This window comes from Mycolicibacterium bacteremicum (assembly GCF_002086115.1).
GTDB classification, from domain to species: Bacteria; Actinomycetota; Actinomycetes; order Mycobacteriales; family Mycobacteriaceae; genus Mycobacterium; species Mycobacterium bacteremicum.
The window spans coordinates 1-56063 of sequence record NZ_MVHJ01000006.1; the positions used below are offsets into that span (position 1 = coordinate 1).

The window sequence follows — 56063 nt, forward strand, 5'->3', positions numbered from 1 at the left end:
CCTCACCCCCTGGCCCGCCGGAGCCACCCACCCGGGCAACCTACGACCCCTCTGCCGCGAACACCACCTACTCAAAACCGCCACAACCGGCTGGACCCCACACGCCAACCCCAACGGCACCACCACCTGGACCACACCCACCGGCCACCGCTACACCACCGCCCCGCTGGCCCCGGTGCTGTTCCCGCACACCATCACCGAGACCCCGATACCGCGTACACGACACATCACCGTCATCGACGAGCACGACCGCACCCCCACCATCCCCACCCGGAAGCGCACCCGACAACACGACCGCGAATACCGCATCAACACCGAACGCGCCCGCAACGCACGCGAACTCGCCCTCGAACACACCCGCGGACAGACCCCGCCCACCTACCCGCGACCACCGACAACCCGAACCCACGGCTACTTCGACACCACCACCACCTACACCGACAGCGACCCGCCACCGTTCTGACGGCGGGCAAGCCGTTCTGACAGCGGGTGAGCCGTGAGGCCGAGTGGCGGACGTCATGCCGGTCGATAGTGACGCGCGTCACATTCCGGAGTGATCCGAAAAACGAAGGGGTACTTACGCCACAGCGAACATCGCCCGAGCGAACATCGCCCTGAAGAAAGGAATCGCCATGGCGGACAGTGGACCCGAGAATGCCGTGAGTGGTGTCGTCGAAGACGTCAAGGGCAAAGCCAAGGAAGTCATCGGCATCGTGAGCGGTAATGACGGCCTGCGCGAAGAGGGCCGGGCCCAGCAGGACAAGGCCGAGGCCGAACGCAATGTCGCCAAGAAGGAAGCGCAGGCCGACGCCGCCCGCGCCGCCGCCGACGCTGCCGAGGCGCGCCAGAAGACGGCCGAGAACGCCAAGGACTGACCTTCTGCATCGAAGCTCATTGCAATGAGCTCCTCGGACCGAACAATGGGCCCCGTCGCGAGACGGGGCCCATTGCGCTCCAGGACAACACCGGCCACGTCGGTCAGGTCAACGCCGCCATGGTGATCGCAGGCCTCGGCACATTCCATCGGGCGGCCTCGGTCCGGACCACCTCATCGACGGCCGCGACGATGGCCGCGGCCGGGCCGGAATCCACATTCAGCCACAGCTCGGTCGGCCCGCCACTCAGCACGATCCGCTTCACCGTTGACCCGCAAGCCTGTAGGACCGCCGATCGCGCGACCAGAGTGCGCGCGGCAGCGGTCCAGTCTCCGTCGCACACCCGGGTATGCAAGCCGGCGACGCGCAACCGCCGGTCCCCCAACATCAGCGGCGCCGCATCGTCGAGGTAGACGTAGCGGGTGCTGTCGGCGCACTCGGCCAGCCGCGCCAACTGGGGCGCGGTGGTGGCGATGAATCGCGAGACATCGAGACGCACGGCCCGTCGCAGCGTTTTCGAGGAGCCGCCGCAGCGCAACACGACCTGGATGGGCCGGATGCCGTGGAAGCGGATCAGATTCAGATCGGAGTCGTCGCATGCGGTCACCGAGATGCCGTGCGAGCGGATCCATTCGGCGATCCGGCGGTCACGCAGCGCGGCGGCCGGAACGCTATGCCCGACGGTTCGGGGCAGCTGGGCTGGGAGCGGATCTTCGGTCGCGGCGGCCAAGACTGATGTCATGACTCCAGGAGTACGCCGCCCCGCCTCCCGGCAGGGTCATCCATACGCAGCGCTGACATCGCGCAGGGCGATCTTTACGGATCGCTGACGCCTACCCGCTCATGCGCGGTAAGCAGAATGTTGTCGAAAACCGTTCGCGGTGGCAGAGTTTCCGCCCCGGCAACCTGCGTGAACTCGGCCATCATCTGCTCGGCGAGCGCGCGGAGTTTGACGTTGGTCTCCTGCGAGCGCCACCTCAGCACCGCGAACGCGGCATCGGCGTCGACGCCGTAGATCAGCATGAGGATGCCCTTCACCTGATCGATGGTCGCGCGGTTGTCCGCGATCTCGGACACCGCCTCGGTGATGGCGACATCACGCGCCTGATCATCCGGCGTGACGTCGACGTAGAAACCCTGGGCGCCGACCACCTCGCCGGCGCTGTCGCGCAGACTCTCCCCGATCATCATCACCTCGCGCACATCGTCGTGGACATTGACGATGCGGTGACGGGTGCTGAACGGGCGGTGCTCGCGCCGCAGTGCCCGCAAGGTGGCGGCCACCATCTCCCGGTCCTCAGGGTGCTTATGCTGCAACACCAGATCGGTTGTCGGACGGACAGATCCGGGCCGGTAGCCGTGCATGGACTCGACCTCGGCCGACCACTCCCAACGTTCGTCGCCGAAGTGGTAGCGGTACCACCCCACCCGCTGCGACGTTGGCGCAGTACTGCCGTCCGACATTCTCGGACCTCACCCCCTCTGTGTTGTGGCCCGGTGCACACCGATCGTCATGGCGCCGGGCATTTTTCGCGGTCGAGCCAGTTGCGCGGCCGCAGTCCATGACTGCGGCCGCGCGGTGTGTCTGGCGTTAGGACGAGTCGACGGTGGACGACTCGATGGTGCGGGCCGATCCTGCATGGGCGACGTCGATGCGTCGCGGTTTCGCCCGTTCGGCGAGCGGGATGCTGACCGTGAGCACCCCGTTTTCATAGGTGGCCGAGATACGCGAGCAGTCGATGCCCTCGCCGAGGGCCAGTTGACGGCGGTAGGTCCCGGAGAACCGCTCATTGGACAACCACTGCACGGCCTCGTCGGACCGGGCGCTGCGATGCGCCGTCAGCGTCATGGTGCCGTTGTCCACGCTGACATCGACCGAACCCGGGTCGACGCCCGGCAGGTCTGCGGTCAGCACGTAATGATCGTCGACCTTGTAGAGGTCCATCGGCATGAATCGGGGAACGCGACCACCGACCTGATTGGCGAGCACGTCTCGGGCCACGGCATCACCGAAGGGATCAAAACGAAGCACAGCAATCCACCTCCTCGTCGCTCCTGGAGCCCGCCACCCGGCGGGCAGCCAATCACTGTGCACCGCAGAATTTAGCACTCGAGCACGGCGAGTGCCAGATCCGAAATATCCATTTTGCGAACATCCGCTACTGGCATCCTGCGCTTCGTGACATGAGAGATGCAGTCCCACTGCAGCTCTCGGACGGGACGTCCGATCCCAGCACACGGTGGGGTTTGGCGCGGATACGCCGGGGTATCTCCGCCGTCCCATACTAGATCCGAAGGACATGATGGCTTCGCAATCCGATCCCGCACCGCACGGTGTCATCCCCTACCCCGGGCGCACCGACGATATGGACCGCGCCCCACGCGACGAGATGGCCGACTATGTCGGGCGGGATCTACTCGCGGGCAAACGCGCCCTGATCACCGGCGGCGACTCCGGTATCGGCCGGGCGGTGGCGGCAGCGTTCGCCAAGGAAGGCGCGGATGTCGCGATCGCCTATCTCGACGAGGATGACGATGCCGCGCACACGGTCAATCTCATCGAGGCACAGGGCCGCCGTGGTGTCGCGCTGCCCGGCGACCTGGCCGAGGCCGCGCACTGCCGCCAGATCGTCGCGGATACCGTGTCCGCCCTCGGCGGTCTGGACATCGTCGTCAACAACGTGGCCTATCAATCGCCGGTCGACGATCTGGCGGAGCTGTCCGACGAACAGTGGCGGCGCACCTTCGCGGTCAACATCGACAGCTTCTTCCACGTGACCAAGGCCGCGCTGGCCCATCTGACGCCTGGCGCATCGATCATCAACACCGCCTCCATCAACGGGTTGCGCGGCAACAAGTCGCTGATCGACTACTCGGCGACCAAAGGCGCGGTCATCGCCCTCACCTACTCACTGGCCCAGGCCCTCAACGAGCGCGGGATCAGGGTCAACTGCGTGGCCCCGGGCCCGGTGTGGACGCCGCTGATCCCGGCCACCATGGATGCCGAGAAGACCGAATCATTCGGTGAGCAGACGCCGATGGGCCGGCCCGCCGAACCGGACGAGATCGCACCGTCGTACGTGTTCTTCGCCGCCGGCCGGATGTCGTCCTACTACAGCGGGGAGGTGCTGGCTCCGATCGGTGGCGAGACGCTACCCGGCTGAGCTGCCTCAGACCGACAGCGTGGCACCCGGCCCAGCCGGATCCACCGCGGCCAGCGCGGTGGCCCGGGTCGGATGCAGTGACACCTGGTTGTCGACACCGATCAGCGTCATCGGCCGCCGGGTCTTGGGTCCGTCGGCGACGACCAGGAACTTCACCCGGTCCCCGAGCCGCCCCGTGGCGGCGATCAGCACGTTCATACCGCGGGCGGCCAGGAAGTCGAGTTCGGTCAGATCGACGACGATCGCGGCGGGATCGGTACGCAGGGCGTCCTCGATCTGTCGTTCCAGGATCGCAGCGGTGGTGACGTCGAGGTCACCAGAGCAGTTCATGATGACGGTCGTGTTCACCCGTGTGGTGTTGACAATGATTTTGCCTGGTTCAGTCATGATGCCTCGCAGACCAGAGCTGGTAGGGCGCGATGACTCAAAGGCTGACTCTTAACCTCCGAGCAAAAAGCCGGATGACGCAAGCCTACGCGCCATGCGCGCCAATCGGCTCATTCTCCAGCAACTTGGCAGGTCGGCGCGCATCGGTACCGTCGGGTATCAGGAATATTTTTCAAGATCGAGGTGCCATGACCGACAACCCGGCCGAAGTGGTCGAAGAAACCACCCACCCACCGCGACGGTCCGGCGCGCGTGTGCGTCGCCAGGCCGTGGTGTCCGCGGTGCTGGCCCTGCTGTTCGGGGTGCCGTGGTGGACGCTGGTCGCCGCCGGTGGCTGGCCCGTCCCCGTCGCCGTGATCGGCACGTTGGTCTTCGCCTCGGCGCTGATCGGACTGCCCATCCTGATGTTCACCGGGCACGGCAAGCACCGTGACGGACCGTCGGTGCTGGGTGACGCCCTGCTCGGGGCGATATGGGTGCTTTTCGTCTGGTCGGTGCTCGGCAACGTCCTGCGGGTGGTGCTGCTGGCGGCAGGTGTGGACGACCCGCTGCGGTCCCGGATCGTCGCCGTCACGGTGATCCTCGTCGCGGCGGCCCTACTCGCGTGGGGTCACTTCGAAGCGATGCGGATCCCCCGGATCCGCCGGGTCGAGGTACGCATCCCGCGCCTGGGCCCCGGCCTGGACGGGCTGCGGGTGGCGATGATCACCGACACCCACTACGGGCCCATCAACCGGGCCCGCTGGTCGGCGGGTGTGGTGGATCGGGTGAACGAACTCGACGCCGATGTCGTCTGTCACGTGGGGGACATCGCCGACGGGACCGTGCAGATGCGCCGCGCGCAGGCCGCACCGCTGGCCGACGTGCGGGCAGCGACACGCACCTACGTCACCGGCAATCACGAGTACTTCAGCGAAGCCCAGGGCTGGCTGGACCACATGGCGGCGATCGGCTGGGATTCGCTGCACAACCGGCATGTCATCGTCGAGCGCGGGGGCGACCGGCTCGTGGTTGCCGGCGTTGACGACGACACCGCCGCCGGTTCGGGCACCCGCGGCCACGGCCAGGATCTCGCCACCGCCCTGGCCGGCGCCGATCCGTCGTTGCCGATCCTGCTGCTGGCCCACCAGCCCAAGCAGATCCGCCACGCGGTGGCCGCCGGCGTCGACCTACAGATCTCCGGCCATACCCACGGCGGGCAGATCTGGCCCTTCAATTTCCTTGTCCGCCTTGACCAGCCGGTCGTCCACGGCCTCAGCGCCCATGGCGAGCGTACCCAGCTCTACACCAGCCGCGGCACCGGGTTCTGGGGACCGCCGTTCCGGGTGTTCGCCCCCAGCGAGATCACCCTGCTGACGCTACGCGCCGGGTGATGACATGCCCAGCGGGTCCAGCTGCGCCTCGGTGAGGTCGTCGGCGGCCGTCGAGGCGCTTAGCTCGGCCCACTTCTCGTCGGAAGCCAGCAGGTCCCGCCCGGCGGCGGTGGCGTAACGGTAGGCATCCGGGCCCACCAACAGGCGGGCCGGCGGCTCGGCCATCCCGACGATGTCGAGCACCAGTGCTGCCACCTTCGCCGGATCACTGGCGGCCAGGTTCCCGGTACGACTCAACGCCGTCGCGGCACCGACCGTCTCGGCGTACTCGGGGCGCACCTCGTCGATGCGCATCGAGGAGCCCGCCCAGTCGGTGCGGATACCGCCGGGTTCGAGCACGCTCACCGTGATGCCCAGCGGCGCCACCTCCGCGGCCAGCACGCCGGAGAACCCGGTGACCGCCCACTTCGCCGACTGATATGCGGCCAGGCCCGGTCGGGCGAGTCGTCCACCGACAGAGGAGATCTGGATGATCTGGCCGCTGCGCTGCGCGCGCATGACCGGCAGTGCCGCCCGGGTCATCCGGACCACACCGAAAAAGTTGGTGTTCAGTTGCGCGGTGAAATCACCGAAGTCGACGTCCTCGATCGCGCCCATGTTGGCATAACCGGCGTTGTTGACCAGGACGTCGAGCCTGCCGAAGCGCTGCACCGCCACAGCAATGGCCGCTCGCACCTGATCATCGTCGGTGACATCGAGTTCGACGACGGCCAGGTGTTCCGGATGGGCGGATGCCAGATCGTCGAGCGCCGCGGTGCTGCGGGCACCGGCCACCACCCGGTGCCCAGCTGCCAGTGCGGACACGACGATGTCGCGACCCAATCCGCGGGAGGCGCCGGAGACGACCAAGACCTTTGACTGCGTGGACATGTTCAGCTTCTTTCTTTGTGAGGGTTGATGATTCAGGACACCGAGCGGACGACGCCGCCGTCGACGCGCAGATCCGCGCCGCTGATGTACTCGGCATGGACACTGGCCAGGAAGGTGACCGCGGCGGCGATCTCCGACGGTCGGCCGAAGCGCCCGATGTCATTGGGAAACCACTGCTGCGAGGCGGACCGCTCGATGTCGTCCCACCCGGGCCCCCAGCCGTGCTGATCGGCCACCGCCGCGGTCATCTCCCGGACCGGTTCGGTCAGGATCGCGCCGGGAGCCACGGTGTTGGCGGTGACGCCGGTGCCCGCCAGTTCGCGGGCCAGTGACACGGTGAGGTTGTGCCGCGCCGCCAACGTGGCGTTGTAGTGCGGTTGCGCCGCCGCGGGCTGCAGGGCCAGCCCGCCCCCGATCTGGATGACCCGGCCCCAACCGCGGCGGCGCATCCCGGGCACCAGATGCGCGATCAGCCGGACGCCGGAGACGACATTGGTCTGGTAGATCTGCGCCCACTGCTCGGCGGTGACCTGCGACCAGCCCAGACCGTCGTAGTAACCGGCGTTGTTGACGAGGATGTCCACCTCGCCGGCCTGTCGCGCGACGGAATCCGCTCCCTCGGCGGTACTCAGGTCGCCGAGGGCCGCGACGGCGTCGCCGCCGATGCCGGCGGCAACCGCACGGGTGCGGTCCGGGTCCCGGCCGTGCACGACGACCGATGCGCCCTCCTCGGCCAGCATCTCGGCGATCGCCCGGCCCAGACCGGCGCTCGAGCCGGTGACCAGTGCGCGCTTCCCCGTCAGACCCATATCCATCTTGTACTCCATATCTACGCCCGTAGACTTATCGACAAGTCTACAAATGTAGATTTGGCTCCCGATATTCCCTACGCTGAGCAGATGGCCTCGCCACCCGCCCGCCGCAGGGACGCCGCCGCCACCCGCGAGGCGATCCTGCGATCGGCCATCGGCCACTTCGCCCGCGCCGGCTATGACGGTGTCGGTGTGCGCGATATCGCCGGGAGCGCCGGGGTGACGGCCATGCTGGTGAACCGCTATTTCGGATCCAAGGAGAAGTTGTTCGCCGAGGCGGTCGACACCGCGTTCGCGACCCCGGTCTTCGTCGCCGAGGACCCACAGACCCTGCTCTCGGACATCGTCACGGCGCTGGTGACCCGGACCGAACCGACAGCCGACACCCCCGAACCCTTCCTGATCCTGTTGCGGTCGGTGTCGAATCCGCGAGCCACCGAGATCGTGCGGGACGCGATCGGCCGGTACGTCGGGACACGACTGACCCGGCAGTTGCCCGGCCCCGCGGCCGGGCTGCGCGCCGAGGTCGCACTGTCGGTGATCGCCGGGGTACTGCTGATGCGCCGGGTGCTGGCCACCCCGTCGCTCAGAGCCGCCGACACCGACGAGTTGCGCACGATCCTGCAGGCCACACTCGGTCCGGCGCTGGCCGATCCAGCAGCCGAACCTCCTGGGCTGTAGCCAAACTCACACGCCGAAACTTGCGTTACACAGAATTAACACGGACCATCGAGATGTTGTACTGACCGGGTGATCCCCACTGTGACAACGGATTTAACACACAAGCCCTGTGACCCAGGGCACTTCGAGGAGTGAAGAAGATGTCTTTCGCGCAGTTCCGTGCCGATATGAAGCGCGCCAACAACCGGCGCCGCCTCTATGCGCGGATCAACGCCATGCCCCATTCGACTGTTCGCGAGGAACTGATCGCGGTGGCGCAGCGCTACGAATTCGACCGTTCCACCGACTGATCCCACGGATCGGCGGCGCGGCGCTCCCTCGGCAACCATTCGAAGGGATCCGCCGAGGACGGCCGGTATTCCAGACTGACGTTGCCGCAATAGCCGCGCGCACCCAGCAGCGCCAGATACCGCTCGAGGTCCAGACTCCCGGTGCCGGGCTCACCCCGGCCCGGGTCGTCGGCTATCTGCACGTGTCCGATGCGGTGACCGAAATGCTCGATCGCGCCGGCGATGTCATCACCGTTGACGCTCAGGTGATAGAGGTCGGCGAGCAGCCGCAGCGCCGGCTCGCCCACTCTGTCCATCACCGCGATCGCCTGCGCCGCAGTACGTAACGGATAGGTCGACACACCGCTCAGCGGCTCGAGCAGGATCACCGCCCCGCCACGGCCGGCGATCCGGCCGACATGGCGCAGGTTCTCGGTGGCCACCTCGTCCTGTTCGGCGGTATCGAGCCCGGCCATCCGGTTCCCGTAGAGCGCATTGAACGCCTTGGTGCCCAGACGATCTGCGATACCGAAGGCGATGTCAGCGCTGTCGCGAAAGAGCCGGCTGCGAGCCGGGTCGGACAACACCCCACGCTCCCCCGCCGTCATATCGCCACCGGTGAAATTCAGTGCTGTCATCTTCACCCCGGCATCGTCGATGGCGCGAACGAACTTCTCGACGTCGGCGTCCCCGGGAAGCGGGGTGTCGAACGGCCACCAGAACTCCACCGCTTCGAAACCGGCATCGCGGGCGGCCCGAGGCCGCAGCAGCAGCGGGAGGTCCGGGAACAGCATCGAGCAGTTCACGACATAACGCGCAGCCACCTCAACCACGCCCGACATACTTCATGCCGCGTGCCATCACCGTGATGGTCGGGACCGACACACTCACCGGCAGACCCACGATGTGCGCGATGGTCTCGGCCACGTGCGCGGCATCGATGGACGCCTCGGTGAAGCCGGCCGTCATCTCGGTGGCGGCGTTGCCGATGTCGATCTGGGTGACATCGACATCGAGTTCCCGAAGGTCCAGCAGCATCGATGCGGTCAGGCCACTGATGGCGTGCTTGGTGACCGCGTAGGCCAAGCTGTTGGGCCGCGGACGGTGCGCGGCCAGCGAGCCGTTGTTGATGATCCGTCCACCGCGCGGCGTCTGCGTGGTCATGATCCGGGCGGCCTCGCGCGCACAGAACATCGCGCCGTCGACGTTGGTCCGCCACACCGCATGCCACTGCTCGTCATCGATCTCGGTGATCGAGGCGCTCGGCCCGAAGACACCGGCGTTGTTGAACAGCACGTCCACCCGGCCGAACGACGACACGGTCTGCTCGAACAAGGCATTGACCGACGTGGAATCGGAGACGTCGGTGGGAACCACGAGGGCACCCGGGCTGCCCTGTGCCGCCGCGGTGAGGGGCTCGGCGCGCCGTCCGGCCAGTACCACCCGATGCCCCGCGCGGAGCAGCACCTGCGCGGTGGCCCGGCCGATACCACTGCCTGCCCCGGTGATGACGATGACTTTCGAGTCGACCTGCATGCCCCGATTGTCCCCGCTCCGCAGGCGACCGGATTGACCGACCGGCCCGCCGGGCATCCCCCGGCCATGAGCGAGCACCGCGACGATTCCGACACCACCGGCGACAGCACCACAGACGGCGACACCAAACCGCCGGGGCCCACAGATCAGGGACGCACCGGCGGCATGGCAACCCGGGAGGGCGCCCCGGATGTCGTCGAGAAACATCGGGGCGAACCCGGGGACTGAGGATCAGGTGGTGGCGCTGCGCTCGTCGCGGCGCTGCTGCCGCTCGGCGTCGGCGAGATTCTCCACCCGGTCCGCGGTTGCCCGCTTGTCGGCGGCGTCGGCGCGTTTGGACCGCGCCGCATCCCGCTTGGCCTGCGCGTCATCGGTGACGGTCTTTTCCGCCGCCCGGATCTTTTCGAGTTCGCGCCGCTTGGCCGCTTCGACCGATTCCTTCTTGCGCGCCGCGTCCTCGGCCGCGCGCCGCTGAGCGGCATCGGCCTGCTTCTTGGCGTCCGCGGCGGCCGAGCGCTGCCGCTCGTCGGCCTCTTTTAGCGCCCCGGAAACGGCCTCCTGCTTGGCCGAGTGGGCATCCTGGCGCTCCTGCACCGCCTCGTCGTGGACGGCGCGCAACCGCTGATCCGCCTGACGCTGCTCGGCCTGCGCCTCCGCCTCGAGTTGCGCGGCGCGCCCCCGGGCGGCGCTGCGCTCGGCGAGCACCACACCATCGTGGGCCAGCCGCCGGTCGCCGAGCGCATTGCCGATCGCGGCATCGAGAGCGCCCAGCGAACGCTCGTAGAGCAATCGCGCGGGTGCCTCGGTCTCAAGACGGGACACAACCCGATCTTCGAGCAGTTGCAACGGGATTCGGATGATCTGGTACTGCAGCCGCAGCACGGTGCGCGGCACTTCGATGAGGTTCATCTTGGCTCCTGTTCGAGGTCTGATTCAGGGAAGGTCGGCCTGGTCGGTCAGCTTGTCGGCACGCCGACGGAGCTGCTCGGCCTCGGTCTGCTTGTCCTCGGCGTCGTCCACCTGCGCGGCGTGGGTGTCCAGCGCGTCGACGACGTCGGCCGCGGCGGCGCGGGCGTCCACCCGCTCCTGTGCCTCCGCCCGCTCAACCTCGCGACGGGCATCCTCGGCGGCCTGCGCCTGTTCCAACGTGCCTTCCCGACGCGCGGCCTGGGCACCGGCCTGCGCCTGGACGGCGCGCTGGGCCTCCACTGTCTGCTCGGCCGCGGCGGCGCTCTGCTGAACCGAATTGCGTTGCGCCGCAGCCTGCTGACGGGCCTGGGCCTCCTCGGCACGGGCCGTCTCGGCCTGCGCGTCGGCCACCGCCTCGACGGTGTTGGCCTCCTTGCGCTGGCGTGCCTGCTCCTGCTCCAACTGACCCTCGGCGGTCAGCGAGTCATTGTTGGTCACGGCACCGGCGATCTCCTTAGCCTTGCCCTTGACCGAGTCGATCAGGCCTTTACGCGCCTGCCCTGACTTGTCCTGCGCTGTCACTCTTTCCCCCTGGATGTATGGATTGCGGTCCGTGCGGACCCGGCTCCGACCCGGCTGGAGGATGCTCATTTCATCGGTCGCCAAACGTGGCGGGTGACCGTCGTCACGCCCGGGAGCATGCCGTACTGGGCTTACGAATCCGTCGCTGCGCGCAGTGGACGAGCATGCATGTAACCGGTGATACGGGGTACACGGCTGCACCATGGCGCGCGGTGGGTGTGCCGATCACCGGGAGGTAGGCATGTCTTCGGAGGCGTTGAGGCGGGCGCAGCACACCGATGGCAAGCTCAAACGCCGGATCACCGGGCCGCTGCTCTTCCTGTTCATCCTCGGCGACGTGCTGGGCGCCGGCATCTACGCCCTGATGGGCGTGCTGGCCGGTGAGGTCGGCGGCGCATTGTGGGCTCCGCTGCTGGCCGCCCTGATCCTGGCCCTGTTGACCGCGGGCTCCTATGCCGAGCTGGTCACCAAGTATCCCCGCGCCGGCGGCGCCGCCGTCTTCGCCGAACGTGCCTTCGGGCGCCCGCTGGTGTCCTTCCTGGTCGGGTTCTGCATGTTGGCCGCCGGCGTCACCAGCGCAGCAGGGTTGTCGCTGGCGTTCGCCGGCGATTATCTGGCCACCTTCATCGATGTCCCGGCCATCCCGGCCGCGATCGTCTTCCTCGCGCTCGTCGCCGCGCTCAACGCCCGCGGCATCAGCGAGTCGATGAAGAGCAATGTGGTGATGACCGTCATCGAGCTGACCGGCCTGCTGATCGTGATCATCGCCGGCGCGGTGATGGTCGCCGAGGGCCGCGGGGACATGGGCCGGGTGGTGCAGTTCCCGGCGGATTCGGCGCCGGCGCTGGCCATTCTGGGCGGAGCGATCATCGCCTACTACTCCTTCGTCGGGTTCGAGACGTCGGCCAACGTCGTCGAGGAGATCCGTGATCCGAGCCGGATCTATCCGCGCGCACTGTTCGCGTCGCTGATCACGGCGGGTGTGGTGTACGTCCTGGTGGGGCTCGCCAGCGCCGCGGTGCTACCGGCGGACGAACTGAGCCGGTCCAGCGGCCCACTGCTCGACGTGGTGTCGGCCTCGGGTCTGAATGTGCCGGACTGGGCATTCAGCGCCATCGCGCTGGTCGCGGTGGCCAACGGCGCGCTGCTCACCATGATCATGGCCAGCCGGTTGGCGTTCGGCATGTCCGAGCACGGACTGCTGCCCCGACAGTTGAGTTACGTTCTGCCGCAGCGTCGTACACCGTGGGTCGCGATCCTGTCCACCACGGCCGTCGCGATGCTGCTGACCTTGATCGGGGATCTGTCGACGCTGGCCGAAACGGTGGTGCTGCTGCTGTTGTTCGTGTTCATCTCGACCAACATCGCGGTCCTGGTGTTGCGCCGCGACACCGTCGACCATCCGCACTACCGGGTGTGGACCATCGTGCCGGTGCTCGGCGTGGCGTCCTGCCTGCTGCTGCTCACCCAGCAGTCGGCCAAGGTGTGGCTGTTCGCCGCCATCCTGCTGGCGGTCGGCGCGGTGCTGTTCCTGACCACCCGCGCGGCGGGCCGGCGGATCCGGACCTGAGTCAGGGCAGCGGCCGAGTGGTCAGCAGTCCCTTGGTGAGATCACGCTGAAGCTGTTCGAGCAGTGACCGGCGGCGCAGCGGCGGGCTGTCGGCGTGCGCTTCCTGCGCGACGCCGCCCAGGACGTCGGCCAGTGCCGCGGTCGACGTCCAGCGCGGCTGCCAGTCCAGTTCGGCGCGGGCGCGCGAGCAGTCCAGCAGCGGCACGCTGAACGCCATGTCCAGCCACCCGCGGTCGATCGGCTGCAGCCGCGCCCGCCAGCTCACGTCCACCAGCGTGCCGAGTAGCCCGGACGGCACGTGGACAGCCTTGGCGCGCATCACCTCCGCGACCGCATCCCGGGTCAGCGGCGGCTCGGCGGACAGGTTGAACGCACCGGTGGCGCGCCGCTCGATCGCTGCGATGAATGCGTCGGCCACATCGTCGCTGTGGATGAGCGGAATGCGCAGCTGCCGGTCGAGCGGCAGCACCGGCAGCCACGGCACGATCCGCATGGGCACGAAACCGGGCAGCGAATACCGCATCAACCCACTCGCCGCGGCATGTTGGACGATGAAACCCGGCCGCATCCGGGTGATCGGCACGCCGGTGTCCCCGTGGTCGCGTTCGTAATCGTCGAGCAGCGCCTCGGCGGCGGCCTTGTTGCGGCTGTACGGCGAGGTCGGAATGCCTGCGGTCGACCAGCTTTCGTCGACCCGCTCACCGTACCGACCGGCCGCATAGGTGCCGACCGACGACATGTGCAACAGCTGGCCGACCGAGACCGCGTCGGCCGCCTGCAGCACCGCGGTGGTGCCGCCGACGCCCTGGCGCCGCAGATACCCGGTATTGCGCGTCGGCTGAAAACCCCAGGCCAGGTGCACCACGGCGTCGGCGCCGTCCAGGATCGGCCGGAGCCGTACTCCGGTGTCCTGTTCGGCGAGGTCGAGGCTGTGCCACTGCACGCGCTCGTACACCCCGGCGGGTCGCGGCGGCCGGCGCACCACACCGACGAGGTCGTGCTCCGCGGTTTCCTGCAGCCGCCGCAGCAGTGCCGTTCCGACGTTGCCGGAGGCACCGGTGATGGCGATCCGCATGGTCAGGCCGTCACCGGGGTGGCCGCCACCGGATCCGGTTGGGGCACAGCGCTTCTGCGGCGCTTGACGATGACGGCCGCAGCGGCCCCGAGCGCGGTGGCACCCACGATCAGGGTCGGCCACCACAACGCCTGGGCGATCACGATCCGGCGCTGGACCTTGAGGCCGAACCGGGTGGCCGACTTTGCCTTGGCGGTGACACTCACAAGCGTTCTCCCATCTGAGGACTGGGCTCGGCGATACCCTCATCGTCGCGACCGGAAACGTCCGTATCACCGGGCTGCTCCTCGAAGCTGACGTCGACCCGCTGGAACCCCTTGGCCTGCTGCGCCTCGGCCTGCCCGGCATACATGCGACGGTCGGCGGCGGTCAGGTCGACATTGTCGGTGAACGGGGTGAGCAGCGCGCGCGGATGCAGCCGATCCACCCGCACCGCGTTGATCTGGGCGCAGATCAGCAGCGAGGTGGACACCAGGTACAGGAACGCCAACAGGCCCAGCACGATCGCGAACACGCTGTTGGTCACGCTGGCCGAGGCCACCACATGCGAGACGTAGCTCGCGCCGAACCACTGCAGCAGCTGCCACAGCGCGGCGGCGATCAGTGCGCCGGGCAGAACCTGCAGGACGGTCAGCGACCGCACCGTCGTCACCCGGAACGCCACCACCACCACCGCGGTGTTCAACGCCAGCGAGGCGATGACGACGCCGCTGGTACCGATGAAGCCCAGGTCGGCCCAGCTGCGGCCGATGGCGGTCAGCACGGTGGTGGCGATCAGCGCCGAGCCGAGCACGAACAGCAGCATCAGGCTGCGCAGCCGTGCCCGGATCGGGTCGGGCCGCACATAGCGCGGGACCGCCCACACGGTGTCCATCGCGTTCTGCAGCGCGGTGCCGGCGCCCAGGCCGCCGTAGAGCGCACCGACGATGCCCACCACCACGGCGGTCGTGCCACCGCTGAGGGCGCTCGGCTCGCTCATCTGCTCGCCGAGCAGTGGGAACTGGCTGAGGGCCGAGTCCAGGATCTGCTCACGCCACTCCGGCCGGTCGCGCAGCACCACTCCGAGCGCGGTGGTGAGCAGCAGCAGCACCGGGAACAACGAGACGAAGGTGTAGTAAGTGATCAGCGCGGCCAGGTAATTCGCCTGGTCGTCGATGTACTTGTAGATCACCGCGATGAAGAAGCCCGCCGCACGGCTGCGCTGCTGCACCCGATCAAGCCATCCCAGCATCGCGACCTCCGCCCCGTACGCGACCCTGCGCCGCCGGCGTGGGATACCCGTTCGGCGGCCCATCCTCACGCCCGCACGGGCAAACGTTTCCCGGTCGTGCAACCCGGGTAGCCGCGAACCGCTGATACGGAGGAGGACAGCAGATGACTGCACCGGACAACGGCGACAGCAACGACACGCCGGACGACCAGGGGAACGGGCCAGTGCCGCCGGCCAACCCGGCGTACGCCACCCCGCCTCCCGAGGGCCTACCGGACGCCGACAACTATTAATGGACGGCAGCGGTTGCCCTAGGGTTGCCCGGTGACCGCTGATCTTGATCGGGCGATAGCCGGCACGGGGCTGCAGACCTATCTGCAGCCCCTGGTTTCGCTGTCCGATCACGCCGTCATCGGCTACGAGGCGTTGTCCCGCTGGCCTGCGCTGGACGTGGGCACCGCCGAGGTCTTCGCATACGCGACGCAAGTCGGGCGCGTGGACGAACTGGAATCCCGATGCGTCGACAGCGCCATCGCGGCGGCCGAGGCCGCGCCGATCGCCGCCGGATCGATCCTCGCGCTCAACAACGAGGCCGCCACCGCACCGATCAACCGGCGCCGCAATCCCGCGCTGGCCAGAGCGGCCGAGAATTACCAGATCGTGGTCGAACTGACCGAGCGCGACCTGTTCGCCAGTCCGGCTTCGTTGCTGCACAAGGTGGACGCGCTGCGGGCCGACGGTTTCGTCATCGCACTCGACGATGTCGGTGCCTTCCGTGACTCGTGCGCCGCGCTCGACATCATCCGCCCCGACCTCGTCAAGCTGGACCTGACGCTCGTCCAGGCCAGCCCGACCGTCGAGCAGGCCCGAATCCTGACTGCGGTCATGGCGCACCGCGAGCGCTCGGCGACGGTCATCCTCGCCGAGGGCATCGAAACGGCGGCCCATCTGGAGCAGGCCAAGGCACTGGGCGCCGACCTGGGCCAGGGGTATCTGTTCGGGCGGCCGTCGACGACGCCGGAGCCCGGCGGCGCCGGCGGCTGGACATTGCCGAGCACGCCGCCGGACACGTCCTACCGCAACGGCACACCGTTCGACGGAATTCCGGCGACGGGGAACATCCGAACGGCGCGCAAGGAGACCCTGCTCGCGTTCTCCCGGGCGATCGAGCAGCAGGTTCACAATGCCGCGGACCACCAGATCGTGCTCACAAGTGTGCAGCACGGCCGGTTCTTCACCGGCCGGACCGCCGATGTCTACCGTGCCCTCGCCATCACGAACCCGCTGGTGACGGTGTTCGGCCACGATCTGCCCCGGACCGGTGACGAGCTCGTGCTGCAACCACTGGCAGCCGATGACCCACTGGCTGCGGAATGGCTGGTGGTGGCGATCGGTGGTCATACCGCGGTGGCGTTGATCGCGCGCGAGCGAGCGGGCCGGCAGCGCGCCGATGCGGACCGCGAGTTCGATTTCGTCATCGCCCACGACCGACAGCTGGTCGCCGACGCCGCCCGCAACCTGATGGCGCGCATCCCGCGCGCCTGAGTCAGGACCCGTCCACCTCGATGCGGTCCCCGCCGGCCCGCTTGGCGGCATACATCGCCCGATCAGCGGCGTCCAGCAGATGTTCGGTCAGCTCGATGGTGTCCACCGGTGCGTGTTCGACCACGGTGGTGCAGGCGATGCCGATGCTGGCGGTGAACGGGGCGGGCGCGGTCGGGAAGTGGCTGCGCAAACGCTCGGCGACGTGCACGGCGATGGCGGTCTCGCCGACGTCGACGATCGCGAACTCCTCGCCCCCGATGCGTGCGAGCACCGCCTGCGCCGACGCCGCATCGCGCATCATCTGCGCCAGCGCGACCAGAACATCGTCACCGAAGGCATGCCCGTGCGTGTCGTTGATGGCCTTGAAGTCGTCGATGTCGACCATCGTCATGCACAGCTGCATTCGCGCGGCCGGTGCCGCGGAGCCGATGAGTTGGCCGACCGCTCGGACCAGCCCCCGGCGGTTGGCCAGCCCGGTCAGCGGATCGACATCGGACTCCACGGCGGCGTCGCTGAGCAACTGCACCAGAATGCGCAATGTCATCGGGACCACGATCACCGCCGCGAGCCGCAGGGCGCCGTCGGCCACGCCCTCGAATGGGTCGCCGTGCGTTGCCTCGGTGACCATCCGCATGACGATGGGCACGGTGGCCAGCCCGATCACCACGGTGAGGTGCGGCAGCGTGTGGACACACGCCACATAGCTCGCGGTGAGGGCGAAGGCGACGGTGCCAGTGAAGGGTCGGTCCTCGATGATGTACAGCACGCAGTTGATCGCGATGCTGGCGTTGAGCGTGATGACGATGAACTTCGACTGCCCATAGGTCGGCCAGGCGGTGAACCACCAGCACCCGAACGCCAGGGCGATACCGCCGCACGCGATGGTGACCAGCCGGATCGAGAGCGTGGTGACGCCCTCGGGGCTCAACGCCATCAGGATGGGCCACGCCCCGATCGTCAGGCAGGCGAAGCCGACACCGATCCGGGTGAGCCGCCCGTACCCGCTGTCCTCGACCAGTTGGATCAGCCAGTCGTAGCGGTCCGGCTGGCGCCACCACTTGGCAAGCGTGGCGGCCACGGTCGAACGGCGCACGGATGTCTCCCCCAGACGGCTCTGCTGTCACCACAGAGTCCGCCGCCATTGGACCACGCCCTGCAGACCGGGTCGCCCGAATGAACGGTCTGTGTGCCGCCGATCGCTCAGGCGGTGAAGCTTTGGTCCCGCTGACTGCTTAACGCGGCTGCCGACCTTGCCAAGCTCACCTGATGCCGGGACACCGCAGCCTGCTGCCAGCGACACTGAGCCCGGCTCTACCCGCTGCCGGGCGCGTCCAAACTGCGGCAATGAACCGGACCGCCCGGCTTTTCGTTATCGGGACATGTGCTGTTCCGCAGACGTACAACCCTTAAGGTGGCGGGATGACGTCCTCCCAGACAGGCGATCTGGCCCACCGCATGGCGGACCTGGCTCGCACGGTCGCGCTGCAGAGCGTCGATGACGTCCTGCGCGATGTCACGTCGGCGGCGATCGAGCTGATCCCCGAGGCCGATACCGCCGGCATCCTGCTGATCGGCAAGGACCACCGGTATCAGTCGGTGGCCACGACCAGCGATCTGGTGCACACACTCGACGATCTGCAGATGACGTTCGAGGAGGGGCCGTGCGTGCAGGCGGCCCTCGACGACGTGGTCGTGCGCACCGACGACTTCCGCGACGAGCCACGCTGGCCGAAGTATTCCCCGGCGGCGCTCGAACTTGGCGTGATGAGCGGCCTGTCGTTCAAGCTCTACACCGCCAACCGGACCGCGGGGGCGCTCAACCTGTTCAGCACCCACCCCAATGTGTGGAGCGCCAAGGCCGAGACCACCGGCATCGTGCTGGCCGCGCACGCGGCGGCCGCCATCCTGGCGAGCAGGCAGACCGAAGAGCTGGAGTCGGCGGTGGCCAGCCGGGACCGGATCGGTCAGGCCAAGGGCATCATCATGGAACGCTTCAAAATCGACGACGTACAGGCATTTGCATTGCTGCGCAAGCTGTCTCAGGACAGCAACACAAAACTGGCCGACGTCGCCGGCCAGGTGATCGCCACCAGCCTGGAGCCGTCCTAAGTTTCCGAGCGGGGTGGCCAGCTCTCGGTGATCAGATCGGTCACCGCCGCCACCCAGACGTCGTCGAGGGCGGCATCGCGGCGCATCAGGATGCGGAAGATCGCGCTGCCGGCCACCACCTCGGCGAGCAACGGCAGATCGTCGTCGCCCCGGCGTTCCTGGCCGAACCGGGTCTCGAAAGCGGTCAGATTGCCGGTGAGTCGGCCGATCATCGATGCGTGCAGTTCGGGGTCGGCCACCGTGTCGGCGATCAACCCCGGTAGCGCCACCCGGACCTCGGGCCGGTCGAAGACGGCGCGGACCGTCTCCACCATCGCCTGGATGTCGCGCCGGATGTCGCCCGCGCCGTCGGGCGCTGGGATCGCCACATCCGACAGGACCGCCTCGTGGACGAGGTGGACCTTGCCCGACCACCGCCGGTAGATCGCCGTGGTGGTCGTTCCGGCGCGCGCGGCGATGGCCGACAGCGACAGTGCGGGATAGCCCTTCTGCAGCAGCAACTCGCGGGTCGCCCCGATGATCGCGGCGTCGATCCTGCCATCGCGTGGCCGGCCCGCCTGCGCGAGGACTCCCTTGCCATCGGCACGGTCGTCTGGTGTCATGATGCCCAGCATAATTCCAATACAGGTCGTATCGTATTTGAAAGGCCGCCGTTCGATGCACCTCAGTTCGCTCGATGAGTACCCGATCCATCAGGAGCCGGTGCCCATCGCATCGCCCGCCTCATCGGACCGCAACTTCTATGACCGGTCCTATTTCAACGTCCTGGACCGCGCCGGCGCCTTCATGGCGCTCACCGGCATCGGCTACTACCCCCGGCTCGGAGTGAAGGACGCCTACTTCCTGGTCCGCCGGGGCGACACCCAGACCGCCGTCCATCTCAGCGACGCGATCGACGACGACCGGCTGAACCAGCACGTCAACGGCTACCGGCTCGACGTGGTCGACCCGCTGCAGGAACTGCGCCTCACGCTGGCGCCGACCGAGGGCATCGCTGCCGACCTCACCTGGCGCGGGTTGTTCCCCGCCGCGCTGGAACAACCGCACCAGATGCTCACCGAGCGGCGAGTGACGTTGCAGGCGTGCCGATTCGCGCAGGTCGGCAGCTGGCAGGGTTGGATCGAGGTGGACGGTGAACGGCTGACGGTCGAGCCGGACACCAGCGTCGGGGCCCGCGACCGGTCCTGGGGTATCCGTCCGGTCGGCGAGACCGAACCGGCCGGTCGCCCCGACGCCGCCTTCACAGGCATGTGGTGGCTGTACCTGCCGCTGGCCTTCGACGACTACCAGCTGTTCCTGATCATCCAGGAGGATCCGGACGGCCACCGCAGCCTGTATGACTGCACCCGCCGGTGGCGCGACGGCCGGGTCGAACAGCTCGATGGGGTGCGCGCCACCATCCACTACACCCCCGGCACCCGGATCCCCTACGGGGCGCATGTCGAGTTCATGAACCGCGCCGGTGACCGGATCCGGCTCGACATCGAATCGAAGCTGTTCGCGCCCATCGCCTTCGGCTCCGGCTACGGCGGTGATGCGACCTGGGCGCACGGCACCTGGAAGGGCGGCGCGTTCGCCGAGCGGGTCAGCTTCGACCTGACCGACCCCGCGGTGCTGGCCCGGGCCCCGTTCAGCCTCATCGATCACGTCGGCAGCGCGGTCTGCACCGAGGAAGACGGGACCACCCGCCGTGGCTCGGGACTGTTCGAGCACGCCGTCATCGGACCCCATCACCCGTCGGGTTTCACCGACTGGACCGACGTGGCCGGTCGATAGAACGCCATGGATACGCAGACAATGGATTTCGACGACATCATCGACGCCCGGTTCGGCGGCAAGGCCGCCGGGCTGGCCGAACTGCGGCGGCTCGGGCTGGCCGTGCCGGAGGGTTTCGTCATCAGCGATGGCCCCGACTCCCTCGGAGGCGCGGTCACCAGATTCACCGAGATGGCCGCCGCGGGACTGACTCCGGTGGCGGTCCGCTCCTCGGCGGTCGGCGAGGACGGTGACGACCAGTCCTTCGCCGGGCAGTACGACACCGTGCTCGGCGTGGACTCGGTCGAAGGGTTCACCGACGCCGTGCAGCGGTGCGTCGCATCGAGTCGATCGCGACGCGCCGCGTCCTACAGCGGCCGGTCCACAGCCACCATGCATCTGGTGGTCCAGCGGATGGTCGATGCGCGCGCCGCCGGGGTGGTCTTCACCGCGGACCCGAGCAGCGGTCGGCGCGACGTCATGGTCATCGACGCCATCGCCGGACTCGGCGAGGCACTCGTCGACGGATCGGCCTCCCCCGACCACATCGTCCTGCATGCCGACGGCAGCACCGCCATGGCCGAAATCATCGGTGCGCCGGTGCTCTCCGACGACGAGGTTGCCGAGATCCGCGCCGACGCACTGCGAGCCGCCGCACACTGGGGCCGCCCGATGGATCTCGAGTGGGCCATCGACACCGCGGGAACGTTGTGGTGGCTGCAGGCCCGCCCGATCACCACGCTGCCCGGTGACCTCAACGAGATGGACTCGCCGCTCGCCGGCGCCGATCACGTCTACACCCGCTGCAACATCGGCGAGATGATGCCGGGCGCGTTCTGCCCGCTGACCGCCTCGGTGTCCGGGTACGCCATCGACTACGCGATGCAGATGACCCAGGTGGTGGCGCGCGCCCAACCCCGCTACGCGACACCGTGGTTGCAGGTCGGCTATTTCTACGGCCACATGTTCCTGAACCTGACGGAGGGCACCGCGCTCAGCTCGGGAATCCTGGGCAACTCCCGCGAACAGTTCTCGATGTCCATCTGCGGACGCGTCGTCGACGAGCTCGAACCCCGCCCGCCGCAACCCTTCCTGCGAAAACTCGGCAACACGATCCGGTTGGTGTCGCACGCGCTGTCCGTCGGCCCCGAGATCCGCCGCCTCGACGACCGGATCAACGGCTATGCCGTCCCGACCGGTGAGAACGCCGCAGAGGTGTTGCGGCAGCTGGAAGCCGGGGTGCAACTGTACTGCGATGTCACCCTGATCCACGTCCGATCCTCCTCGCGTGCCGCGGTGGCCGCGAACGTTCTGGAGAGCACCATGATCAAGCAGGCCGTCAAGGGTGGCCGCAGCGCGCAGGACGGTCAGGCCGAGGCGATGCGCCTGATGGCCGGCGCCACCGACGTGGAGAGCGCGATGATGCTCGAGCAACTGCGGGCCGTCGTCCGCACGCTCGCCGGGGATTCGGCCGCCACCGAGCAATTCCTGTCCGGCGCCCCGGATGTCGCGGTCGAACAGCTGCGGTCGGCCGGCACCCCCGCCGCGGATGCGTTGCGGGCTTTTCTGGATCGGCACGGCCATCGGGGATACCGCGAGCTGTGCATGCGGGATCCGTCCTGGGCCGATGACCCGGCCGGGCTCGGCACATTGATGCAGGCGATGGTGCGCGCCGAGCTGTCCCCTGCCGGCCGCCCAGCCGGGCACGACGCGGCCGGGCAGACCGCCTCGCGAGCCGCTGGTTTCCTCGCCCGACTGGCCCGCGGCGGGGCGCGCGGACGGGAGGAGACGAAGGCCAAGATGGCCTTGATGGCGCATGCCCTCAAACGCGGCTACCGGCACCTCGGTCAGGTACTCACCCGGTCGGGCCGGTTGCCCGATGCCGATCTGGTGTTCTTCTTCGACCGAAGCGAGCTCGCGTCTGTTGTCGGCGGCGGCGACATCTCCGACCTGGTGCACCGGGCGCAGGCGCGTCGTGCGGCACTGGCCTATCAGGACGCGCTGGAGTTCGCCGATGTGTCGGTGGGGCGGCCCACACCACTCATCGCGCCGCCGGCCGCCGCCGACGCCGACACCATCGTCGGTCGCCCGGCCGGCCGCGGATCGGTCGAAGGCGTTGTCAGAGTGGCCAAGTCGGTCCACGACGCGCGCGATGTGCAATCCGGTGAGATTCTGGTGGCACCGGTGACCGATGTCGGATGGACACCGTACTTCGCCGTGATCTCCGCCCTGGTCACCGATATCGGTAGTTCGGTGTCACACGGTGCGGTGGTGGCCCGCGAGTACGGACTGCCCTGTGTGGTCAACACATTGGTGGCAACGCAAATCCTGCGGACCGGCGACCGGGTCCGGGTCGACGGTGACCGCGGGGTGATCACCCGTCTGGCATGACGACCTCGGCACCGTCACGCCGCAAGCACGAACGACAGGAAGAATCCCGCCGCCGTGGCGAACGCGTTGTACGGACGGCCGTGCTCGAATGCCTCCGGCATCAGCGTATCGGCCAACGATGCGAGTACGGCACCACCGGCGAAGGCCAAGGCCACGGCAAGCACATGCGGACTGAGTTGGTCGGCGGTGACCCGTCCCGCCACCACCGCAGCGGCCAGCAGGAGTGCGCACGCGACCCAGGTCGCCATGACGGTGCGTGCCTGCATCCCGGATTCGCGCATGCTGATCGCACCCACCAGTGCCTCCGGCAGGTTGGAGAAGAAGATGGCGACAAGCAGGGACAACGACGCCCCGCTGACCAGGGACACGCCGAGCGCGATGTTCTCCGGAACCCCGTCGAGGGTGACCGCGGCCAACAGCGCCAACCCCACCCCGCGGCGGGCCCCGGCCGCGGCCACCTCACGCTGTTCGGGCCCTGATCTGCCCGCGACATAGCGGTCCAGCATGGTGTCGGCCAGCACGAACGTCGCCGCACCGGCCAGCAGACCCAGCCCGGCGCGCGCCGCGCCACCCAAATGGAACGCATCCTCGAACAATTCGAACGCCAACGCCGAGATCAGGGCGCCACTGGCGAAGGCCAGCAGCACGCCGGTCACCGTCTTCGACGGACTGAACCGCGTTCCGACCGCTGCGCCCAGCACCAGTGCGCTGGACGCGGCCACACCGAACACCACCGCTGTGAGCACGATGCCCCCCTTCCAGGGCCTGTCCGCTCGGGGATCGAGCGCTCTGCCCGCCGGGAGATACCCATCTGGCGCAACTCCTCACCACTTTGCGCAGGGCCGTCGATGTCGGCTTTCGTCGGCCGCCGGGGCGGGTACTGATCGGCCATGATCGGCGGGGGAACGACGTGACCGGGCAATCCGGGTGTCCGAAACGGATGGACTACGGGCCATGCGGCGGGGTGCGCCCGGACGGTGCGTGCGAGATGCGTCCCGGCCCATGCGCGTTCCCGGAGGTCGTGCCCTGGGACGACGCGGCCGCGGCCGAATCGACGCTGCGTGCACCGCGCGTGCTGACCGACTTCAGTTGCACGCCGTTCGACCACGCCGATGTGCGCGCCACCGCGGGCATCCTCGCCGCGGGCTGCGACGCCGTGTTGGTCGGCGAGCACCAGAACAAGCCCGACTTCCCGCCCACCCAGATGGGCTCGTTGCTGCTGGAGTGCGGCGTCTCACCGTGGATCACGCTGTCCTGCCGGGACCGCAACCGCGTTGTCCTGGAACAGGAATTGCGTGGGCTCGGCAGCCTGGGTATCCGCACCGTGTTCTGCGTGACCGGCGACGGCCGCGGCTACGACGTCCGCCCAGAAGTGACGCAGACCTTCGACCTGGACGGTCCGCGCCTGGTGGCGCTGGCCGCCGGCCTCGGCATGACACCGGGTGTGCCCGAAACCCCCACCGCGCCGCCCATCTCCGGTCGGCCCGTCCGGCTGGTGCACAAGCAGCGCGCCGGCGCACAGCTGGCGGTGCTCAACCATGTCCCCTACCCCGCAACCATCGCCGAGTTCATGGCCGCCGCTCGCGCAGCCGGTCTGACCATCCCGGTCATCGCCGCCGTCGCGGTGTTCACCGACCACGTATCCGCCGCCGTACTGCAGGGCCTGCCCGGCCTCGAGCTCGACCCCGAGGTCACCGAAAGTGTGCTCGCCGCAGCCGATCCGATCGAGGCAGGCATCGATGCGGCAGTCGCCGAGGCGCGCGCCCTGCTGGCGATCGAGGGTGTCGACGGGGTCAACATCTCGGGTCTGGCATCTGCCGCCGGTCCGCGACAGGGCGCGGAGATCAAAGCCGAAGTCGGCAGGCGGATGCGGGAGGTCATCCGATGAGCGAGGCGCTGTCGGCCGAATTCGACACCGTCGCGGACTGGACGGCACGCGTGGCCGTCGATCTGGGGCACGAGTACTACATTCCCGCAGCCTGCCGCGGCAGCGGTAGTCCGGCCGCGCTGGACTGGTTGATCGAACGGATGGCACTGCGGCCGGGTGACCTGTTACTGGACTGCGGGGCCGGCGTCGGCGGGCCCGCCGCTTATGTCGCACAGCAGCACGGGATCCGGTCGGTGCTGGTGGAGCCCGAGCAGGGTGCCTGCCGGGCGGCCCGAATGCTGTTCGATCACAACGTCATCCAGGGCGTGGGGACCGACCTGCCGATGGCGGACGCCTCGTGTGACGGCGCGTGGGCGTTGGGGGTGCTCTGCACGACGGCCGAACAGCGCAGCCTGCTCGCCGAACTGCGCCGTGTCGTGCGCCCCGGTGGGCGCGTCGGCCTGCTGGTCTTCGTCGCCGAGCACCCGATCTCGACCGAGTACGTCGAGGACAACCACTTTCCCACCGCCGAGCAGCTGTCTCGGCTGCTTGCCGACGCGGCGCTGGCCGTCGAGGACCGGTTGAGCACCGCGGAACTGCCCGCCATCCCGGCGGGGTGGAGCGAACGCGTCGAGAAGGTCACCGCGGTACTCGACGAACGCTACGGCCACACCCCGGTCTGGCAGCTGGCCGATCGGCAGGCCGGCCGGATCGGGGCGTTGCTGAGCGGGGGCGAGCTGCACGGCGAGCTGCTGGTGCTGAGGCCGGCCGAATGAGTCAGCGCACGTTGCCCGCGCCGCACCGGTTCTGTCGACAGTCCGGTAAACGACGAGAAGTCCACTGCGAACCGGGTGGCTGCGGCGATGATTTATTCTCACCATTCATGGACGATCGGTCCGTCCCCGAGTGGGTCGAACTGCTGAACGAGCTGGCCGGCGATTTGCGGCATCAACGCAACACCCAGGCCACGCTGAATGCCATCATCGCCGGCGCGGTCGACCTCATCCCCGGCGCCTCGTGGGCCGGTGTCTCGGTGGTCACCGACGGCGAGGTGCAGATCGAGGCGGCGACCGACCCGGTCGTCACCACGCTGGACAGGTTGCAGGTGTCGCAGGGCGACGGACCGTTCGCGCAGGCGTTGCACCGGCACCGCAGCGTGCACGTAGCCGATATGACGGCCGACTCGAGATGGCCGGCGCTGGGACGCGCGGCGGCCGATCTCGGTGCGCACAGCGCACTGTGGTTCCGGTTGTTCTTCCAAGCCGGCCGGCTGGCGGTTCTCACGATCTACGGCGCCGAATCACATGCCTTCGCCGCCGACTCGTTGGTGATCGGCGATGTCCTCGCCCAACATGCGGCATCCGCCCTCATCGGCGCGGAGGCCGCCGATCAGTTCAATCAGGCGCTGGCAAGCCGCGACGTTATCGGGCAAGCTAAAGGCTTGTTGATGCAGCAGCGCCAGCTCAGTGGATTGCAGGCCTTCGAACTCATGATTCGCACGTCCCAGGATGCCAACATCAAGTTGGTCGACATTGCTCGCTGGGTGGTCGCCGAACACGAGAACGCGCTGGAGTCCGACACCCAAAGCCGCGGATGACGCACACCGAGACCGGCAGCCCGTCGTTCGCCGCCGGGGACGTCTTCGCCGCTGATCCCGAGGTCGGCCGCGACCTGGCCCGGGTGGACTGGGCGGGCACCCCGCTGGGCGATCCGTCGGGTTGGCCGCAGAGCCTGCAGACCGCGGTACGCATCCTGCTGCGCTCGCGCTTCTCGATGTGGATGGCCTGGGGCCCGGAACTGACCTTCTTCTGCAATGCCGCCTATCGGAAGCAGACGCTGGCCGACAAATACCCGTGGGCGCTGGGCCGGCCGGCCCGCGAGGTGTGGGCCGAGATCTGGGACGACATCGGCCCACGCATCGATCATGTCTTCGGCACCGGCGAAGCGACCTGGGATGAGGGCCTACAGCTCATCCTCGAGCGGTCCGGGTTCCCCGAGGAGAGCTACCACACCTTCTCCTACAGCGCGCTCAGCGACGACGACGGTCGCATCGTGGGCATGCTGTGCGTGGTCAGCGAGGACACCACCCGGGTCATCGGCGAGCGTCGGATGACCACGCTGCGCGAGCTGGGTTCCGATCCCGATCTGTTGCCCTCGGAGGAGCAGACGCTGCAGACCGCGGCGGCGAAGTTGAGCCGCAATCCCTACGATCTGCCGTTCGCGCTGCTGTACCTGTTCGACGGTGACGGCCACGCCCGGTTGGTCGCCGGCTCCGGTCTGCCGATCGGACATCGCGCCGCTCCGGATGTTCTGGACGTCGTCAGCAACCGGATCTGGCCCTGCGGGCCGGCGCTGGAGGGTCGGTCGACCGTGATCGAACTCGACAGCGCACCGTTCGACGGGTTGCCCAGCGGACCGTGGCCCGAGCCGCCCACCCGAGCGCTGTTGACGCCGCTGGTGCAGCAGGGGGTGGCGCCCTACGGCGTGCTGATTGCCGGACTGAACCGGTACCGGCCGCTCGACGACGCCTACCGTGGTTTCATCGACCTGGTCGCCGGTCACATCGCCGGTGAGATCGGCAGTGCCCGCAGCTATCTCGCCGAGCAGCGCCGCGCTGCTGAACTCACCGAACTGGACCGCGCCAAGACGGTGTTCTTCTCCAACGTCAGCCACGAGTTCCGGACTCCGCTGACGTTGATGCTGGGCCCGGTCGCCGAACTGCTGGGCGGCGACGACGCGAGACTCGACGCCGATATCCGCCGCGATCTGGAGATCGTGCAGCGCAACGGGTTACGGCTGACCAAGCTGGTCAATACACTGCTGGACTTCGCGCGTATCGAGGCCGACCGGATGCAGGCCCGCTACGTCCCGCTGGATGCGCCGACGCTGACCGCGGAACTGGCCAGCGGCTTCCGCTCCGCGGTCGAGCGGGCCGGGTTGACGTTCGTGGTGGATTGCCCGCCGCTGGATGAACCGCTCTACCTCGACCGCGACATGTGGGAGAAGGTGGTGCTGAACATCCTGTCGAACGCGGTGAAGTTCACCGCCGAAGGTTCCATCACGGTACGGACGGGGCGCGACGAATCGCATGCCGTCGTCACCATCGCCGACACCGGTATCGGTGTCTCGGCCGCCGAACTGCCGCGGCTCTTCGAGCGCTTCCACCGCATCCCGGCCACCTGGGCGCGCTCCCACGAGGGCAGCGGTATCGGTCTGGCGCTGGTGCGTGAGCTGGTCACCCTGCACGGCGGCACCATCACGGCCGAGAGCGCCGAGGGCGTCGGCACCACCTTCACGGTGCGCATCCCGTTCGGCACCGCTCACCTTCCTCCGCAGTCCCTCGGCGCGAGAGCAGAGGGCGGTGACTCCCCATCGCCCGCACAGGCGGCCAATCCGTATCTGGAAGAGGCACTGCGCTGGCTGCCGGATGCCGAGGGCGGCGATGAGGCGCCGGCCCAGGCTGCCGTGCCGAGCACAGCGGCGCGGGTGCTCGTCGCCGACGACAACGCCGACATGCGTCGCTACATCACCCGATTGCTCACCGGCGCAGGGTATGTCGTCGAGCAGGCCGCCGACGGCCGGCACGCGTTGGACATCATCCGCAACCATCCGCCCGAACTGGTGGTCAGCGATGTGATGATGCCGTACCTGGACGGACTGGAGCTGGTCGCCGAGCTGCGCCGCGACCCGCGTACCGCGGCGCTGCCGGTGCTGTTGCTGTCCGCACGCGCGGGCGCCGAGGCCTCCATCGACGGCCTGCGTGCGGGCGCCGACGATTACCTGGTCAAGCCGTTCGCCGCCTCGGAATTGCTGGCCAGGGTGCAGGCCAACATCACGCTCGCCCGCGTGCGCGGTCACCACGAACGCTGGCATGACGCGCTCATCGACTCGCTGCAGGAAGCGTTCTTCATCTGCGACGAGAACGGCGCGGTCATCGAGATCAACGCGGCGTTCACCGAGATCCTGGGCTACGGACCGGACGGGTTGCCCTACGCCGCGGTCCATCCGTGGTGGCCGGACGCGATCACCGACCCCGAGGCCTACCAGCTGGTACAGGCGGCGTTCGAGGATCTGCTGCACAGCGACCGGGGCGTGTACACCGTGCCGGTCACCCACCGCGACGGGCACCGACTGTGGGTGACGTTCACCTTCACCCACGCCGCGGACCCGTTGAGCGGGCAGCGGCTGACCGTCGGCACGCTGCGTGACGCCACCGCCGAGCACTACCGCCGGCGGCGCGACGCGGCACTGGCCGACCTCAACCACGCACTCGTCAACGCCGAAACCGTCGATCAGGCGGTCGAATCCACCGCCGCGGTCGTGCGCGAAATCTGGCAGGCCCGCCGGGTCGTCGCTGCGCTCTTCGCCAATGCCGATGTCGCCGGGGAGCCGCACATCGTCGTGGCGGGTGAACCGATCACCTGGACCGATCTCCCGGTCGCCAAGCGCCGTTTCATCGAATCGCTCTGCGACGCAGACCTGTTGACGCCGCTGACCGGCGGACCCGGCACGGCCGCGATCGCCGTCCAGCATCCCGACGGGCTGCTGGTCCTCTGGATCGAGCTGGCCGAGAACCGTCCGTTCACCAGCCCGGACAACACCTTGTTGGCAATGCTGGCCGGCCACTTCGGGCAAGGACTGCATCGCGTTCACCGCCTCGACCAGCAGCACCGCACCGCGGTCGCACTGCAACACGCCATACTCGGCCCCGCCGTGCTGCCCAACGGTTTCATGGCCCGCTATCGTCCCGCCACCACGCCGCTGCAGGTCGGCGGCGACTGGTATGACGTCATCGACCTGGCCGACGGCCGCACCGGTCTGATCGTCGGTGACTGCGTCGGACATGGGCTCGATGCCGCCACCGTGATGGGGCAGCTGCGCAGCGCCTGCCGTGCACTGCTGCTCGAAAACCCCTCCCCTGCAGCGGCGCTCGTCGGTCTGGACCGATTCGCCGTGCAGCTCACCGGAGCTCGGTGCACCACGGTGTTCTGCGCTGTCCTGGACACCGACTCAGGGCAGTTCACCTACTCCAACGCCGGCCACCCGCCGCCGATCATCCTCGACGCCGACGGTTCGGTGCGCACGCTGACCGAGGGACGCGGCATCCCGGTCGGCGTCCGCCCCGGCCGGACTCGCACCGATGCCCACACCGCACTGTCAGGACGGGCGACACTGCTGATCTACACCGACGGACTCGTGGAGCGCCGCGGCGAATCACTCGATGTAGGCATCACCCGCGCCGGCGACCTGCTGGTGGAGGCGAGCACCGCGGAGCAGTCCGAGGGTCTGGCCGACCGGCTGATCGACCAGATGACGCCGCCAGGGGGGTACTCCGACGATGTCGCGATGTTGCTCTATCGCCACCCTGGCCCGTTACACGTCAGCATCCCCGCGGAAGTGGGCCAGTTGGCCACCACCCGAGATGCCCTGCGCATCTGGTTGCAGCGCAACGACATCGGAGCCGAGCAGGTGCAGGATCTGCTGGTGGCCGTCGGTGAGGCCATTGCGAATTCCATCGAACACGGCCACCGCGGCGGTCGGGCCGGGTCCGTCACGCTCACCGGCACGGCCCACGGCGCGCGTGTGCACATCCGCATCGTCGACACCGGCGAGTGGAAGCCCGCAGAAGAGGTGCCGCACCCCACCCGCGGGCGGGGCCTGAAACTGATGCGCGCGCTCACCGAGGACGTCGCCATCCACTCCGATTCCCTCGGCACCACCGTCGACATGCACGCGAGGATCAGCTGATGAACACCGAACTCACCCTCGACCAGACCCGGTCCGATGACGGTGCGCTGGCCCTGGCCGCCACCGGTGAGATCGATCTCAGCAACGTCGGAATCTTCACCGCCGGCCTGGAAGCCGCGCTGCGTCAGACCGGGGATGTCTTGACCGTCGACCTCACGGAGGTGAACTACCTCGACAGTGCGGCCATCAATGCGCTCTTCCTGCACGCCGATCAGATCCGGATCGTCGCCAACCGGCTGCTCAACGCGATTCTCACGCTGAGTGGATTGGCGGACCTGGTGCCGGTCGACATCGTGGGCGGCTCCCCCACGTAGCGACAGATCCCGTCCGAAACGGGGTCACGCCTCGCGCGTCGAGGCAGGACACGTCGCGCAGTTCTCGAAATCCAGGCACACCGTCGTGCCGGTCTCGGTGCCCGTGACCGAGAACTCATCACACAGTGCCTGCATCAGCCGGAGTCCTCGCCCGCGGGCGATGTCGGCGGGCTGGCTGTGCGGGTCCACCCAGCGACCGTGGTCGCTGACGCACAGGTGCACCGTGCTGGTGTCGATGTCGTAGGCGGCATCGACCGTCATCGGGCCGGGGCCGTCGTGGTTGCGGTAGGCATGGTCGGCGCAGTTGGCCAACGCCTCGTAGGCGGCCAGCACGATGTCGGAGGCCCGTTCGGCGTCGGGATGGACGGAATCGTGCAGCCACTCGCCGACCCGCCGGCTGGCGTCCCCCGCGGCTGCGGCGTTGGCCGACACCGTCAGCGACATATCTGTGTCGCCGACCGCGCGGGGAGTTTGGCAATTTCTCGACATTGACGGCGGGCATACCCACTTTTCACCATTTCAGTCATCGCTGCATCAAGATCACACGGGCATAAACGCGACGTCGAATGGGCATGTAAAGGCCCGAGGCACTTCACCAGGTCGCTACACGACAGATCTTGACGCCTCGCGTCCGGTCGCCATGGCCGTCGTCGGGCCCCGCCGACACCGGACTTGACACAACCCGCAGCGGCGCGGAGATGGCAGGAGTGGTGATGGACGGGACACCCGGATCAATCGGCGAAGACAGCCGGCTCGACGCGGTACGCCGGTATCGCACCGTGATCGGGCCCGACGACCATGTCCTTGCGCGCATCTCGGATGTCCTTGCCGAGGTGTTCGACGTGCCCATCTCGGTCATCTCCCTCGTCGGCGCCGGCGACATCTGGTTCGTGGGCAGCCACGGTCTACCGGGCCTCACGCGCGTCGACCGTGACGAGGGTTTGTGTGCCACCGCCATCACCAGCGACCGGCCCTATGTGATTCCCGACTGCCGCAGCGACGCCCGCACCACCGGAAACCGGTTCGTGCGCGAGTACGGCGTCCGCTTCTATGCCTGTGTCCCCCTGATCACCTTCGACGGATATCACATCGGCGCGGTGGCGGTGATGGACAACGAGCCGCGTCCCTACCCCGCGTCATCGCTGTTGTCGATCATGACGAATCTGGCCGTCGTGGTCGCCGAGCAACTGGAACTGCGACTCTCGTCCTCGGAGGCATTGGACGTCGAACACGGCCTGCGCATCGGCGCCGAGGCCGAACTCGACTCGGCGCGGGCCGACCGCGACGCCGCACGCCGCGAGGCCGACAGTGCTCAACTGGCTCGCGACCAGGCCCGCTCCGACCGGGATCTGGCCCAGCGGGATCGCGACCAGGCCCGTGACGACCGTGACGAGGCGCGACTGGACCGCGACACCGCCGAGCGTGAACGCGACACCATCGACGACTACGCGACGACATTGCAGCAGGTACTGCTGCCGCCCCAGCTGCCCGACATCCCAGGCCTGGAGATGGCCACCGGATACCACCCGGCGTCGCCGCGGGACGTCAGCGGTGACTTCTACGACGTGTTCGCTCTCGATGAGCAATGCTGGGGCCTGTTCATCGGCGACGTGCAGGGCCACGGGGTGCAGGCGGCGGTGCTGACCACGCTGATCCGGTACACCCTGCGATCGGCGCTGCTGCATCACCGCGAACCCGGCGCGGCCCTCACCGAGCTCAATACCGTGCTGTTGCGCGAGCTACGACCACGCCGGTTCGCCACGGTGCTGCTGACCACGCTGCACCGCGCCAAGGACGGCCGGACCGAACTGACGCTGGCCACCGGTGGCCACCCACCCGCGCTGCTGATCGACCCGGGCACGGCGACGGCCGCACCGATCCGTCCCGATACCGGCATGCTGGTCGGCGCGACCCCGCACGCCACGTTCGGCACGCGCACGCTGACCCTGGAGCCCGGGCAGACGCTGCTGTTCTACACCGACGGGCTGACCGAGGCACGCCGTGGCGCAACACCTTTCGATGACGGTGAGCTGGCCACCTACGCCGCCGCGCGGGCGGCGCTCAGTGCGGGTCCGCTCATCGACGACCTGGCCACCCTCATCCCGAAGCTGGGGCCGACGGACGATATCGCGCTCCTGGCGCTCACGGTCGAGGCCTGATCACCACGAGTCGACGGCGGACAGGGCCTCGTCGCGCGTCGGAAACACGTCGATGACGTCGGCGACGCCGATCAACCGCAGCGGGCGCGCCGTCGCGGGTCCGTCGGCGACGACCGCGAATCGGGTGGTGGGGTGGTGCTGCGCCGCCACCAGCACGCCGATACCGACCGACGCCAGGAAGTCGACACCCAACAGGTCGACAACGACCGCCGGCGGCGCGTCGGTCATCACAGATTCGATCGCATCCTCCAGTTGCGAGACCGTCAGCGTGTCGATCGTGCCGGACGCGGTGATGACGCACGTCGCGCCCGTCTGACCCACAACCACCCTGCAGTTTCCACCCGAACGTGCCGCATGGTCGCTCACCGCGGCCTCCAATCTCCCCGCCCCTCGATTCCGGTGGATCATAACCGTTACCGGCGGTCCCAGGAATTCGTGTGCCCGCGCACCGGGCCGGGCGCGTTCCAACGAGCCCGCATTGGGTACCTGTTCACCCATGGCTGATGAATCCTGGACTGTCGAGATCGGCGAGGTCGACGACCCGCAGAACACCGGGATACCACCGGTGCCGACCAGCGTCTATCAGGGCGATGAGGAGGGGGCGCGCGCCGAATTCGCCGACAGGTCCGCCGAGGCCGAGGACGCCGATTACCGATACGTGATGTTGAGGCAGCTCGGGGCTGTGATCGACTGCTGGGGAACGCCGCCCGCAGTGGGATGACCGCCGGCGCCTCAGTCGTCATCCATGGACGCAACCACCCGGTGCGCGACATCGGCGAGCTTTTCGTTCGACTCCTGCGACAAGGTGACCAACAGGTTGAAGGCCGACACCGAGTCGATCTTGAAGCGTTCCATGATGATTCCCTTGGCTTGTCCGATTTCGTCGCGGCTCGACAGGGCCGCTTCGAAGTGCGCCTCCGCCTCCGCCCCGAACAGCGCGATCGAGGCATGCTGGGCCACGATGCCCCCGATGCGATGCGAATCGTCGGAGAACACACCGGGTTCTCCACCGTAGAGGTTGAGCGCTCCGAGATTCTGCTGGAGCACGAACAGCTGGAACGACAGCAGGCTGTGCACCCCGAGATCCAGAGCCGAAGCCGTGAATCGCGGCCAGCGCGTCTCCGCCGCCATGTCGGCGATCAGCACGGTGTGGTGTTCACGCAGCGAACTCAGGCACGGCCCCTCGTCGAGTTCGGTTTGGAGCAGGTCCAATGTGGCGACCAGCGGATCGCTGGGCGCGCGGGGTTCGACTTTTCGGCCTTCCAACAGCGACACGCCCGCCCACCGCGTCCCCGGAACGATGCCGACCGCACCCCTGACCAGCATGGTGAGCGTGGATTCCGTGCTTGTCTGGTCCTGCATGGCCAGGGCGAGATCGCCCACGGCCCGAGCCAGATCATTCCCCCGATCGACCACCTGTCGACAGTAGTCCTGCGTTCGCGTGGTCACCACCGTTCGTACCCCACAGATCCCTTGGACGCCGATGGTCGGACGGAGGCATGATCGGTGTGGTGGACCACAACGACGCGGACCTCGACCGGCGAATAGGCGCGGCCGATCCGTCGCCATCAGCCAGGAGCCGGACCCGACCGCCATCGGAGCGAGCACCACAGCGCCTCTGCGACAACGGATTTCGCATGCGGCGTTGGTCAGTTCGACGGCCATACCGACGGCACCGGACGCCCCCGCCTCGCGCATCTATGCCAGCCACGACCGGCGGACGTGCCGCCCCCCGCCGCCGACCCGGACGAACGTCCGGCCATCAGCCCCGGTCGGGACTGTCATGTAGCAGTTGCTGTGCGCTCTGGGTGTTCTCGGCGTGCGCGGCCGCCATCATGATGTCATGCGCCGCAGCGGGTGCGGTGCCTGTCGGCACGACGAGCAGGGTGAGACGATCACCGGTGCGACCGGTGATGTCGATGGTGTCGACCGGCTGGCGATGGTACCCACCGAGACGCGCGCTGAGCCCGCCGACCGAGATCCGGCGCGGCGTGGCGGTCCAACTGTCGATGTTGTACGACACGCGCATGGGCTGTCCCAGACGAACTGCCAACACGGGCAACAGATCTGACGCCGAGTCGGCGAGATCCGGCGTCGTCGGCCACCAGGCCCCGTCCACATGACCGGGGCGGGATCCCTTGGGTTTGAGGCGCAGCCGCGGGGTACTGAGCGGAGCGCTGGGGTTGTTGGCTTGCCGTGACGTCATGGCGACGTTCCATTCTCGGCCAGAAACGGCCACTTCATCGAAATCGGCGACGAATCAACTCAGTTAGCCGATTGCGGTAGTCACCTGACACAACCATACCTTGTCTGCGACGGTCCTGGTGCCCGCGGGCAGGCCGGTCTCGGCCATGGTCGCAGCGTAACGTCGGGTGATGACCCGAACACCGCCGTTGGCGTGGCTGTACCGACTCGATCGACATCAACAGGCTGAGCTGCTGGCGAAACCGCATGCCTATCTGCCGGCCACTGTGGCGCACAGAATCACCGGCCAGACCAACCTGGACCCGCGCGACTGCACAGCGCGACCCCCGCGGCGTCAACTGCGACCGGAACAGGCCAACCTCCTCGAAGAGGAACGGTTGCGCCTCGACGACTGGTGGAGTGCGCTGCCGGCCGCGACGCGCGCAGACCTGTTGCGGACCCGCCACACCGCTGTCCCAGAACGCCACCGCAGTGCTGTCCTGGCGATGACGCCCGGCGAGCATCATGCGTCCAGAACCGATGCCGCCAACCCGCACCGGGTTTCGGGCATCGTCGCCGCCTACCTCGAGATGGTGCATCATCACCGTCGACCGGCCGACGGCACCGCCGCCGCATCGCCGTAGCCGACTCCTGTCGAGCGCACTTTGCCGGGGAATAGCGGCCTGGCAAACTGAAGTTCATATGTCGATGTCCGATGAGCAGAGCATCCCTCCACTGCGCGCCACGGCTCGTCGGCGGCTGCTCACCTTCGGGCTTCCCCTCGCGGCGCTGGCCGTGCTGTACGTCGTCGACCTGGCCGCCACCGCGTCGAAGGTCCCCCGCGGGGTCACCGCGGCCGGTGTGCCGCTCGGCGGACTGACCGCGGCGGCGGCCGAACAGCGGTTGCGCGAGGCGATCTCCCCCCGGGAGAGCGAACCGATTCCGGTCACGCTGGGAGCTCTGTCGGCGACTGTGGACCCCGGTGACATCGGCCTGGCGGCAGACCCGGCCGCGACCGTCGCCCACGCGGGTGGGCAACCACTGAATCCGGCGACCCGGATCATCTCCTTCTTCGTGGACACCCCGGTGGAGCTGGTCACCTCGGTGAATCAGCAGGCGCTGACGGCCACACTCGACGACCTCGGTACCGCCGTTGCCGAAGAACCGGTGGAGGGTTCCATCGTCTTTGTCGGCGGGGAACCCACGCCCTCGGATCCACGGTCCGGATGGCGCCTCGATGTCCCGGCCGCCGCCGAGGTGTTCGTCCGCGACTGGGCCACCGGCCAGACGGTGGCGCTACCGATGCTGGAACGCCCGCCACAGACCACCGCCGCCGACATCGCGACGGCCCTCGACGAGATCGCCACCCCGGCGGTGTCGGGACCGATCACCGTCGAGGGCGCCGACGTCCGAGGAACCATCGCCGAAGACGTCGTCGCCGCGGCCCTCACCTTCACCCCGGAGCAGGGGCGGCTGATGCCCGAACTCGACGAGACGGTCATCGTCGACGCGCTACGCCCACAGTTGGCGCCCTCGGAGTTCCCGGTACGCAACGCCGACATCGACTTCGCGGCCACCCCACCGGTCAAGACGCCCGCACAGGACGGCCGCCGGCTGGATTACGACGCGACGCTGGAGAATCTCCTGGACGTGCTCGGGCGCGCCGACGACCGCCGGATCGATGCGGTGTACGTCGAGGAGAAGGCGACCTTCGGTTTCGACGAGCTGAACGAACTGGGCCCGGTCGAGGTCATCGGCGAGTTCCAGACCGGCGGCTTCTCGGGCGACTCAGGCCGCAACATCCGCCGTGCCGCCGAGCAGATCAACGGTGCGGTGGTCGGCCCGGGCGAAATCTTCAGCCTCAATGCCGCCACCAATCCGCGCAACGCCGCATCCGGATATGTGGAGGCCGGCATCATCGAGAACGGCCGTCCCGCCCGCGGCGTCGGGGGCGGGGTCTCCCAGGTGGCGACCACGCTGTTCAACGCCGCGTATTTCGCCGGCCTGGAGGACATCGAGCACCATGAGCACAGCTACTACATCAGCCGGTATCCGGCCGGCCGGGAAGCGACGGTGTTCGGCGACGTCCTGGATGTGAAGTTCCGCAACGACGGTCCGACGTCGGTGCAGATCCAGACCCAGTGGACCCCGAGCGCGGTGACCATCCGCGTGGTCGGCATCAAGCGGTACGAGGTGACATCGGCACAGAGCGCGCGCAGCCGCCCGACGAGCCCCCAGACGATCAGCATTCCGGCCGGTGAGGCCTGCAGCGCCAGCGGTGGTGCACCGGGTTTCACCATCACCGACACCCGCACGCTGCGCGACATCACCACCGGGGACACGCGGACCCAGTCGCATACGGTGACCTACGATCCGATTCCCCGGGTGGTCTGTGGCGGCTGAGCGTCAGCGTGCGGCGGAACCGCTTTCGCCGGCGATCGCCAGGTCGACCGTGTCGTAGAGCTGCAGCATGTGGTCGATGCCCAGTAGTTGCATCGGGCGCAGCGTCACCGGACCGTGGGCGACCACCCGGCAATCCAGCGACAACTCCCCGCACCGTCGGTGGGCCTCCATCAGGATGCTCATGCCCGCTGTCGCCAGGAATGTCACGGCGCTGAGGTCGAAGATCAGCAGCGCGGGCCGCTCGCGCAACACCGCCCCGACGCGCTCGGCCACCTGCGGCGCCGAGGCCATGTCGATGACCCCGCCCAGAGCGAGCACGGTGTACGTCGTTTCGACGTCGGTGTGCACGGTGAAGCCCGCCGGTTGCTTCGCCGTGTGAGAAGTCATCGTGCTGCCTCGCAGGTATGTCCAAATTGCCACCGGATTAATGTCCGTCCGGCCCGGATTCGAAACATCCCGGTAACGGTCGCGCGGCCTGCGTCGGTTGCTGGTCGGGAAATTGACGTGCACGAATGCTGCGAAACATGTTTGCCCGGCCATGGCGAGCGGGCATACTCCGAAGCGAGCGGCCAGTCCCCTGAGCGCTGGCTTCTCATTGAGTGCGGGTCAGGGCTCCGGTAATGATCTTGGAACATCCAATATCAGCGCTGCCTACGCATAGGGGAGCCCTGACCTCGCCATAGCGTCCCGTTCGGTCAGGTGGCCTGCCGCGCCGGGGGCGGTACGTAGTGCGGCGACAGGTCGGCTTCGGCTGGGGTGTTCTCGCGGGCCGCGAGGTGTGGGCGATGGGCGTGCAGAAAGTGCTGCGCCGTCACCGGCGGCCCGCAGATATATCCCTGCATCACATCGCAACCCAGGGCCTCAAGTCGCTCGACGACGGCAGCATCTTCCACGCCCTCGGCGACACAGTTCAACCCCAGGCTGTGTGACAGGCCGATCATGGCGGCGACGATCGCGTCAGCGCGCTGATCGGTGGTCATCGGCGCGATGAGGTGACGATCGAGTTTGACCTCGTCCACCGGTAGCGTGCGCAGATACTGAAGACCCGCGTAGCCGCTGCCGAAATCATCGATGGCGACCCGGGTTCCCTTGTCCCGCAACATACCCAGTACTTCGCGGGCCGCGGGTTCATTGGCCAGCAGCACGTCCTCGGTGATCTCTATGGTCAGCCGACTGCCGTCCAGTTCGCCGGCGGCCAGGATCGCAGCGACATGCTCGGGCAGCCGGTGATCACCCAGAGATGGCGGGAACAGGTTGACGGCAAAGGGCATATGCAGTCCGTGCCCCTGCCAGTCGGCCACATCGGCGACCGCCATCCGCAGTACCTCATCGGTGAGGGCGCCCATCAGGTCGTTGTGGCGCGCCAGCGGGAGGAACTCGTCGGGACGCAGGATCCCGCGTTCCGGATGGTTCCATCGGACAAGGACTTCCACCGCGGACACCTGACCGGTGGCCACCCGCACCTGGGGTTGGTACAACACACCCAGTTCACCGTGTCCGATGGCGTGCCGGAGCTGGGCGGCGAGGTGCCGGTTACCGGTGCGCCGACGCCGCTGGATGAAGCGATCACCGTCGATGCGCTCGTGCTCGGCGCGCTGCATGTCGGCCGCGTACCGCCGTACTCCCCCGCCGTTGCGTTTCGCCGAATACATGGCGATATCGGCGTGTTTGAGGACGTCGTCGGCATCGGCTGCCTCAACATGATCGGCGGTGGTCACCCCGATGCTCGCCCGCACCAGGACATCGTGGCCGTCGGCGGGGAACGGGTCGTTGAAACTGTCGACGATGCGGCTGATGACGCCGTCCAACATGCGGTCCGGATCCACGACCAGCACCGCGAACTCGTCACCACCGAGTCGAGCGACCACCACCTCGGGATCGACGCTTTGTCCCAGCCGCCGCGCGACGGCCATCAGGACGGTGTCACCGGCGGCGTGCCCGAGTGAATCATTGATCGACTTGAAGTCGTCCAGATCGATCGAGAGCACCGCGACGGGACGCCCGCTGCGCCGGGCGACCAACAGCGCACTGGCCAGCAGCCCACGGAACATGAAGCGATTGACCAGCCCGGTCAGGGGATCGCGACGCGCCTGCTCTGCAAGGGTTTTCATCAGACGCCGGTTCTCGTCCGCCACCAGGAACTGCCGTCCGGCTATGGCAGCGACCACGGCCAGCGCCGCGACCAGCATCGCCATCGACGCCGGGCTGATGGCCACGCAGATGGTCGCGAACGTCAACGGCACGTAGGGCATCCACAGCGTCCAGCGCGATGGTTCGGTCGTGGCGGGCGACGATTCGTGCTCATGTCGTAGCGCGATCACAGTGATGACACCCAACGCCGACAGTCCGGCAGCCCAGACGATGTCGACCCATACCCCGCTCAGATAACCCCCGTGCACGTCCAGATACACGAAGGCGCCGTCGGCAACCGTGTACATGACGACGGCCATCGTGATGCCGGCCGGTACCGCCCGGCGCCGCACCGGTGCGGCCGACACGATCAGCAGCGCGATGGTCAGCAGGACCAGGTCCGCCAAGGGGTAGGCGAGTGAGATGGCGAACGCCCACCCGCGACCGTCCGCCCGGTGCGCAAGATCTGCCAGACCCGCCGCCCAGAGGATGACGAACAACGACCCGGCCACGATGACTCCGTCGAGTATCAATCGCGCCTGCAGATGCACCGATGCCGCCGCCGGCAACGTCAACAGCGCGGCACACAGGGCCACGTAGAACAGCAGGTAGCCGATATCGGCAACGGACGGGAACGGAGCGCGGCCGAACACCTGCGCCGAGAATGCCCACGCCAGGTCGCCCGCGGTCCAGCAGGCCAATGCCACGGCCAACAGAGCTGCCGTACGCCGAGCATCGGAGGTGCGGAGAGCACGCCGGGCGATCAGGTTGCACAGGGTGCCGGCTGCGCCGATGACGACCGATCCGAAGTCTGCGACCGGACCCGTCACGTCCGGGCCGCCCCATTGCCAGATCAGCCAGGCGGCGAATGTCACCCACAGTCCTGCGGTAGCGGCGAGCACGCCGACCATCGCTGTCCGCGACATTGTTCTTCCCCCCGGCAGATGGTCCCCCGACCTACTGCAGTTATTCACACCAGCGCCGACAATACGTGAGTACAGCAAATCCCGGCAAGTTGACCGACGCTGCATTCGCGCTGTTTGAAGCTTCAAAAAAAGCTGACAACCCCAGGTCGGCGAATGAAAATTCGTGTTATCGCACCTGCTGTCCGCAATGCGAACAAGTGGGACGATCGGCTCGCCGAATGCCCCGACACACGCGACCGGACCGAATTTACGGCCGCACCCGCGAATCCGGCTCTGCTCGTTGCTCATGCACCCCGGTTATGTCATGCCCGTCGCGACGCGCTCCCACTACGGCCGTGGATCCTTGCGTTTGCTGGCCGACCTCCACCACCGACGATCTGGTGCGTTAACGTGAGCCTTGCGGTGCATGGGCAGGTGCGCGGCGGCATCGGAGGGCACGCGGTGGCGAATTCGCTGGGATGGTTACGCGAACCTGACCATTTCGATTGGGTGTCGGCCTATATCGTCCAGCGCGGCCTACTGCCACGGATGCGGGTGATCATGGTGGTCGTCACCGCATCCTCGGCGTTGGCGCCGCTGTCCACGCTGCTGCGGCCATCCGCATCAGCCGCCGTCGTCGCGATCGGGATCTGCGGCGCCGCGCTGGCACTGGCACTGACCGTCGTGTGGATCTTCTGGTGGCCGACCCGTCAGGTGTCCCTGTGTTGCGCATTGACCGGCACCGTATGCGCCGCAGGGTGGAGTCTCTCCCAGTCCAGCACCATGTTGGCGGCGGTCACCGGCATGGTCTTGGCGGTGACCGGCGCCTACATCGCCTTTTTCCACAGTGCGGCAGCACTTTTGGCCAATACTGTGGTAGCCGTCGCCGTGTACGCAGTAATCGGGCATCAGATCGCGGGTGAGATCGATCTGGCAACCGCGCTCGCGGTGTTCTGGCTCGGGTGGCTGATCACGATCGTCCTACCACTCAGCGTTCGTGCCCTCGCGCATGCGATGCGTCAGTACGCGATCCGCGCGGAACACGATGCGCTGACCGGACTTCTCAACCGGGCCGGGTTCGACGCCACGCTGGGCCGCAGTATGGCCGGTCCCCGGTCGTCGCACACAACGGGACATCTGGTCGTCATGATGATCGACCTCGACGATTTCAAGGGTCTCAACGACAGCCGCGGCCACGCCGCCGGCGACGATGTGCTGCGCATGGTGGCCGAGCTGCTGCGTACGCACGCACCGAGCGAAGCCGCAGTGTGCCGGGCCGGCGGAGAAGAGTTCCTCATCGCCTACCACTCACCCACCGCCGACGTCGCCGACGCGGCCACTCGATTGTGCCGGGCCATCCACCGGTCCTGCGACGGCGTCACCGCCAGCATCGGCATCGCCGTCACGCCGGCCACATCCCTCCTATGGCCGGCCGGCATCGATCACCTTGTCGAATCGGCCGACGGCGCAATGTACGACGCCAAGCGCCGCGGCGGAAATCGGGTGCACCTCGCGACCACCGCCACCGCCGTGGACATCCCGGGATGTTCGCAGCCTTGACGCGGGGAGCTACCGGGACACCGCGCGCGACACCATCGCCGCCAGGTTGCGACAGTAGTCGTCATCCACCGGCTCGCCGGTATAGAGGATGCGCATGTTGATCGGGGCGAAGACCAGCTGCAGCGTGGCGTCGTAGTCGACGTCGTCGCCGAGCTCGCCACGGTCATGGGCCCGCTCGAAGATCACCCGCATCCGGTCGGCACGAGCCCGCCACGCTGCTCGCCGTATCTCAATGTTGGAGATCCCGGGGTCTTCGATCAGATGGGCACTGTGCAGTCTGCGGCTCTCCTGCTCGGACACCAGCGCAACCATCGAGGCCGCCAGAACGTAGAGGTCTTCGGCGAGCGACCCGGTGTCGGGCGCGTCCGGCGCATCGTCGGGGCGTGTGGTCAGCGCCTCCAGTATCAGTTCGTCAGGACTTGGCCACGCTTCGGTGACGGCGGCGAGATCCCACCCGTGCCGGACGACCATGGTCGCCGTGTCGAACCGGTCGATACCCCACCGCGCCAGCTCGTCGCGCACGGCGGCGAGCACCCGGTCCCGGTCCAGCGGCGCCGTGGCCTGACAACTGTCGCTCGCACTCACCGTTCACAGGACCTTTCGCCCGAGTGTGTCGCGCAGCTCCAGCAGCAGTGCGACCCGATTACTCGCTCCACTATGAGTCGATCCCACATTTCGCGCCAGGGACGGCCGTAGCCGGAAGACGAACGAATGGCCGGTATCTCTGCGCCGCTCGCGCTGTGATGGCCGGGGCGGCGACTTCTTGGTCGGTGCTGACTGTTTAACACCGCGGCTGCGTCCGCTGATGTCGCCTTGCATTGGAGTGAAAGCAGCCGTCCACCATGTCCGCCGCGTGCGTCACACTACTCCGCCGCACCGGCCTCGCGGTAGGAACGAATGTGTCCGCCCACCCCCCTTCTCAGAATCGTCAGATTCGACGAGACCGGTCACCGGGGCAAATTCCGCAGTTCATCGCGCACCCCGCGGAGGAACTCGGTCGCGACGTCGCGACCCGGGCGCGGCCCATGGGACAGGAAGGCTGCCACGACACGTTCGGCGACCTCCCGCAACACCACGTTGTTGTCCTGCGAGAGCTGCCGAAGCAGTGCGAATGCCGCGTCATCACTCAACTCGAAGGTCAGCATGAGCATGCCTTTGGCTTGCTCGATGGCCGGAGCTCCGGCCATCCGATTGGTCAGCTGCGCAATACGGGCATGTAGATGCTCGACCGCGATGTCTTCTCCGGTCTCCGGAACCACATCGATGCGAACGTGGTTCAAACCCAGTCGGTCGGCGAGGGCGGCCGCCCCCGCCTGCGCAGTCCACAGGGTGACGAACACGCCGTCGAAGGCTGCCGCTGCCTCAAGCTCGGTCAGCGCGTGGACCGCTGTGTGGCCGTCACCGCCCGCGGCACGAGCATCGACCGTGATTTCCGGCCGGCCACTGCGTCGCCACGCGTCCCGCAACACGTCGATCACATCGTGGCGGGCGTGGGATTGAAGATGGCCGCTGACGGTGAGGTCGGCACCGATGCCGGTGTAGACCCGAATCGGCACGGAGCCGGCATTGACGTAGGGGTGCAGACACATGAGCTTGTCGGCGGCAGCGCCCAGGGCGCTGACGTCATAGGCGCACAACGCCGACACCGGCAGCCGCGCCATCTGCTGATCGATCAGCAACTCGAACATCGAAAAGGACTCGCGCTGACGCTCGGTGCGGGCCACCGCGGTGACATCGACCACCGCTCGGAATCCGGTGAAGCCTTGGGCGAGCGCCTGCTCGGTGGCCGCCACCCGGGCCAGCACCGACGCGTCCGGGTCCACCACGTCGCTACCCCGTTCGAACACGTAGAACTCGTCGACCGGGATGACCTCGACCCAACCGTCGGCGACATCGACGGGCATGTGCCGACGCAACCCATCGACTTCCTCGTTCAGGGTGTCTACCGTGCCGGCGCCCACATACACGACGCGTTGCCCGTGACGTAGACCGTCGGTCAGGTACTCATTGGCGCGCTGCGCGAAGTCCCGGCGGCGGCGGTATCCCCAGCCCAGATGTCCGAACGGCACCAGCCCGGCCGCGGAGTCCAGGACTCCGTGCCTGCGGCCCGGCGGAGTCATCGACTGCTCCTGACGGGGAGAGCCGGACCGAGCGGAGATCTGTCGTCTGTTCATCGCGTCAACCAATCTGCGCCCGCCGATGCAACGAGTCAACGACCGTTCTTCGATGGGAGCCGGCCCGTCAGCGGCAACAGGTTTGCCTGCAGAACAGAATATTCCCGAAAGTCCAACGCCGGTAGTGCATGCCGCTGCGATTCGGTTTCGCCATGCCCTAGCCCGGCCGGACATGGCGATTGCGCTCCTGGAGCAACAGCCGCGAGACGGCGCGATTGATCTGGCGACGCGGCCAGCCGCGGGCGCCGTCGGCCGCCAGGGCCGCGCGGGCGGCATTGCGCCCGCAGACACCGTGTACACCGCCGCCCGGTGACGCTCCGGCGCTACCGAGGAACACATTCTGCAGCGGTGTCTCGGCGCGTCCCAGTCCGGGTGCCGGCCGAAAGATCAGTTGCTGGAACAGTTGCGAGGTGCCGCCGTTGACGGCACCGGTGTACAGATTCACATCGCCGCGTTCCAGATCCGACGGGCGCTGCGTCGTTTTGCCGACGATGTGGCCGGTGAAACCTGGGGCGTGCTCCTCCAGGACACGGTCGACGTGTTCGGCAAGCCGCTCGGCGGAGTCGTCGTCGGCCCGACCGCGCGGTAGATGCGTGTAGGCCCAGGCACTTTCGGTACCCGGCGCCGACCTGCTGGGGTCCGCGGTGGTCATCTGGCCGAACAGCATGAACGGGCGCTGCGGCACGGTTCTCGTGTTCAGATCGGCCATCCAGCGGATCAACCCGTCGTGGTCGGCGCCGAGGTGCACCGTGCCGGCCCCACCGAGGTTCGTCGACCGCCACGGGATCGCGGCGTCGAGCGCGTAGTTGATCTTGAGGACCGGGGTGTCCCAGACGAACCGGTCCAGACCGCGACGCAACGCGGTGGGCAGCGCATCTGACGGCAGTAGATGTTGGTAGAGCTGCGGCGCCGAGGTATCAGCGATCACCGCGCGCCTGCACCGGATCGTGGCGCCGTCGGCGGTCCGCACGGCGGTCGCACGGTCGCCGCTGACCTCGATCGCGGTGACCGCTCGACCGCACTCGACACGGGCCCCGGCCGATTCGGCCCGGCGCACCATTGCCGCGGCAAGCTGACCGGCCCCACCCACCGGAACAGGGAAACCGCCGTCCTGCGCCAGCATGGTGAGCAGGAAGCCCATCACGCCGCTCGCGGGCGCATCGATGGGAACATCGGCGTGCATGGCATTACCCAACAGCAGCAAGCGGGCAGCCTCACCGCCGAACAGGTGCTCGGCCATCACGCCGGCGGGCAACAGCAGCAGATGTAGCAGGCGCAGGGCCTCGGCAGTACCGAGTCCACGGAGCAGCCCGGCCGGACCGCGCACCGGTGGAAACGGCGCGAAGAGGGTGTCGAGCAGTGGCGCCTTGATGCGCTGCCACTGCTCGAACAGCTCGCACCAGCGCTGCCCATCACCGCGGTGGCAGCGATCCAATTCGAGTGCGGTGCGGTCGATGTCGCGGTAGATGACCGCGGCGTCGTCGTCGGTCGCGTTGCGGGCATGGCCGACCACGGCGGGCGCGTGCGTCCACCGCAGCCCATGGTCTTCGAGGTGCAGTTCCCGCAGGGCCGGCGAGGCCACCGACAGCGGATAGAACGCGCTGTAGAGGTCACTGATGTAACCGGGCATCAACTCCGCGCTCTTGACCGCACCACCGGGCTCGGCCTGCGCGTCGAGCACCAGCACGTCCCACCCGGCGTCGGCGAGCAGTGCCGCAGCCACCAGCCCGTTGTGGCCGGCGCCGATCACGACCGCATCGACGCTGCCGGCCGGTCGGGTGCTCACCGGTCACCGAACGGTTTGGCGATCACGCGGTTCATTGCGGCCTTCACCGAGTCGGGTAGTACTCCGAGTACCGCCCCGGTCAGCTTGCTCGTCGCCGAGGACGCCACCACCTTCTGGTCACCGCGCATCATCGCGTCATATCCCTGCTTCGCGGTATCGGCCGGATCGTCCTTGAACGGCATCCGGGCCAGCAGCGTGTCCGTCATGCCGGCGCGGCCGAACAGCGCCGTGTCGGTCGGTCCGGGCATCAAAGCCGTGACGGTGACCCCGGTCCCGCGCATCTCATCACGCATTGCCTCGGCGAAGGACTGGACGAACGACTTCGACGCGTTGTACATCGACTGGTAAGAGCCCGGCATCATCGCCACGAGCGACGAGGTGAACAACAGCTTGCCGCTGCCATGGGCGACCATATCGCGCAACATCAGCTTGGCCAGGTGCACGGTTGAGCGCACGTTGAGATCGATGATTCCCAGGTCGGTCTGCAGGTCACCGTCGACGAACGAGCCGGCGCGGACCATGCCGGCGTTGAGGGCCACCGCCGCCGGCACCCGACCGTCCTCGACGACGGTGCGGTAGACCCGGTCGACGGATTCGGGCACCCGCAGGTCGACCTGAACCGGCGTCACCGTGGTTCCGGAGCGGGCCAAATGACGTGCTGTCTCGGCAATCTCAGGCTCGTCGGCGACGATCACCAGGTCGTACCCATCGGCGGCGAACAGACCGGCCAGCTCGGCGCCGATCCCGCTCGACGCACCCGTCACCACCGCCAATTGACCCTCAGTCATTCCTCGGAGCTACCCGTAGCCGGAGCGGTCAAACAGGACCGGTTTTGCCCGCGGGCCAAGCGGGCATGACTGCGGGCGTGCCTGAGGACCCGCGTTCACCCGCCGTACTGTTCGACGTCGACGGCACCCTGGTCGACTCGAACTACCTGCACGTGCACGCATGGCACCGCGCATTCAAGGAGCTGAGCGTCCCGGTGCAGACCTGGCGGATTCACCGCTGCATCGGGATGGACGGTCAGAAGCTGCTGGAGACGTTGGCGGCCGAGGCCGACGAGGACACCAGGGCCGAGCTCAAGGATCTGCACACGCGCTACTACGCAGAGACCACGCCGCTGCTGTCGCCGCTGCCGGGCGGGCGGGAGATCCTGGACCGCATCGATGCGCTGGGGCTGCAGGTCGTGCTGGCCACCTCGGCCCCCGAGGACGAGCTCGCCACGCTACGCAAGGTGCTCGACCGGGAGGACGTGATCTCCACTGTCACCTCCTCGAAGGATGTGGAGACCGCAAAACCCGAACCCGATATCGTCGAGATCGCCTTGGCGCGCGCCGATGTCACCGCCGACCGTGCCGTCTTCGTCGGTGATGCGGTGTGGGACGCCAAGGCCAGCGTGGCCGCGGGCGTCACCTGCATCGGTGTGCTCAGCGGCGGCGTATCCCGTGGCGAGCTGGAGGCGGCCGGCGCCGCCGTCGTGTTCGATGACGTGCTGGATCTGGGGACTCACCTCGGGGACAGCCCGATCCAGCACCTGCTCGCATTGCGCTGAGCCCCGACTTTCTACCCGCGGCGGTCGTGATGTCCGCGCGAATTCAAACGTCCCGACTACGTGTGACACATCACGTACCTGCGAGCGTGCGCTTTCGCCTTCCGCAAACGTCTAACAGGTAACGGATCGCAGAAAGGAGGGCGTAGCACACTCATGAGCAAGAACCGAGGTATAGCGAGTCGCCTGTTCGAGGGGCTGGGTCGCGTCACGTGGGGCGTCGTCAAGCACAAGATCCGCGAGCGGCGCGCCAAGAAGCAGCAACGTCGGCGCTGAGCGCCTGACGCCCCAACATCGACCGAAAACGACACAAGAGGAGCACCGTCATGACCATCCCGACCACCGACCACGTCCCCAGCCGTCGCTCCGGCGGCCTCGCCACCAAGATCGGCCTCACCGTGGCGCTCGTCCTGGTGCTGGCACTTGCAATCTTCGCACTGCAGAACACCGTTCACACCAACGTCAACTTCATCGGATGGAATTTCGAACTGGCCCAGGGTGTCTGGCTGCTCGGCGCCGCGGGCGTCGGTGCCGTCATCGCGCTGATCGTCAGCGCGGCATTTCGGGTACGGCGCGCGGTCCGCTGACGCATGCGTGAACTCTGGACGGGAGGCGGTTTTCGGACCGCCTCCCTGTGCGGAGTTCTCAGGCGGCCCGCTCGATGGCGAACGCCGCCAGGAACCCGAGCGTGGTGATGAGTCCGGTCAGGATGTGCGTCCGTTCGAATGCCTCGGGCACCATCGTGTCGGCGATCATTGCCAGGATCGCACCGGCGGCGATCGCGGTGATGACCGCGATAACGAATGGCGACGCGCCGTCGAGGGTCAGATAGCCGACCATCGCCGCGATGCCGCTGAGCACGGCGATCCCGCCCCAGACACCGAACACATACGTGGCGCTGCGTCCGGCGCCCTTCATGCCGGCCGCGCTCGACAGTCCTTCGGGCAGGTTCGAGATGAACACCGCCGCCAGGACGGGGACGCCGACGCCGGCACCACCGATGAGCGAGACCCCGAGCACCACCGATTCCGGGATGCCGTCCAGCAGAGCGCCGATGGCGATCGCGGCACCGGAACCCTTGGTGGCCTGTTCGGTCGGCTGACGGCCTGCTGAGCGTTTCCGGTGCCGGGCACCCCGCCGGGCGAGCACGGCATTGGCTGCCACATAGCAGACGGCACCGGCGAGGAAGCCGGTCGCTGTGGCGGCGAGGCCGCCGGTGCGCTCGGCCTCGTCCATGAGATCGAATGACAGCGCCGAAATGAGCACGCCCGCACCAAAAGCCATGATGCCGGCGGTGACCCGGGCCGGCACCGGCACGAACCACGCGATGGCTGCGCCCACCACGAGGGCGGCCCCCGCGACAAGACCCCACCAACCCGCTTCCAGCCATCCTGGCACCGAACACCCCTTTCACACGCCCTCGCCGGCAGCTAGCTACCCCGGTCCGGCTGTGTCAAACGATCCACGCGGGACTCCCAGGAAAGCCGCAGCGCGTTGCTTCGAAACCCGCTGGTCGGGTACCCCGCCGGTCTACCTGCACCGATGCGGAGGATATCCATGAGCCCGACGAGTCAGCGCGACCTGGGCAGCTCCGGCAGCCCGATCGAGGACGAGCTGGAAGATGCCTTCAACAGGATGGTCGACGAGGGCACCCAACGTCTGCACCGCAGTTGGCGCGAGGTGCTGGTTACCGGTTTCTTCGGTGGCACGGAGGTCGCGATGGGGGTGCTGGCTTATCTGGCTGTGCTGCAGGCCACCGGCAACCAGTTGTTGGCCGGCGTGGCATTCTCCATCGGGTTCCTGGCGCTGCTACTCGGCCGCAGCGAGCTCTTCACCGAAGGGTTCCTGATCCCGATCACCACGGTGGCCGCCAAGCGCGCGAGTATCCGGCAGCTGCTCAAACTCTGGAGCGGGACACTGGCGGCCAACCTGGCCGGCGGCTGGGTGTTGATGTGGCTGATCATGCTGGCGTTCCCCAAGCTGCACGAGAAGGCGGTGGAGTCCGCCGGCCACTATGTCACCGCGCCGGTGTCGGTGCAGACGGTGGCGTTGTCCCTGCTCGGCGGGATGGCCATCACATTGATGACGCGGATGCAACACGGCACCGACTCGATGTTCGGCAAGATCGCCGCGGCCGTGGGCGGCGCATTCCTGCTCGCCGGCCTGCAGATGTTCCACTCGATCCTGGACTCGCTGTTGATCTTCGGCGCCATCGCCACCGGCACCGCACCATTCGGGTACCTCGACTGGCTCGGCTGGTTCGGCTACGTGATCGTCGGTAACGTCGTCGGCGGCCTGGGCCTGGTGACCCTGCTTCGCCTCCTGCGCAGCAAGGACCGGATCAAGGAGGAGCGCGCGGAGGCCGAGACCGGCGGGGCGCAGCGCTAGGTTCTCGGGTGTCTCAGCTCACAATCTTTAGCCAAACTAGGTACTGTTTGGTTGACTCATCGTCACAAGTTCGTTGAGTTCGCAAATGTTGCCGACCTGACCCGACATCGCCTGGTCGGCTGCGAAGTGGTTGGGGGTTGTGATGACACATTCGAAGCGATTCACCCGTCGGATCGCCATGTCGGCCACCTGCGTCCTGGCGCTGGCGCCGGTGGCCGCGGGCGTCGTTGCTGCCGGCCCGGCATCGGCCGATCCGTGCCCGGATGTCCAAATGGTCTTTGCCCGAGGCACATTCGAAGCACCCGGGGTCGGATCCACCGGACAGGCGTTCGCCGACGCGGTGCGCGCCCGCGCCGTTGACCGATCGGTCGACGTGTACGCCGTCAACTATCCTGCGTCGCTGGACTTCGCCACCGCAGCTGACGGCGTGGCCGACGCCAGCAACAAGGTCTTGGCCACGGTCGCCCAGTGTCCCGACACCGACGTCGTGATCGGCGGGTACTCCCAGGGCGCTGCGGTCGCGGCCTACCTCACCGCGGATGCTCTGCCCGAGGGATATCCGCTGCCGCCCACCATCACCGGGCCGATGGACGACACGGTGGCCGACCGCATCGCCGCCGTGGTGTTGTTCGGCAAGCCCTCGAGCGGGTTTCTGCAGATGATCCACACCGGTGCGCCACCGATCACGGTCGGCACACGCTACGCCGACAAGACCCTCGACGAGTGCATACCGGAGGACCCGGTCTGCTCCCCCACCGGCAGCGACCACGGCGCGCATGGCGCGTACACCGCGCGAGGCCTCACCGACCAGGCGGCTGACTATGTGGCGGGCAGGTTGACCGGAACGGCCGAATAGGCGGCGCGGCGCTATTCGGTGGAGCGGAAGAAGGGTTCGACCGTGCCGCTGATCTTGACCACCATGGGGTTTCCCCGGCGATCCTTGGCGGTCGGGACCTCGACGCGCACCCAACCCTCGGCCACGTCGTATTCGTGAACGTTGGTCTTCTCCACGCCGTTGACAAGGATGCCGACACCGCGGACGAGGATCTCCTCGTCATAGAACGCGCTGCGCGGATCGATCGAGAGGTGATTGGGTGGAACGTCTGGGTTCTGGTCCTCGGGCATGATGACTTTCGTTCGGTGCGGTGTTGCGATTCTGATTGCCAGGTAATCTACGCGACGCCGCGTTTGCGAACGTCGGGGCAGTCCGCTACGTCGCGGTTCAGGCCGGCCTCGTCATCGCGAAGACCGCCTCGGGTCCGACATCGATGTAGTTGGCCGGGCCACCGGCGCGGAGTATCGGGCGGGTGCCTGCGGTGTCGTACACACCGTCGATCAGGCAGCGCCGATCGATGTGGACAGCGACGACTTGGCCCAGCACCAGCCAGGTTTGGACTGGCTCACCGTCGGCACCCGTCAGTTGGATGAGTTGGCTCAAGCGGCATTCGAAGTTCACCGGACTCTCAAGTACCCGCGGCGCAGAGATTTCCGTCGAGGGCACCGGTGTGAGTCCGGACCGTTCGAACTCATCCTGATCCGCAGGAATGGTTGCTGCTGTCTCGTTCATCTGCGCGGCCAGTGGTCGGGTGGCCAAATTCCACACGAACACGCCGGTGGCGTGAATGTTGGCCACCGAGTCCTTCCATCCGATGGAGGAGAACCCGATGATGGGTGGCCGGTAGTTCATGGCCGTGAAAAAACTGTACGGTGCCAGGTTCCGGATGCCGTCGGTATCGTGGGTTGATACCCAACCGATGGGTCGAGGTCCGACGATGGCGTTGAACGGATCGTGCGGCAGACCGGTCCCGTCCACGGGCCGGTAAAAGTGAGCGTCGGATCCGGCCATGTCAGATCCTGTGGACCGGAACGTGTTGCGGCCGGATCATGAGGTGAATCCCCACCGTTGCCAGTTGTCCAGGACCTTCCGTTTCACCGGAGCGGGGTAATTCCGATCGAAGGACATGACGCGCTTCTGCGGTCGGCCGACGCGGTCGGCGTTTTCGAGGCACGCGTAGATCACGAGCGAGGTTCCGCGGTCCTCGGCGAGTTCCCTTGCCAAATGGTAGGACTCGATTCCGTCACCGAAGGCGTGCAGTTCGGGAAAGAAGTAGGTGGTGTAGGTGGGGTGATTGCGTGAGGCGAACGCCCATACGACCTGCTGCACGTCGGAGGGGTCGATGTCCTCACCGACAACCAGGATCTTGGTGACGGTATCGCCGACGTGCTGAGTCCAGAAGGTGTTGCCGATGCGGTTCATGAATTCGTCGAGGGTCCATCCGGTGCGGTCATGCCAGTCTGTCGGCACCCGGACGACGAACCACAGGATGGCCGATTCGAAGAGATACATACCGTCGATGACGGGCAGACCGGCATCACGCAGAGCGACAACCGAATCCGATGAGATGAAGAAACCCATGCTGATGTGGCAGTTGTCGATGGGCACGCCGGGGATCGACATCGGGAGAACCGGATTGTCCCGGTAGGTCACGCAGGTGACCTTCTGGCGGGGGAAGATCGTGATGTCGTCGGGTAGGTAACCGGGATATTCGCCGAAGGGGCCCTCAGGTTCCCCGGTGCCGTACTCGACGACACCTTCGATGATGATCTCGGCGTCGGCAGGCACCAGGATGTCACTGGTCTCGCATTTGACCATGTCGAGTGGCTCGTTCATCAGGGCACTGGCCACGTCGTATTCGTCGACCCAAGCCGGGATGCGGGATGCGGCCTGCGTCGAGGCGACGGGGCTCACTCCCAGCGCGCACGCCCAGGGCATGTCGCGCTTCTGCTCCCGCCACATCTGCCAGATCATCCCGTTGTGCTGCTTGGGCCACCACTGACCGGTCATGGTCTGGGCGTCGAGGAGACCGCGCGGTTGGTCGACCAGTTGGTCCAGCGGCCGTCCGGGGTCTGGGTGATGTTCAGCCCTGCGGTCTGCAGATAACGCCCGCCGTCCCCGTCGTGCGCAAGCGGCGCGGGGATCTTGTTGAGGTCGATCTGGTCGCCGACCCACATGTTCTGCTTGCACGGCGCGTCCGCGCGGTCGAGGATTCGGGGTGGATGCGCCGTACCGTTCTCCTTGGCCTCGATATATGCCGCTTGGATCTGCATGAGCGGCGTCTCCGGCGGGAGACCCAGCATGACGGCCAACCGACGGAAGGGCTGGCCGGGGTGAGCGCTCTTGCCCATGCCCCAATCGGCGGCGCGGGGAATCCGGGCGCGGCGTCTTTGACGACATTGAACATCGGCATGGGCGCGCATGTTTCGGCGGCATGCCGGAAGATGGCCCCCATCTCCAGATTCCAATCGACCTCGTCGTTGATCTCCACGAGTTCACCCATGTCTTTCATCACGGCCAGGTAATCGCGATAGCTGCGCGGGATCTTGGTGCGATCGATGCTTATGTTCATGTGGTGTCCTCGGTGTGTCAGCCGCGGGCGGCGAGGTGCAGATGGTGTTCGGCGGCAACCGATTCGGCGGCGGGCGGCTCGCCGGTCCACCGCGGGAACAGGTCCCGGCTCAGTTCGATATCGGCGAGGTCCAGTACGCGGTTGACGGTCTGGTCGACGAGGTCCTGGATCGATGCCGGTTGGTGGTAGAACGCCGGGGTCGCGGGCATGATGACAGCGCCTGTCTCGGCGAGTTGGGTGAGCAGCCGCAGATGACCCAGGTGCAGCGGTGTTTCGCGTACCAGCAGCACCAATCGGCGTCGCTCCTTGAGGGTGACGTCGGCAGCACGGACGAGCAGATTGTCCGAATATGAGGTGGCGATACCGGCGGCCGTCTTGATCGAGCACGGAGCGATGACCATGGCGTGCGCGCGAAACGATCCCGAGGAGATGGAAGCGCCGATGTCCTTGCTGCTGTGAACCACGTCGGCTAGTTGGCCGACCGCGTGGACGGTGGTATCCGTTTCGACGGCCAGCGTGCGTTTGGCCGCCGGTGACATCACCAGATGGGTTTCGATTCCGGGTTGGTCGCGTAGGACTTCCAAAATCCTTATGCCATAGGCGATGCCGCTGGCGCCGGACATACCGATGATGACCCGTTTGTTCACAGGCGTCAGGGTGGCATCCGCATCCACGGCATCTACCCGGGCCCGGTGGACACCGAGGTGTACGGCACCGCAGGCAACTACCTGGGCCGCACCCCGCGCGTCGCGCCCACCGCCGATGCGCCGGCCACCATCGCCAAGGCCATCGTCGCGGCCACCACCCGACGGCACTCCACCGAGCGCCAGATCGGCTGGATCAACCGTCCCGCGATCGCGGCCTATCGGCTGTTGCCCAAGGTGTTCGACGCGATCATCATTCCGCTGTTGCAGGCAACATCCTTCAGTTCAGAGCCCACCGAGGAGTCGGCGGGGAACGTGCACGGGTCGGGCGGAGCCAAGTCTGACGCGGATTCGCGGACACGGAAATGACGCAGGCTGTCGGCGAAAGGAGCGTGGTCGTCAGTCGAACCCGGATCTTCAGTTGTCGCGTTGTGCGACGAGAACGCTGGCGGGTCCGCTGATCTGGTCCGCAGCGAGGCGGAGGTCGGCCACGGTCCGCAATCCCGCCTGCTGTAACAAGGCGATGAGTTGGTCCGGCTGCCACTGGTAGGTCGTCCATGTGACCGGCACGCCGTTGTAGGCCTCGGTGCGTACGACATCGTCGTCACCGACATGGGTGGCGATGATCAGCTGACCACCCGGTCGTAGCGCCGCGGCGAACGAGGACAGGACCGTCGGCAGGATGTGGCGCGGCAGGTTGAACAGAGACCACCAGCCCAGGATCCCGCCGAGCGATGCCGGGCGCAGATCGAGGTCGGTCGCCGAGCCGACCCTGAACGTGCACTGAGGATGCAATCGCCGTGCATGATCGATCATCCGTGGAGACAGATCGATTCCGGACACGTCGATGTCGCGCTCAGCAAGATACGCGGTCACCGTCCCCGGACCGCAGCCGACGTCAAGGACAGGACCGATCGGTGCAACAACGTCCGCAAATGCGTCCACGGCGGCTCTGAGCCACGGATGGGTCCGGATGTCCCCGACTCCCGTGGTGGTCACCATCTCGACGTAGTTGTCGGCCACACGGTCATAGGAGTCGCGAACGGCGTCGAGGTCAACGGGCTGTTGACTTGGTCCCACGGGCACGAAGATGACGATAGTACGAATCCCGCTGGGCCGGTCAGGCCGGATTCTTCAGATACCCTGCCACCGCACCCGCCAGTCCCGACGCACCGCGGCGGAAGGACCGCAGCGGCCCGACGAGCGGCTCCTCGTACCCGGCGAACCACAATCCCGTTGCTGCGCTAGGGGTTCCGTTGCTCATCGGATCCCCGTCGGCGTCGAGCACACCGAGGTGGCCGACCATGTCGTCCAGGCCCTTGGTGTAGCCCGTGGCGGCGATGACCACGTCGGGACGCACCGACGTCCCGTCGGCCAACAGGACGCTGTCAGCGTCGAATGACGCGACGGCCGCGACCACCTCGATGCGGCCGTCCTCGACCCGCGGCACCAGGTCGTCGCCGAGGGTCGGGATGCGGGTGTCATCGAGCAACGCGCGATAGATCCCCTTGCGTGGCGCCGGCAGGCCGTCCTCTTGCAAATCGCCCCACCACAGAGCACGCATCATCGCCGCGGCACGGTCGAGCACCGCCACGGGCAGTCGATCGAAGGCGTCACTGAACAGGTCGACGGGGACACCGGCAATCGCACGCGGCACCAGATGCGGCGGTGTGCGCACCGACATCCGCACTCGGCGTGCACCGGCGTCGCTGAGGCGCACGGCGATGTCGGT

61 protein-coding genes and 2 pseudogenes (1 of these 63 running past the window's edge) are annotated in these 56063 nt (G+C 67.6%); 28 read left to right on the forward strand and 35 right to left on the reverse strand.

What is annotated here, in order from left to right:
- Window positions 1-463: pseudogene (locus tag BST17_RS08615) on the forward strand (HNH endonuclease signature motif containing protein); the annotation flags it as partial.
- Between the two features lie 169 nt (window positions 464-632).
- Complete coding sequence (mbp1, locus tag BST17_RS08620; RefSeq protein WP_083057148.1) at window positions 633-875, forward strand: microaggregate-binding protein 1; 243 nt, start codon at window positions 633-635, stop codon at window positions 873-875.
- Window positions 876-978: 103 nt separating this feature from the next.
- Here mbp1 and BST17_RS08625 read toward each other — a convergent pair whose 3' ends face one another.
- The 3 genes from BST17_RS08625 to BST17_RS08635 form a co-directional block, all read right to left on the reverse strand.
- On the reverse strand, window positions 979-1617 hold the full coding sequence (locus BST17_RS08625) for a hypothetical protein (protein ID WP_133053519.1): 639 nt from the start codon (window positions 1615-1617) through the stop codon (window positions 979-981).
- Window positions 1618-1691: 74 nt separating this feature from the next.
- Window positions 1692-2339: a PAS and ANTAR domain-containing protein gene (locus BST17_RS08630; RefSeq protein ID WP_083057151.1), complete on the reverse strand. Its 648-nt coding sequence runs from the start codon at window positions 2337-2339 to the stop codon at window positions 1692-1694.
- Between the two features lie 127 nt (window positions 2340-2466).
- Window positions 2467-2907, reverse strand: a complete 441-nt coding sequence (locus tag BST17_RS08635) for an Hsp20/alpha crystallin family protein (protein ID WP_083057152.1) — start codon at window positions 2905-2907, stop codon at window positions 2467-2469.
- 271 nt (window positions 2908-3178) lie between these two features.
- Here BST17_RS08635 and BST17_RS08640 point away from each other — a divergent pair, with 271 nt between their 5' ends.
- The gene (locus BST17_RS08640; protein WP_083057509.1) at window positions 3179-4039 is read left to right on the forward strand and encodes an SDR family oxidoreductase; all 861 of its coding nucleotides are present in this window, start codon (window positions 3179-3181) and stop codon (window positions 4037-4039) included.
- Window positions 4040-4045: 6 nt separating this feature from the next.
- Here the strand turns inward: BST17_RS08640 and BST17_RS08645 are convergent, their stop codons facing one another.
- Window positions 4046-4387 carry an STAS domain-containing protein gene (locus BST17_RS08645; protein WP_165762242.1) on the reverse strand — a complete coding sequence of 114 codons (342 nt, stop codon included), beginning with the start codon at window positions 4385-4387 and terminating at the stop codon, window positions 4046-4048.
- Window positions 4388-4614: 227 nt separating this feature from the next.
- On the opposite strand from BST17_RS08645, the gene BST17_RS08650 reads away from it, so the two are divergent.
- Window positions 4615-5799, forward strand: coding sequence for a metallophosphoesterase (locus BST17_RS08650; protein ID WP_083057155.1), 1185 nt, complete (start codon window positions 4615-4617; stop codon window positions 5797-5799).
- On the opposite strand, the gene BST17_RS08655 is transcribed toward BST17_RS08650, so the two are convergent.
- Window positions 5785-6669, reverse strand: a complete 885-nt coding sequence (locus tag BST17_RS08655; RefSeq protein WP_083057157.1) for an SDR family NAD(P)-dependent oxidoreductase — start codon at window positions 6667-6669, stop codon at window positions 5785-5787. The genes BST17_RS08650 and BST17_RS08655 overlap by 15 nt on opposite strands.
- A 32-nt stretch (window positions 6670-6701) precedes the next feature.
- Window positions 6702-7484: an SDR family NAD(P)-dependent oxidoreductase gene (locus BST17_RS08660; protein ID WP_083057511.1), complete on the reverse strand. Its 783-nt coding sequence runs from the start codon at window positions 7482-7484 to the stop codon at window positions 6702-6704.
- An 84-nt stretch (window positions 7485-7568) separates the two neighbouring features.
- Here BST17_RS08660 and BST17_RS08665 point away from each other — a divergent pair, with 84 nt between their 5' ends.
- Window positions 7569-8162: a TetR/AcrR family transcriptional regulator gene (locus tag BST17_RS08665; protein WP_083057158.1), complete on the forward strand. Its 594-nt coding sequence runs from the start codon at window positions 7569-7571 to the stop codon at window positions 8160-8162.
- Between the two features lie 140 nt (window positions 8163-8302).
- A complete protein-coding gene (locus tag BST17_RS28665; protein ID WP_109750068.1) occupies window positions 8303-8452 on the forward strand; it encodes a hypothetical protein in 150 nt (49 codons plus the stop codon).
- Here BST17_RS28665 and BST17_RS08670 read toward each other — a convergent pair.
- Window positions 8425-9225 carry a hydroxypyruvate isomerase family protein gene (locus BST17_RS08670; protein WP_234807610.1) on the reverse strand — a complete coding sequence of 267 codons (801 nt, stop codon included), beginning with the start codon at window positions 9223-9225 and terminating at the stop codon, window positions 8425-8427. The genes BST17_RS28665 and BST17_RS08670 overlap by 28 nt on opposite strands.
- Before the next feature lie 31 nt (window positions 9226-9256).
- Window positions 9257-9967, reverse strand: coding sequence for an SDR family oxidoreductase (locus BST17_RS08675; RefSeq protein WP_083057513.1), 711 nt, complete (start codon window positions 9965-9967; stop codon window positions 9257-9259).
- Window positions 9968-10033: 66 nt separating this feature from the next.
- Between BST17_RS08675 and BST17_RS29245 the strand changes: the two genes are divergently transcribed.
- On the forward strand, window positions 10034-10195 hold the full coding sequence (locus BST17_RS29245; protein ID WP_165762243.1) for a hypothetical protein: 162 nt from the start codon (window positions 10034-10036) through the stop codon (window positions 10193-10195).
- 3 nt (window positions 10196-10198) lie between these two features.
- On the opposite strand, the gene BST17_RS29845 is transcribed toward BST17_RS29245, so the two are convergent.
- Both BST17_RS29845 and BST17_RS08685 read right to left on the reverse strand, forming a co-directional pair.
- On the reverse strand, window positions 10199-10876 hold the full coding sequence (locus BST17_RS29845; protein ID WP_083057161.1) for an IF2 family translation initiation factor: 678 nt from the start codon (window positions 10874-10876) through the stop codon (window positions 10199-10201).
- A 24-nt stretch (window positions 10877-10900) separates the two neighbouring features.
- Window positions 10901-11458 carry a CsbD family protein gene (locus BST17_RS08685; protein ID WP_083057163.1) on the reverse strand — a complete coding sequence of 186 codons (558 nt, stop codon included), beginning with the start codon at window positions 11456-11458 and terminating at the stop codon, window positions 10901-10903.
- 241 nt (window positions 11459-11699) lie between these two features.
- Here BST17_RS08685 and BST17_RS08690 point away from each other — a divergent pair, with 241 nt between their 5' ends.
- On the forward strand, window positions 11700-13028 hold the full coding sequence (locus BST17_RS08690) for an APC family permease (RefSeq protein WP_083057165.1): 1329 nt from the start codon (window positions 11700-11702) through the stop codon (window positions 13026-13028).
- A gap of 1 nt (window position 13029) precedes the next feature.
- Here the strand turns inward: BST17_RS08690 and BST17_RS08695 are convergent, their stop codons facing one another.
- From BST17_RS08695 to BST17_RS08705, 3 genes are read right to left on the reverse strand one after another with little or no spacing between them, the layout of a single operon-like run.
- Entirely contained in the window at window positions 13030-14109 is a 1080-nt protein-coding gene (locus BST17_RS08695) for an NAD-dependent epimerase/dehydratase family protein (RefSeq protein ID WP_207573602.1), read from the reverse strand.
- On the reverse strand, window positions 14106-14309 hold the full coding sequence (locus tag BST17_RS08700; RefSeq protein WP_083057169.1) for a hypothetical protein: 204 nt from the start codon (window positions 14307-14309) through the stop codon (window positions 14106-14108). Before BST17_RS08700 ends, BST17_RS08695 begins: the two co-directional genes overlap by 4 nt.
- Window positions 14306-15334, reverse strand: a complete 1029-nt coding sequence (locus BST17_RS08705) for a YihY/virulence factor BrkB family protein (protein WP_083057171.1) — start codon at window positions 15332-15334, stop codon at window positions 14306-14308. The genes BST17_RS08700 and BST17_RS08705 overlap by 4 nt, the downstream gene beginning before the upstream one ends.
- 143 nt (window positions 15335-15477) lie before the next feature.
- Here BST17_RS08705 and BST17_RS29850 point away from each other — a divergent pair, with 143 nt between their 5' ends.
- Together BST17_RS29850 and BST17_RS08710 are read left to right on the forward strand one after the other, a co-directional pair.
- The gene (locus BST17_RS29850) at window positions 15478-15606 is read left to right on the forward strand and encodes a hypothetical protein (protein WP_264002181.1); all 129 of its coding nucleotides are present in this window, start codon (window positions 15478-15480) and stop codon (window positions 15604-15606) included.
- Between the two features lie 31 nt (window positions 15607-15637).
- The gene (locus BST17_RS08710) at window positions 15638-16858 is read left to right on the forward strand and encodes a sensor domain-containing phosphodiesterase (RefSeq protein WP_083057173.1); all 1221 of its coding nucleotides are present in this window, start codon (window positions 15638-15640) and stop codon (window positions 16856-16858) included.
- 1 nt (window position 16859) lies between these two features.
- Here the strand turns inward: BST17_RS08710 and BST17_RS08715 are convergent, their stop codons facing one another.
- Window positions 16860-17951 (reverse strand): GGDEF domain-containing protein, encoded by a 1092-nt coding sequence (locus BST17_RS08715; RefSeq protein ID WP_133053520.1) that lies wholly within the window; start codon window positions 17949-17951, stop codon window positions 16860-16862.
- A 326-nt stretch (window positions 17952-18277) separates the two neighbouring features.
- Between BST17_RS08715 and BST17_RS08720 the strand changes: the two genes are divergently transcribed.
- Window positions 18278-18967, forward strand: a complete 690-nt coding sequence (locus BST17_RS08720) for a GAF and ANTAR domain-containing protein (RefSeq protein WP_083057179.1) — start codon at window positions 18278-18280, stop codon at window positions 18965-18967.
- Here the strand turns inward: BST17_RS08720 and BST17_RS08725 are convergent.
- Window positions 18964-19569 carry a TetR-like C-terminal domain-containing protein gene (locus BST17_RS08725; RefSeq protein WP_083057515.1) on the reverse strand — a complete coding sequence of 202 codons (606 nt, stop codon included), beginning with the start codon at window positions 19567-19569 and terminating at the stop codon, window positions 18964-18966. The genes BST17_RS08720 and BST17_RS08725 overlap by 4 nt on opposite strands.
- A 55-nt stretch (window positions 19570-19624) precedes the next feature.
- On the opposite strand from BST17_RS08725, the gene BST17_RS08730 reads away from it, so the two are divergent.
- The gene (locus BST17_RS08730) at window positions 19625-20743 is read left to right on the forward strand and encodes an Rv3169 family protein (RefSeq protein ID WP_083057181.1); all 1119 of its coding nucleotides are present in this window, start codon (window positions 19625-19627) and stop codon (window positions 20741-20743) included.
- Between the two features lie 6 nt (window positions 20744-20749).
- Entirely contained in the window at window positions 20750-23113 is a 2364-nt protein-coding gene (locus BST17_RS08735; protein ID WP_083057182.1) for a PEP/pyruvate-binding domain-containing protein, read from the forward strand.
- Between the two features lie 14 nt (window positions 23114-23127).
- Here BST17_RS08735 and BST17_RS08740 read toward each other — a convergent pair whose 3' ends face one another.
- Window positions 23128-23859 (reverse strand): ZIP family metal transporter, encoded by a 732-nt coding sequence (locus tag BST17_RS08740; protein ID WP_083057184.1) that lies wholly within the window; start codon window positions 23857-23859, stop codon window positions 23128-23130.
- 164 nt (window positions 23860-24023) lie between these two features.
- Here BST17_RS08740 and BST17_RS08745 point away from each other — a divergent pair, with 164 nt between their 5' ends.
- The 5 genes from BST17_RS08745 (at window position 24024) to BST17_RS08765 (ending at window position 31042) form a co-directional block, all read left to right on the forward strand.
- The gene (locus BST17_RS08745) at window positions 24024-25001 is read left to right on the forward strand and encodes a methylenetetrahydrofolate reductase C-terminal domain-containing protein (RefSeq protein ID WP_264002182.1); all 978 of its coding nucleotides are present in this window, start codon (window positions 24024-24026) and stop codon (window positions 24999-25001) included.
- Window positions 24998-25756, forward strand: coding sequence for a class I SAM-dependent methyltransferase (locus tag BST17_RS08750; protein WP_083057187.1), 759 nt, complete (start codon window positions 24998-25000; stop codon window positions 25754-25756). The genes BST17_RS08745 and BST17_RS08750 overlap by 4 nt, the downstream gene beginning before the upstream one ends.
- Before the next feature lie 107 nt (window positions 25757-25863).
- Window positions 25864-26577, forward strand: coding sequence for an ANTAR domain-containing protein (locus BST17_RS08755; RefSeq protein WP_165762244.1), 714 nt, complete (start codon window positions 25864-25866; stop codon window positions 26575-26577).
- Entirely contained in the window at window positions 26574-30728 is a 4155-nt protein-coding gene (locus BST17_RS08760; RefSeq protein ID WP_083057190.1) for a SpoIIE family protein phosphatase, read from the forward strand. The genes BST17_RS08755 and BST17_RS08760 overlap by 4 nt, the downstream gene beginning before the upstream one ends.
- Window positions 30728-31042: an STAS domain-containing protein gene (locus tag BST17_RS08765; protein WP_083057192.1), complete on the forward strand. Its 315-nt coding sequence runs from the start codon at window positions 30728-30730 to the stop codon at window positions 31040-31042. Before BST17_RS08760 ends, BST17_RS08765 begins: the two co-directional genes overlap by 1 nt.
- A gap of 24 nt (window positions 31043-31066) precedes the next feature.
- Here BST17_RS08765 and BST17_RS08770 read toward each other — a convergent pair whose 3' ends face one another.
- The gene (locus BST17_RS08770) at window positions 31067-31486 is read right to left on the reverse strand and encodes an ATP-binding protein (protein WP_083057195.1); all 420 of its coding nucleotides are present in this window, start codon (window positions 31484-31486) and stop codon (window positions 31067-31069) included.
- Between the two features lie 269 nt (window positions 31487-31755).
- Here BST17_RS08770 and BST17_RS08775 point away from each other — a divergent pair, with 269 nt between their 5' ends.
- Window positions 31756-33201, forward strand: coding sequence for a SpoIIE family protein phosphatase (locus BST17_RS08775; RefSeq protein ID WP_083057516.1), 1446 nt, complete (start codon window positions 31756-31758; stop codon window positions 33199-33201).
- On the opposite strand, the gene BST17_RS08780 is transcribed toward BST17_RS08775, so the two are convergent.
- Window positions 33202-33579: an STAS domain-containing protein gene (locus BST17_RS08780; RefSeq protein WP_276071485.1), complete on the reverse strand. Its 378-nt coding sequence runs from the start codon at window positions 33577-33579 to the stop codon at window positions 33202-33204.
- 118 nt (window positions 33580-33697) lie between these two features.
- On the opposite strand from BST17_RS08780, the gene BST17_RS08785 reads away from it, so the two are divergent.
- Entirely contained in the window at window positions 33698-33922 is a 225-nt protein-coding gene (locus tag BST17_RS08785; RefSeq protein WP_083057197.1) for a hypothetical protein, read from the forward strand.
- Between the two features lie 11 nt (window positions 33923-33933).
- Here BST17_RS08785 and BST17_RS08790 read toward each other — a convergent pair whose 3' ends face one another.
- Window positions 33934-34866 carry a GAF and ANTAR domain-containing protein gene (locus BST17_RS08790; RefSeq protein WP_234807592.1) on the reverse strand — a complete coding sequence of 311 codons (933 nt, stop codon included), beginning with the start codon at window positions 34864-34866 and terminating at the stop codon, window positions 33934-33936.
- A gap of 97 nt (window positions 34867-34963) precedes the next feature.
- Entirely contained in the window at window positions 34964-35407 is a 444-nt protein-coding gene (locus BST17_RS08795) for a DUF5994 family protein (RefSeq protein WP_083057198.1), read from the reverse strand.
- Between the two features lie 169 nt (window positions 35408-35576).
- Between BST17_RS08795 and BST17_RS08800 the strand changes: the two genes are divergently transcribed.
- Together BST17_RS08800 and BST17_RS08805 are read left to right on the forward strand one after the other, a co-directional pair.
- On the forward strand, window positions 35577-36029 hold the full coding sequence (locus BST17_RS08800; protein WP_083057200.1) for a hypothetical protein: 453 nt from the start codon (window positions 35577-35579) through the stop codon (window positions 36027-36029).
- Between the two features lie 64 nt (window positions 36030-36093).
- Window positions 36094-37788: a VanW family protein gene (locus BST17_RS08805; protein ID WP_234807593.1), complete on the forward strand. Its 1695-nt coding sequence runs from the start codon at window positions 36094-36096 to the stop codon at window positions 37786-37788.
- 3 nt (window positions 37789-37791) lie between these two features.
- Here BST17_RS08805 and BST17_RS08810 read toward each other — a convergent pair whose 3' ends face one another.
- Together BST17_RS08810 and BST17_RS08815 are read right to left on the reverse strand one after the other, a co-directional pair.
- Entirely contained in the window at window positions 37792-38175 is a 384-nt protein-coding gene (locus tag BST17_RS08810) for an STAS domain-containing protein (RefSeq protein WP_165762245.1), read from the reverse strand.
- A 308-nt stretch (window positions 38176-38483) separates the two neighbouring features.
- Complete coding sequence (locus BST17_RS08815; RefSeq protein WP_165762246.1) at window positions 38484-40844, reverse strand: putative bifunctional diguanylate cyclase/phosphodiesterase; 2361 nt, start codon at window positions 40842-40844, stop codon at window positions 38484-38486.
- 114 nt (window positions 40845-40958) lie between these two features.
- Between BST17_RS08815 and BST17_RS08820 the strand changes: the two genes are divergently transcribed.
- Window positions 40959-42383: a GGDEF domain-containing protein gene (locus tag BST17_RS08820; RefSeq protein WP_133053521.1), complete on the forward strand. Its 1425-nt coding sequence runs from the start codon at window positions 40959-40961 to the stop codon at window positions 42381-42383.
- A 9-nt stretch (window positions 42384-42392) separates the two neighbouring features.
- Here the strand turns inward: BST17_RS08820 and BST17_RS08825 are convergent, their stop codons facing one another.
- The 4 genes from BST17_RS08825 to BST17_RS08840 all read right to left on the reverse strand — a co-directional run bounded on the left by BST17_RS08825 (window position 42393) and on the right by BST17_RS08840 (window position 47131).
- Window positions 42393-42968 (reverse strand): TetR-like C-terminal domain-containing protein, encoded by a 576-nt coding sequence (locus BST17_RS08825; protein WP_234807594.1) that lies wholly within the window; start codon window positions 42966-42968, stop codon window positions 42393-42395.
- 362 nt (window positions 42969-43330) lie between these two features.
- Complete coding sequence (locus tag BST17_RS29250; protein ID WP_165762247.1) at window positions 43331-44503, reverse strand: MEDS domain-containing protein; 1173 nt, start codon at window positions 44501-44503, stop codon at window positions 43331-43333.
- Window positions 44504-44714: 211 nt separating this feature from the next.
- Window positions 44715-46343 carry a phytoene desaturase family protein gene (locus tag BST17_RS08835; RefSeq protein ID WP_083057206.1) on the reverse strand — a complete coding sequence of 543 codons (1629 nt, stop codon included), beginning with the start codon at window positions 46341-46343 and terminating at the stop codon, window positions 44715-44717.
- Window positions 46340-47131, reverse strand: a complete 792-nt coding sequence (locus tag BST17_RS08840) for an SDR family NAD(P)-dependent oxidoreductase (RefSeq protein ID WP_083057207.1) — start codon at window positions 47129-47131, stop codon at window positions 46340-46342. Before BST17_RS08840 ends, BST17_RS08835 begins: the two co-directional genes overlap by 4 nt.
- 77 nt (window positions 47132-47208) lie before the next feature.
- On the opposite strand from BST17_RS08840, the gene BST17_RS08845 reads away from it, so the two are divergent.
- Window positions 47209-47895, forward strand: coding sequence for an HAD family hydrolase (locus tag BST17_RS08845; protein ID WP_234807595.1), 687 nt, complete (start codon window positions 47209-47211; stop codon window positions 47893-47895).
- A 323-nt stretch (window positions 47896-48218) separates the two neighbouring features.
- Complete coding sequence (locus tag BST17_RS08850) at window positions 48219-48479, forward strand: lipopolysaccharide assembly protein LapA domain-containing protein (protein WP_083057210.1); 261 nt, start codon at window positions 48219-48221, stop codon at window positions 48477-48479.
- Between the two features lie 58 nt (window positions 48480-48537).
- On the opposite strand, the gene BST17_RS08855 is transcribed toward BST17_RS08850, so the two are convergent.
- Window positions 48538-49290: a ZIP family metal transporter gene (locus BST17_RS08855; RefSeq protein ID WP_083057212.1), complete on the reverse strand. Its 753-nt coding sequence runs from the start codon at window positions 49288-49290 to the stop codon at window positions 48538-48540.
- 159 nt (window positions 49291-49449) lie between these two features.
- On the opposite strand from BST17_RS08855, the gene BST17_RS08860 reads away from it, so the two are divergent.
- Together BST17_RS08860 and BST17_RS08865 are read left to right on the forward strand one after the other, a co-directional pair.
- Window positions 49450-50280, forward strand: a complete 831-nt coding sequence (locus tag BST17_RS08860) for a formate/nitrite transporter family protein (RefSeq protein ID WP_083057213.1) — start codon at window positions 49450-49452, stop codon at window positions 50278-50280.
- Window positions 50281-50422: 142 nt separating this feature from the next.
- Entirely contained in the window at window positions 50423-51136 is a 714-nt protein-coding gene (locus tag BST17_RS08865) for a cutinase family protein (protein ID WP_407937739.1), read from the forward strand.
- An 11-nt stretch (window positions 51137-51147) separates the two neighbouring features.
- On the opposite strand, the gene BST17_RS08870 is transcribed toward BST17_RS08865, so the two are convergent.
- From BST17_RS08870 to BST17_RS08890, 6 genes and pseudogenes are all read right to left on the reverse strand, one after another.
- Entirely contained in the window at window positions 51148-51405 is a 258-nt protein-coding gene (locus BST17_RS08870; RefSeq protein WP_083057216.1) for a DUF3297 family protein, read from the reverse strand.
- Window positions 51406-51502: 97 nt separating this feature from the next.
- Entirely contained in the window at window positions 51503-52126 is a 624-nt protein-coding gene (locus BST17_RS08875) for a flavin reductase family protein (protein ID WP_083057218.1), read from the reverse strand.
- A gap of 36 nt (window positions 52127-52162) precedes the next feature.
- The gene (locus tag BST17_RS08880; protein ID WP_083057221.1) at window positions 52163-53125 is read right to left on the reverse strand and encodes a UbiD family decarboxylase; all 963 of its coding nucleotides are present in this window, start codon (window positions 53123-53125) and stop codon (window positions 52163-52165) included.
- Window positions 53122-53466, reverse strand: a complete 345-nt coding sequence (locus BST17_RS29855; protein ID WP_165762248.1) for a UbiD family decarboxylase domain-containing protein — start codon at window positions 53464-53466, stop codon at window positions 53122-53124. Before BST17_RS29855 ends, BST17_RS08880 begins: the two co-directional genes overlap by 4 nt.
- Before the next feature lie 29 nt (window positions 53467-53495).
- Window positions 53496-53687, reverse strand: a pseudogene (locus tag BST17_RS29960) (hypothetical protein); the annotation flags it as partial.
- A gap of 17 nt (window positions 53688-53704) precedes the next feature.
- Entirely contained in the window at window positions 53705-54334 is a 630-nt protein-coding gene (locus BST17_RS08890) for a UbiX family flavin prenyltransferase (RefSeq protein WP_264002187.1), read from the reverse strand.
- Window positions 54335-54379: 45 nt separating this feature from the next.
- Here BST17_RS08890 and BST17_RS08895 point away from each other — a divergent pair, with 45 nt between their 5' ends.
- Complete coding sequence (locus BST17_RS08895; protein WP_083057224.1) at window positions 54380-54700, forward strand: SDR family oxidoreductase; 321 nt, start codon at window positions 54380-54382, stop codon at window positions 54698-54700.
- A 48-nt stretch (window positions 54701-54748) separates the two neighbouring features.
- Here BST17_RS08895 and BST17_RS08900 read toward each other — a convergent pair whose 3' ends face one another.
- Together BST17_RS08900 and BST17_RS08905 are read right to left on the reverse strand one after the other, a co-directional pair.
- Window positions 54749-55417 carry a class I SAM-dependent methyltransferase gene (locus BST17_RS08900; RefSeq protein ID WP_234807596.1) on the reverse strand — a complete coding sequence of 223 codons (669 nt, stop codon included), beginning with the start codon at window positions 55415-55417 and terminating at the stop codon, window positions 54749-54751.
- A 34-nt stretch (window positions 55418-55451) separates the two neighbouring features.
- Window positions 55452-56063: the 3' portion of a flavin-containing monooxygenase gene (locus tag BST17_RS08905; protein ID WP_234807597.1), read on the reverse strand. 504 nt of this gene lie beyond the right edge of the window; the window shows 612 of its 1116 coding nt (coding positions 505-1116); the start codon falls outside the window, past its right edge; it ends in the stop codon at window positions 55452-55454.

Bases quoted from the DNA above. Each gene is read 5' to 3' on its own strand.
- BST17_RS08640 (WP_083057509.1), top strand. From the start codon at position 3,179: ATGGCTTCGCAATCCGATCCCGCACCGCACGGTGTCATCCCCTACCCC.
- BST17_RS08795 (WP_083057198.1), bottom strand. From the start codon at position 35,407: ATGACGTCACGGCAAGCCAACAACCCCAGCGCTCCGCTCAGTACCCCG.
- BST17_RS08865 (WP_407937739.1), top strand. From the start codon at position 50,423: ATGACACATTCGAAGCGATTCACCCGTCGGATCGCCATGTCGGCCACC.
- BST17_RS08750 (WP_083057187.1), top strand. From the start codon at position 24,998: ATGAGCGAGGCGCTGTCGGCCGAATTCGACACCGTCGCGGACTGGACG.
- BST17_RS08705 (WP_083057171.1), bottom strand. From the start codon at position 15,334: ATGCTGGGATGGCTTGATCGGGTGCAGCAGCGCAGCCGTGCGGCGGGC.
- BST17_RS08770 (WP_083057195.1), bottom strand. From the start codon at position 31,486: ATGTCGCTGACGGTGTCGGCCAACGCCGCAGCCGCGGGGGACGCCAGC.
- BST17_RS08810 (WP_165762245.1), bottom strand. From the start codon at position 38,175: ATGACTTCTCACACGGCGAAGCAACCGGCGGGCTTCACCGTGCACACC.
- BST17_RS29845 (WP_083057161.1), bottom strand. From the start codon at position 10,876: ATGAACCTCATCGAAGTGCCGCGCACCGTGCTGCGGCTGCAGTACCAG.
- BST17_RS08650 (WP_083057155.1), top strand. From the start codon at position 4,615: ATGACCGACAACCCGGCCGAAGTGGTCGAAGAAACCACCCACCCACCG.
- BST17_RS08805 (WP_234807593.1), top strand. From the start codon at position 36,094: ATGTCCGATGAGCAGAGCATCCCTCCACTGCGCGCCACGGCTCGTCGG.
- BST17_RS08815 (WP_165762246.1), bottom strand. From the start codon at position 40,844: ATGTCGCGGACAGCGATGGTCGGCGTGCTCGCCGCTACCGCAGGACTG.
- BST17_RS08875 (WP_083057218.1), bottom strand. From the start codon at position 52,126: ATGGCCGGATCCGACGCTCACTTTTACCGGCCCGTGGACGGGACCGGT.
- BST17_RS08625 (WP_133053519.1), bottom strand. From the start codon at position 1,617: ATGACATCAGTCTTGGCCGCCGCGACCGAAGATCCGCTCCCAGCCCAG.
- BST17_RS08755 (WP_165762244.1), top strand. From the start codon at position 25,864: ATGGACGATCGGTCCGTCCCCGAGTGGGTCGAACTGCTGAACGAGCTG.
- BST17_RS08730 (WP_083057181.1), top strand. From the start codon at position 19,625: ATGCACCTCAGTTCGCTCGATGAGTACCCGATCCATCAGGAGCCGGTG.
- BST17_RS08870 (WP_083057216.1), bottom strand. From the start codon at position 51,405: ATGCCCGAGGACCAGAACCCAGACGTTCCACCCAATCACCTCTCGATC.
- BST17_RS29245 (WP_165762243.1), top strand. From the start codon at position 10,034: ATGAGCGAGCACCGCGACGATTCCGACACCACCGGCGACAGCACCACA.
- BST17_RS08790 (WP_234807592.1), bottom strand. From the start codon at position 34,866: ATGGCCGTCGAACTGACCAACGCCGCATGCGAAATCCGTTGTCGCAGA.
- BST17_RS29850 (WP_264002181.1), top strand. From the start codon at position 15,478: ATGACTGCACCGGACAACGGCGACAGCAACGACACGCCGGACGACCAG.
- BST17_RS28665 (WP_109750068.1), top strand. From the start codon at position 8,303: ATGTCTTTCGCGCAGTTCCGTGCCGATATGAAGCGCGCCAACAACCGG.
- BST17_RS08725 (WP_083057515.1), bottom strand. From the start codon at position 19,569: ATGACACCAGACGACCGTGCCGATGGCAAGGGAGTCCTCGCGCAGGCG.
- mbp1 (WP_083057148.1), top strand. From the start codon at position 633: ATGGCGGACAGTGGACCCGAGAATGCCGTGAGTGGTGTCGTCGAAGAC.
- BST17_RS08785 (WP_083057197.1), top strand. From the start codon at position 33,698: ATGGCTGATGAATCCTGGACTGTCGAGATCGGCGAGGTCGACGACCCG.
- BST17_RS08675 (WP_083057513.1), bottom strand. From the start codon at position 9,967: ATGCAGGTCGACTCGAAAGTCATCGTCATCACCGGGGCAGGCAGTGGT.
- BST17_RS08880 (WP_083057221.1), bottom strand. From the start codon at position 53,125: ATGACCGGTCAGTGGTGGCCCAAGCAGCACAACGGGATGATCTGGCAG.
- BST17_RS08840 (WP_083057207.1), bottom strand. From the start codon at position 47,131: ATGACTGAGGGTCAATTGGCGGTGGTGACGGGTGCGTCGAGCGGGATC.
- BST17_RS08630 (WP_083057151.1), bottom strand. From the start codon at position 2,339: ATGTCGGACGGCAGTACTGCGCCAACGTCGCAGCGGGTGGGGTGGTAC.
- BST17_RS08760 (WP_083057190.1), top strand. From the start codon at position 26,574: ATGACGCACACCGAGACCGGCAGCCCGTCGTTCGCCGCCGGGGACGTC.
- BST17_RS08765 (WP_083057192.1), top strand. From the start codon at position 30,728: ATGAACACCGAACTCACCCTCGACCAGACCCGGTCCGATGACGGTGCG.
- BST17_RS08860 (WP_083057213.1), top strand. From the start codon at position 49,450: ATGAGCCCGACGAGTCAGCGCGACCTGGGCAGCTCCGGCAGCCCGATC.
- BST17_RS08655 (WP_083057157.1), bottom strand. From the start codon at position 6,669: ATGTCCACGCAGTCAAAGGTCTTGGTCGTCTCCGGCGCCTCCCGCGGA.
- BST17_RS08670 (WP_234807610.1), bottom strand. From the start codon at position 9,225: ATGCTGTTCCCGGACCTCCCGCTGCTGCTGCGGCCTCGGGCCGCCCGC.
- BST17_RS08720 (WP_083057179.1), top strand. From the start codon at position 18,278: ATGACGTCCTCCCAGACAGGCGATCTGGCCCACCGCATGGCGGACCTG.
- BST17_RS29250 (WP_165762247.1), bottom strand. From the start codon at position 44,503: ATGACTCCGCCGGGCCGCAGGCACGGAGTCCTGGACTCCGCGGCCGGG.
- BST17_RS29855 (WP_165762248.1), bottom strand. From the start codon at position 53,466: ATGGGCAAGAGCGCTCACCCCGGCCAGCCCTTCCGTCGGTTGGCCGTC.
- BST17_RS08735 (WP_083057182.1), top strand. From the start codon at position 20,750: ATGGATACGCAGACAATGGATTTCGACGACATCATCGACGCCCGGTTC.
- BST17_RS08690 (WP_083057165.1), top strand. From the start codon at position 11,700: ATGTCTTCGGAGGCGTTGAGGCGGGCGCAGCACACCGATGGCAAGCTC.
- BST17_RS08660 (WP_083057511.1), bottom strand. From the start codon at position 7,484: ATGGATATGGGTCTGACGGGGAAGCGCGCACTGGTCACCGGCTCGAGC.
- BST17_RS08665 (WP_083057158.1), top strand. From the start codon at position 7,569: ATGGCCTCGCCACCCGCCCGCCGCAGGGACGCCGCCGCCACCCGCGAG.
- BST17_RS08800 (WP_083057200.1), top strand. From the start codon at position 35,577: ATGACCCGAACACCGCCGTTGGCGTGGCTGTACCGACTCGATCGACAT.
- BST17_RS08850 (WP_083057210.1), top strand. From the start codon at position 48,219: ATGACCATCCCGACCACCGACCACGTCCCCAGCCGTCGCTCCGGCGGC.
- BST17_RS08775 (WP_083057516.1), top strand. From the start codon at position 31,756: ATGGACGGGACACCCGGATCAATCGGCGAAGACAGCCGGCTCGACGCG.